The organism is Algibacter sp. L4_22 (assembly GCF_023473045.1).
GTDB lineage: Bacteria > Bacteroidota > Bacteroidia > Flavobacteriales > Flavobacteriaceae > Algibacter.
In genome coordinates this window covers 115,344-173,014 of the sequence record NZ_JAMCOK010000007.1, presented here as the reverse complement: position 1 = coordinate 173,014, position 57,671 = coordinate 115,344, and the positions used below count along the sequence as shown (strand labels likewise).

Annotated in this window: 56 protein-coding genes and 1 tRNA gene (2 of these 57 cut by a window edge); 33 read left to right on the top strand and 24 right to left on the bottom strand. The window is 32.6% G+C overall.

What is annotated here, in order from left to right; translation table 11 throughout:
• Both M4I23_RS17350 and M4I23_RS17345 read right to left on the bottom strand, forming a co-directional pair.
• A protein-coding gene (locus tag M4I23_RS17350) for a hypothetical protein (RefSeq protein WP_249755227.1) crosses the window boundary here: on the bottom strand, positions 1–661 show its 5' portion. It extends 623 nt beyond the left edge of the window; the window shows 661 of its 1,284 coding nt (coding positions 1–661); it begins with the start codon at positions 659–661; its stop codon lies off the left edge, out of view.
• Entirely contained in the window at positions 661–1,389 is a 729-nt protein-coding gene (locus M4I23_RS17345; protein WP_249755226.1) for a type III pantothenate kinase, read from the bottom strand. Before M4I23_RS17345 ends, M4I23_RS17350 begins: the two co-directional genes overlap by 1 nt.
• Before the next feature lie 193 nt (positions 1,390–1,582).
• Here M4I23_RS17345 and M4I23_RS17340 point away from each other — a divergent pair.
• A tRNA-Phe gene (locus M4I23_RS17340) sits at positions 1,583–1,658 on the top strand.
• A 744-nt stretch (positions 1,659–2,402) separates the two neighbouring features.
• Here the strand turns inward: M4I23_RS17340 and M4I23_RS17335 are convergent.
• Complete coding sequence (locus M4I23_RS17335; protein WP_249755225.1) at positions 2,403–2,840, bottom strand: hypothetical protein; 438 nt, start codon at positions 2,838–2,840, stop codon at positions 2,403–2,405.
• Positions 2,841–2,944: 104 nt separating this feature from the next.
• On the bottom strand, positions 2,945–4,180 hold the full coding sequence (locus M4I23_RS17330; RefSeq protein WP_158845461.1) for a 3-deoxy-D-manno-octulosonic acid transferase: 1,236 nt from the start codon (positions 4,178–4,180) through the stop codon (positions 2,945–2,947).
• A gap of 160 nt (positions 4,181–4,340) precedes the next feature.
• Here M4I23_RS17330 and M4I23_RS17325 point away from each other — a divergent pair, with 160 nt between their 5' ends.
• Complete coding sequence (locus tag M4I23_RS17325) at positions 4,341–5,495, top strand: DegT/DnrJ/EryC1/StrS aminotransferase family protein (protein ID WP_249755224.1); 1,155 nt, start codon at positions 4,341–4,343, stop codon at positions 5,493–5,495.
• Positions 5,488–6,510 (top strand): UDP-glucose 4-epimerase GalE, encoded by a 1,023-nt coding sequence (gene galE, locus M4I23_RS17320; RefSeq protein WP_249755223.1) that lies wholly within the window; start codon positions 5,488–5,490, stop codon positions 6,508–6,510. The genes M4I23_RS17325 and galE overlap by 8 nt, the downstream gene beginning before the upstream one ends.
• 89 nt (positions 6,511–6,599) lie before the next feature.
• Here the strand turns inward: galE and M4I23_RS17315 are convergent, their stop codons facing one another.
• Positions 6,600–7,466: an MBL fold metallo-hydrolase gene (locus tag M4I23_RS17315; RefSeq protein ID WP_249755222.1), complete on the bottom strand. Its 867-nt coding sequence runs from the start codon at positions 7,464–7,466 to the stop codon at positions 6,600–6,602.
• Between the two features lie 115 nt (positions 7,467–7,581).
• On the opposite strand from M4I23_RS17315, the gene cyoE reads away from it, so the two are divergent.
• From cyoE to tsaB, 14 genes are all read left to right on the top strand, one after another.
• Positions 7,582–8,475, top strand: a complete 894-nt coding sequence (gene cyoE / locus M4I23_RS17310) for a heme o synthase (RefSeq protein ID WP_262922303.1) — start codon at positions 7,582–7,584, stop codon at positions 8,473–8,475.
• Positions 8,476–8,477: 2 nt separating this feature from the next.
• Complete coding sequence (locus M4I23_RS17305) at positions 8,478–9,059, top strand: cytochrome c oxidase subunit 3 (protein WP_158845448.1); 582 nt, start codon at positions 8,478–8,480, stop codon at positions 9,057–9,059.
• A gap of 316 nt (positions 9,060–9,375) precedes the next feature.
• Complete coding sequence (locus tag M4I23_RS17300; protein WP_249755221.1) at positions 9,376–10,371, top strand: cytochrome c oxidase subunit 3; 996 nt, start codon at positions 9,376–9,378, stop codon at positions 10,369–10,371.
• 51 nt (positions 10,372–10,422) lie between these two features.
• The gene (locus M4I23_RS17295) at positions 10,423–10,803 is read left to right on the top strand and encodes a cytochrome C oxidase subunit IV family protein (RefSeq protein ID WP_249755220.1); all 381 of its coding nucleotides are present in this window, start codon (positions 10,423–10,425) and stop codon (positions 10,801–10,803) included.
• A gap of 192 nt (positions 10,804–10,995) precedes the next feature.
• Positions 10,996–11,712 carry a hypothetical protein gene (locus tag M4I23_RS17290; protein WP_249755219.1) on the top strand — a complete coding sequence of 239 codons (717 nt, stop codon included), beginning with the start codon at positions 10,996–10,998 and terminating at the stop codon, positions 11,710–11,712.
• Positions 11,713–11,721: 9 nt separating this feature from the next.
• Positions 11,722–12,465 (top strand): SCO family protein, encoded by a 744-nt coding sequence (locus M4I23_RS17285; RefSeq protein WP_249755218.1) that lies wholly within the window; start codon positions 11,722–11,724, stop codon positions 12,463–12,465.
• A complete protein-coding gene (locus M4I23_RS17280; RefSeq protein WP_249755217.1) occupies positions 12,458–12,988 on the top strand; it encodes a DUF420 domain-containing protein in 531 nt (176 codons plus the stop codon). The genes M4I23_RS17285 and M4I23_RS17280 overlap by 8 nt, the downstream gene beginning before the upstream one ends.
• Before the next feature lie 53 nt (positions 12,989–13,041).
• A complete protein-coding gene (locus M4I23_RS17275) occupies positions 13,042–13,260 on the top strand; it encodes a hypothetical protein (RefSeq protein ID WP_158845431.1) in 219 nt (72 codons plus the stop codon).
• 160 nt (positions 13,261–13,420) lie between these two features.
• A complete protein-coding gene (locus M4I23_RS17270) occupies positions 13,421–14,122 on the top strand; it encodes an ABC transporter ATP-binding protein (protein ID WP_249755216.1) in 702 nt (233 codons plus the stop codon).
• A gap of 37 nt (positions 14,123–14,159) precedes the next feature.
• Complete coding sequence (locus M4I23_RS17265; RefSeq protein WP_249755215.1) at positions 14,160–15,344, top strand: ABC transporter permease; 1,185 nt, start codon at positions 14,160–14,162, stop codon at positions 15,342–15,344.
• Positions 15,345–15,346: 2 nt separating this feature from the next.
• On the top strand, positions 15,347–16,591 hold the full coding sequence (locus M4I23_RS17260; protein ID WP_158845422.1) for an ABC transporter permease: 1,245 nt from the start codon (positions 15,347–15,349) through the stop codon (positions 16,589–16,591).
• 12 nt (positions 16,592–16,603) lie between these two features.
• Positions 16,604–17,725: an efflux RND transporter periplasmic adaptor subunit gene (locus M4I23_RS17255; protein ID WP_158845419.1), complete on the top strand. Its 1,122-nt coding sequence runs from the start codon at positions 16,604–16,606 to the stop codon at positions 17,723–17,725.
• Complete coding sequence (locus M4I23_RS17250) at positions 17,718–19,061, top strand: TolC family protein (protein WP_249755214.1); 1,344 nt, start codon at positions 17,718–17,720, stop codon at positions 19,059–19,061. Before M4I23_RS17255 ends, M4I23_RS17250 begins: the two co-directional genes overlap by 8 nt.
• A 138-nt stretch (positions 19,062–19,199) precedes the next feature.
• Positions 19,200–19,877 carry a tRNA (adenosine(37)-N6)-threonylcarbamoyltransferase complex dimerization subunit type 1 TsaB gene (tsaB, locus tag M4I23_RS17245; RefSeq protein WP_249755213.1) on the top strand — a complete coding sequence of 226 codons (678 nt, stop codon included), beginning with the start codon at positions 19,200–19,202 and terminating at the stop codon, positions 19,875–19,877.
• Between the two features lie 85 nt (positions 19,878–19,962).
• Here tsaB and M4I23_RS17240 read toward each other — a convergent pair whose 3' ends face one another.
• The 5 genes from M4I23_RS17240 to M4I23_RS17220 form a co-directional block, all read right to left on the bottom strand.
• A complete protein-coding gene (locus M4I23_RS17240; protein ID WP_158845412.1) occupies positions 19,963–20,787 on the bottom strand; it encodes a mechanosensitive ion channel family protein in 825 nt (274 codons plus the stop codon).
• Between the two features lie 88 nt (positions 20,788–20,875).
• Entirely contained in the window at positions 20,876–21,229 is a 354-nt protein-coding gene (locus M4I23_RS17235) for a DUF1304 domain-containing protein (protein ID WP_158845409.1), read from the bottom strand.
• Positions 21,230–21,244: 15 nt separating this feature from the next.
• Complete coding sequence (locus M4I23_RS17230) at positions 21,245–23,281, bottom strand: thioredoxin domain-containing protein (protein WP_249755243.1); 2,037 nt, start codon at positions 23,279–23,281, stop codon at positions 21,245–21,247.
• 199 nt (positions 23,282–23,480) lie between these two features.
• Positions 23,481–23,681, bottom strand: coding sequence for a dodecin family protein (locus M4I23_RS17225; RefSeq protein WP_158845405.1), 201 nt, complete (start codon positions 23,679–23,681; stop codon positions 23,481–23,483).
• 84 nt (positions 23,682–23,765) lie between these two features.
• Positions 23,766–24,668, bottom strand: a complete 903-nt coding sequence (locus M4I23_RS17220; RefSeq protein ID WP_158845402.1) for a NifU family protein — start codon at positions 24,666–24,668, stop codon at positions 23,766–23,768.
• A 172-nt stretch (positions 24,669–24,840) separates the two neighbouring features.
• Here M4I23_RS17220 and M4I23_RS17215 point away from each other — a divergent pair, with 172 nt between their 5' ends.
• A complete protein-coding gene (locus tag M4I23_RS17215) occupies positions 24,841–25,845 on the top strand; it encodes a type IX secretion system membrane protein PorP/SprF (RefSeq protein WP_249755212.1) in 1,005 nt (334 codons plus the stop codon).
• A 214-nt stretch (positions 25,846–26,059) separates the two neighbouring features.
• Here M4I23_RS17215 and M4I23_RS17210 read toward each other — a convergent pair whose 3' ends face one another.
• Positions 26,060–27,229 (bottom strand): vWA domain-containing protein, encoded by a 1,170-nt coding sequence (locus tag M4I23_RS17210; RefSeq protein ID WP_249755211.1) that lies wholly within the window; start codon positions 27,227–27,229, stop codon positions 26,060–26,062.
• Between the two features lie 218 nt (positions 27,230–27,447).
• Between M4I23_RS17210 and M4I23_RS17205 the strand changes: the two genes are divergently transcribed.
• Genes M4I23_RS17205 through M4I23_RS17195 form a run of 3 tightly spaced genes read left to right on the top strand, consistent with a single transcriptional unit; the run spans position 27,448 to position 30,940 of the window.
• Entirely contained in the window at positions 27,448–29,628 is a 2,181-nt protein-coding gene (locus M4I23_RS17205; RefSeq protein WP_306799997.1) for a histidine kinase, read from the top strand.
• 12 nt (positions 29,629–29,640) lie between these two features.
• Positions 29,641–30,375 carry a LytTR family DNA-binding domain-containing protein gene (locus M4I23_RS17200; protein WP_158845393.1) on the top strand — a complete coding sequence of 245 codons (735 nt, stop codon included), beginning with the start codon at positions 29,641–29,643 and terminating at the stop codon, positions 30,373–30,375.
• Between the two features lie 49 nt (positions 30,376–30,424).
• Positions 30,425–30,940, top strand: a complete 516-nt coding sequence (locus M4I23_RS17195) for a gamma carbonic anhydrase family protein (RefSeq protein WP_158845390.1) — start codon at positions 30,425–30,427, stop codon at positions 30,938–30,940.
• Between the two features lie 158 nt (positions 30,941–31,098).
• On the opposite strand, the gene murI is transcribed toward M4I23_RS17195, so the two are convergent.
• From murI to M4I23_RS17150, 8 genes are all read right to left on the bottom strand, one after another.
• Positions 31,099–31,878 carry a glutamate racemase gene (gene murI, locus M4I23_RS17190; RefSeq protein WP_249755210.1) on the bottom strand — a complete coding sequence of 260 codons (780 nt, stop codon included), beginning with the start codon at positions 31,876–31,878 and terminating at the stop codon, positions 31,099–31,101.
• A gap of 1 nt (position 31,879) precedes the next feature.
• Entirely contained in the window at positions 31,880–32,515 is a 636-nt protein-coding gene (gene def / locus M4I23_RS17185; RefSeq protein WP_249755209.1) for a peptide deformylase, read from the bottom strand.
• 33 nt (positions 32,516–32,548) lie between these two features.
• Positions 32,549–33,826 carry a rod shape-determining protein RodA gene (rodA, locus tag M4I23_RS17180; protein ID WP_158845382.1) on the bottom strand — a complete coding sequence of 426 codons (1,278 nt, stop codon included), beginning with the start codon at positions 33,824–33,826 and terminating at the stop codon, positions 32,549–32,551.
• Complete coding sequence (gene mrdA / locus M4I23_RS17175; protein WP_158845379.1) at positions 33,826–35,763, bottom strand: penicillin-binding protein 2; 1,938 nt, start codon at positions 35,761–35,763, stop codon at positions 33,826–33,828. Before mrdA ends, rodA begins: the two co-directional genes overlap by 1 nt.
• A 495-nt stretch (positions 35,764–36,258) precedes the next feature.
• Positions 36,259–37,080, bottom strand: a complete 822-nt coding sequence (gene mreC / locus M4I23_RS17165) for a rod shape-determining protein MreC (protein ID WP_158845376.1) — start codon at positions 37,078–37,080, stop codon at positions 36,259–36,261.
• Between the two features lie 24 nt (positions 37,081–37,104).
• Complete coding sequence (locus tag M4I23_RS17160; RefSeq protein WP_158845373.1) at positions 37,105–38,133, bottom strand: rod shape-determining protein; 1,029 nt, start codon at positions 38,131–38,133, stop codon at positions 37,105–37,107.
• A gap of 195 nt (positions 38,134–38,328) precedes the next feature.
• The gene (gene purH / locus M4I23_RS17155) at positions 38,329–39,861 is read right to left on the bottom strand and encodes a bifunctional phosphoribosylaminoimidazolecarboxamide formyltransferase/IMP cyclohydrolase (protein WP_249755208.1); all 1,533 of its coding nucleotides are present in this window, start codon (positions 39,859–39,861) and stop codon (positions 38,329–38,331) included.
• Positions 39,862–40,121: 260 nt separating this feature from the next.
• A complete protein-coding gene (locus M4I23_RS17150; protein ID WP_249755207.1) occupies positions 40,122–40,577 on the bottom strand; it encodes a GAF domain-containing protein in 456 nt (151 codons plus the stop codon).
• Positions 40,578–40,646: 69 nt separating this feature from the next.
• Between M4I23_RS17150 and xrtF the strand changes: the two genes are divergently transcribed.
• Positions 40,647–41,198 (top strand): exosortase family protein XrtF, encoded by a 552-nt coding sequence (gene xrtF / locus M4I23_RS17145; RefSeq protein ID WP_262922302.1) that lies wholly within the window; start codon positions 40,647–40,649, stop codon positions 41,196–41,198.
• Positions 41,191–41,628 carry an exosortase F system-associated protein gene (locus M4I23_RS17140; protein WP_249755205.1) on the top strand — a complete coding sequence of 146 codons (438 nt, stop codon included), beginning with the start codon at positions 41,191–41,193 and terminating at the stop codon, positions 41,626–41,628. The genes xrtF and M4I23_RS17140 overlap by 8 nt, the downstream gene beginning before the upstream one ends.
• A 136-nt stretch (positions 41,629–41,764) precedes the next feature.
• Here the strand turns inward: M4I23_RS17140 and M4I23_RS17135 are convergent, their stop codons facing one another.
• From M4I23_RS17135 to M4I23_RS17125, 3 genes are all read right to left on the bottom strand, one after another.
• Positions 41,765–43,801: a M3 family metallopeptidase gene (locus M4I23_RS17135; protein WP_249755204.1), complete on the bottom strand. Its 2,037-nt coding sequence runs from the start codon at positions 43,799–43,801 to the stop codon at positions 41,765–41,767.
• Between the two features lie 161 nt (positions 43,802–43,962).
• On the bottom strand, positions 43,963–44,445 hold the full coding sequence (purE, locus tag M4I23_RS17130; protein ID WP_249755203.1) for a 5-(carboxyamino)imidazole ribonucleotide mutase: 483 nt from the start codon (positions 44,443–44,445) through the stop codon (positions 43,963–43,965).
• A gap of 70 nt (positions 44,446–44,515) precedes the next feature.
• A complete protein-coding gene (locus M4I23_RS17125) occupies positions 44,516–45,670 on the bottom strand; it encodes a 5-(carboxyamino)imidazole ribonucleotide synthase (protein WP_249755202.1) in 1,155 nt (384 codons plus the stop codon).
• A 137-nt stretch (positions 45,671–45,807) separates the two neighbouring features.
• Between M4I23_RS17125 and M4I23_RS17120 the strand changes: the two genes are divergently transcribed.
• The 3 genes from M4I23_RS17120 (at position 45,808) to M4I23_RS17110 (ending at position 48,770) form a co-directional block, all read left to right on the top strand.
• A complete protein-coding gene (locus M4I23_RS17120) occupies positions 45,808–46,917 on the top strand; it encodes an adenylate kinase (RefSeq protein WP_158845350.1) in 1,110 nt (369 codons plus the stop codon).
• Between the two features lie 107 nt (positions 46,918–47,024).
• Positions 47,025–48,020 (top strand): GTPase ObgE, encoded by a 996-nt coding sequence (obgE, locus tag M4I23_RS17115; RefSeq protein ID WP_249755201.1) that lies wholly within the window; start codon positions 47,025–47,027, stop codon positions 48,018–48,020.
• 228 nt (positions 48,021–48,248) lie between these two features.
• The gene (locus tag M4I23_RS17110; RefSeq protein ID WP_158845348.1) at positions 48,249–48,770 is read left to right on the top strand and encodes a DUF4136 domain-containing protein; all 522 of its coding nucleotides are present in this window, start codon (positions 48,249–48,251) and stop codon (positions 48,768–48,770) included.
• A gap of 1 nt (position 48,771) precedes the next feature.
• Here M4I23_RS17110 and M4I23_RS17105 read toward each other — a convergent pair whose 3' ends face one another.
• Both M4I23_RS17105 and M4I23_RS17100 read right to left on the bottom strand, forming a co-directional pair.
• Positions 48,772–50,202 (bottom strand): M64 family metallopeptidase, encoded by a 1,431-nt coding sequence (locus M4I23_RS17105; RefSeq protein ID WP_158845345.1) that lies wholly within the window; start codon positions 50,200–50,202, stop codon positions 48,772–48,774.
• Position 50,203: 1 nt separating this feature from the next.
• A complete protein-coding gene (locus M4I23_RS17100) occupies positions 50,204–50,668 on the bottom strand; it encodes a hypothetical protein (RefSeq protein WP_249755200.1) in 465 nt (154 codons plus the stop codon).
• A gap of 177 nt (positions 50,669–50,845) precedes the next feature.
• Here M4I23_RS17100 and M4I23_RS17095 point away from each other — a divergent pair, with 177 nt between their 5' ends.
• From M4I23_RS17095 to M4I23_RS17065, 7 genes are all read left to right on the top strand, one after another.
• Positions 50,846–51,301, top strand: a complete 456-nt coding sequence (locus tag M4I23_RS17095; RefSeq protein ID WP_158845340.1) for a GNAT family N-acetyltransferase — start codon at positions 50,846–50,848, stop codon at positions 51,299–51,301.
• 8 nt (positions 51,302–51,309) lie between these two features.
• Positions 51,310–51,849, top strand: coding sequence for a DUF1697 domain-containing protein (locus tag M4I23_RS17090; RefSeq protein ID WP_249755199.1), 540 nt, complete (start codon positions 51,310–51,312; stop codon positions 51,847–51,849).
• Between the two features lie 96 nt (positions 51,850–51,945).
• Complete coding sequence (locus M4I23_RS17085) at positions 51,946–53,034, top strand: diphosphomevalonate/mevalonate 3,5-bisphosphate decarboxylase family protein (RefSeq protein WP_249755198.1); 1,089 nt, start codon at positions 51,946–51,948, stop codon at positions 53,032–53,034.
• 233 nt (positions 53,035–53,267) lie between these two features.
• Positions 53,268–54,197: a mevalonate kinase gene (locus M4I23_RS17080; RefSeq protein ID WP_158845334.1), complete on the top strand. Its 930-nt coding sequence runs from the start codon at positions 53,268–53,270 to the stop codon at positions 54,195–54,197.
• Positions 54,198–54,268: 71 nt separating this feature from the next.
• Positions 54,269–55,171 carry a geranylgeranylglycerol-phosphate geranylgeranyltransferase gene (locus M4I23_RS17075; protein WP_158845332.1) on the top strand — a complete coding sequence of 301 codons (903 nt, stop codon included), beginning with the start codon at positions 54,269–54,271 and terminating at the stop codon, positions 55,169–55,171.
• 183 nt (positions 55,172–55,354) lie between these two features.
• Positions 55,355–56,233, top strand: coding sequence for a pseudouridine synthase (locus M4I23_RS17070; RefSeq protein WP_158845329.1), 879 nt, complete (start codon positions 55,355–55,357; stop codon positions 56,231–56,233).
• A 479-nt stretch (positions 56,234–56,712) separates the two neighbouring features.
• A protein-coding gene (locus M4I23_RS17065) for an arginine decarboxylase (protein WP_158845326.1) crosses the window boundary here: on the top strand, positions 56,713–57,671 show its 5' portion. It continues 436 nt past the right edge of the window; only the first 959 of its 1,395 coding nucleotides appear in the window; it begins with the start codon at positions 56,713–56,715; its stop codon lies off the right edge, out of view.

Genomic DNA, 57,671 nt, shown 5'->3' with positions numbered 1-57,671 from the left:
ATGCTCCTAAGTTGATGTTTAATCCACTTAAATCCGATCTGTTATTTTCCCTACCTTGGTATTGTACGGGATCGCCTTCACTATCGTAAATATACTCTATTGTACTATTTTGAGTGTTTCCAAAGTTATATTGAAAATCTACACCTACACTAAATTCTTCAGTAATTTGATAACCAAAACCTAAAAAAGCCTTATTTAAACCACCTTCGCCATTAAACCTGTTCGAGATAGTTTCATTATCATTATAAGCTTCAAGTTTATAACCAACAGATGTGTATGGCATAAGTCCAAAACCAAAACCAAAATCACCCATAGGAATAGAAATCGCTACGTAATCGAAGGTCGATGAAGAAGCATTGTCCTTACTAGTCTCACTTTTTAAGTTGGTGCTATTATAAGTTCCTCCAACAGTAAATTTTACTGGTCGGCTTTCGTTATTTAAAATATCTAGGTTTTTGCCTGCGTAGGATGCCGGATTTCTTAGGTTAACATGTATACTGTCATTATAGATGCTTAATCCACCCATACTGCGGTTTTCCACCGTTCCTTTAAATTTAAGGCTTCCAATACCGTAAAAAGAATACGGAGATGCCGTTCCTTCTTGTCCGTAACTTTGAATTGCAGTTATTGCAATAAAAACGAGTACAAGTTTTTTTATCATTAATTTGAATTAAATTGTAAAATATAATAAAGTCCTTCCAAAAGGAAATTTGAGTTGACAAATATGCTACTTTTTAATTGTTTAGACAAGAAATTAGTATCGCCACCTGTTAAAATAATTGTTAAATCTAAATATTTCTCTTTATAGGTAGCAATATTTCCGTCAATTTCATTTAAAACACCATAAACAACTCCAGAATGTATTGATGATTTTGTTGAGTTTCCAATAATAGATTCTGGCATTTCTGTATTTAATAACGGCAAATTTGCGGTTAAATTATTCAATGCAGCATAACGCATTCGTAAACCAGGTGAAATTGCTCCACCTAAATATTCATTATTAGCCGTTATAAAATCGTAAGTTATACATGTGCCAGCATCTATAATAAGTACATTTTTATTAGGGAATTGTTTAACCGAAGCACAAACTAAAGCAATTCTGTCTACACCTAATGTTTTTGGTGTTTCGTATAAATTAGTAAACGGAAGTTTGGTTTCGCTATTCAAAATGGTTAAATCGAACAATTTACTTATAGCAACTGTGTCTCTTTTAGTTAATCGCCCAACGGATGATATGATGGCTTTTTTTATTTCTAAATACTTGTTTTTTAGTTGTTTAATCTCTTTTAGTACATTATCTAAATTAACAACTTGTTTGTCCATAAGGAGGTCTTCCTTAAAAACAGCAAGCTTTACAAACGAATTCCCAACATCAACAATTAAATGCATAAATTATATAAAAACGTAAATTTACAAAAGTGACATTAAACTGATTCTTAATTATTATATAATATTTGAAAATTTATTATTCTTTATAATATGAAGAGCATCAGTTAAATATAAATTATTTTTATTTTTTTTGAAAATTCTTTTGGCAGATACTAAAATAGAGTATATATTTGCAACCGCTTAACAAAGCAATGGTGCCTTAGCTCAGTTGGTAGAGCAAAGGACTGAAAATCCTTGTGTCCCTGGTTCGATTCCTGGAGGCACCACCATAAAAAACCCGACTCAATTGAGTCGGGTTTTTTGGTTTTAAAAAATTACTACTTTGGATATTACTAAAAATGGATCAAGACTAATTGTTGTGTTTATGCAAAAATTGTAGATAATCTATAAAGAAAAAAATCTGGGTTTCTCACGCCTCTAAGTTAAAGTATAAATGTTTTTTTGGGGTATTGAATGTTCAGTTGAATCGAGCGAGCGAGAATGCTTCTGTTTATAAAACAGTTTAATAAGGGGCGGTAGTTTGTTTTATTGTGTTTACAGTTGTTTTAAAGAGTTGATAGCTCTTATTGCTCCATGTTTTGTGTCAATGTACTTTTTTATATAAGTTGTTTTTATTGATTTAGCTGAGTTAAACATATTTCTAAGCTCTGTGTTAATTCGAAATCAGTTTTAATATCTTGATATTCACTAAACATTATTTTGCGTCTTAGGTTCTGGCTTTCTATCTAATTAGAAGGTGCTTTGTATAGTAACTGCCTGATTTTAGTAAGTAGTTGTTTTCTTGTGTTTATATTCTTAAATATCTGAAGTGTATAGTTTTTGCTTTTAATCTTGGTTTATTCATTTTCAGGATTTATTGCATCTCGTCTAAGTTTTATTCTAATATTCTGTAAGTTGTGTATCTCGAATTTTCCAAGGATTGTTTTTGATATTTCTGAATATTGTTAAAATTAGGCATAAAAAAACCACCTAATTAAAGGTGGTTCTTAAAATTTTTAAAGTAATAATAAATATTAGTGCTTTAATTTATCAGCTTCAGCTTTAACAGCATCGGCAGCTTTGTCTAATTTTTCACCAGCAGCGTCAACAGTTTTGTTAACGGCTTCACCTGTTGCTTTAGCAGCATCATTTACAGCATCGCCAGTTGCAGTTGCAGCATCTCCAGCAGCTTCAACAGCTCCATCAACAGCTTCTCCAGTTGCTTTTGCAGCACCTTCTACGGCATCACCTGTAGCTTCAACAGCTCCATCAACAGCTTCTCCAGTTGCAGATGCAGCGTTTTCAACAGCATCACCTGTAGCTTCTGCAGCATTTTCAATAGCATTTCCTGTAGCATCAGCAGCGTTTTCCATTGCGTCTTGAATAGAACCATCTTTTTTCTCATCTCTACAAGATGTAAAAGAGATACTTAAAGCTACTAATAAAGCTGTACTTAATAATAATTTTTTCATTTTTTTGTGTTTTAGTGTTTTAATTTAAAGAACAAATCTAATATCTTTTAAATTGAATATGTTAAATTTTCTTAATTTTTACAATTTCAGTATTAAATTCAAGCTTATATACGTAGATAGTCGATAATTTGGACGACAGCACCCTTGTTTTTTTTGATATATGAAGAATTATTTTCACCAGATTGTTTTCGAAACAAGGAATTTTCGATTAATTTATCTAGAACTGTGTTAAATTCCTGTTGATTTCCAACTGAAAATAAACCTTTTAGATTTATCATGGCCTGTGCTTCTGGAAATTTTTCATGATTTGTTCCTATTATAATAGGGATTCCAAAAACAGCAGGTTCTAAAGTGTTATGTAATCCTGTGTTTCCCATGGCGCCACCAACATAAGCAATATCTGCATAATTGTAAATTTTTGTGAGTATGCCAATGGTGTTTACAATAAATACGCTTGCTGTTTTTAGGTTGGCATTATCCTTTTCAGAAAACAAAACTGTATCAACCTTTAAATTTTGCTGTAATTGATTTATTTGTCCGTCCTTTATATTATGAGGTGCAATAATGAATTTTACTTGATCTAATTGTTTAGAATTAATATAACTTGTTAATAATTTTTCGCCTTCAGGCCATGTGCTTCCGGCAACTACACAAAGTTTGTTGTCTTTAAAGGTTTTAATAAAATCTAAATTGTTGTCTAATTCTAGCTGACTGTAAACTCGGTCGAAACGTGTATCTCCTGAAACCGAAACAGAATTATAATTTATAGATTCAAGTAGGGTTTTAGAAGCTTCGTTTTGTGTAAAAATATGTTCGAACGCAAATAATGCTCGACGTAAATTTTTTCCATAGAATTTAAAATAAGATTGATTTTTTCTAAATGCAGCCGAAATAAGAATGGCTCGTAGTTTTCTGCGTTTAACTTCATTTAAAAAGTTTGGCCAAATATCATATTTTACAAAAATGGTGAGTTCTGGGTGTACTATATCCAAAAAAGCTTTTGCATTTTTTTTAGTATCTATGGGTAAGTAGACTACTATATCTGCAATTGGAGAGTTTTTCCTGATTTCGTAACCAGACGGAGAAAAAAAGGAAAGTATAATTTTATGATTGGGATAATGTGTTCGTAATTTCTTAAAAACAGGTAGTCCTTGTTCATATTCACCTAAGGAAGCGCAATGAAACCAAAAAGTTTTGTCGTCTTTTTTAAGTACGCTATTTAAAAGTTTAAACGTGTTTTTTCTTCCAATAACTCCGTTTTTAATTTTAGGGTTAAATGGCGAAATAGCTTTAAGCACTATATCTGCAAGATGTATGAGTATGTTATAAATAAAATGCAATTTTTTTCTTTGGGGCTAAAATACATTCTTTAAAAGGAATTCATTGCTTAACGTTTATGAATTTTGTAATTTCGTAGCTGTTTAATTAAGAATAAACAAACTAAAGGAGTTCATTAAAATGAGTCTTTCATATATAAACGGAGACTTTAATTTATTTTAGATGAAGAAAATTCAAATGGTTGACCTTAAAGGTCAGTACAACGATATAAAAGATGTCGTTAATCCTTCTATTCAGGAAGTTATTGAGACTACCGCATTTGTAAACGGACCACAAGTTCACAAATTTCAAAGTAATTTAGAACAGTATTTAGGTGTTAAGCATGTTATTCCATGTGCTAATGGTACCGATGCTTTACAAATTGCTATGATGGGTTTGGGATTAAAACCCGGAGATGAAGTTATAACAGTCGATTTTACTTTTGCTGCTACTGTTGAAGTTATTGCTTTGTTGCAATTAACACCGGTTTTAGTTGATGTAAATGAAGGTGATTTCAATATAAATATTGAAGCTTTAAAAAAGGCGATTACGCCAAAAACAAAAGCCATTGTACCTGTACATTTATTTGGACAATGTGCCAATATGGAAGCAGTAATGGAAATTGCAGAAGCCAATAATTTATTTGTAATTGAAGATAATGCGCAAGCTATTGGAGCTAATTACACTTATAAAAACGGTAAAAAAGTAAAGGCGGGAACTATAGGGAATGTAGGTGCTACCTCATTTTTTCCTTCTAAGAACTTAGGTTGTTATGGAGATGGTGGAGCTATTTTTACAAATGATGATGCTTTAGCGCATACCATTCGTGGTATTGTAAATCATGGTATGTACGAGCGATATCATCATGATGTTGTTGGTGTAAATTCACGTTTAGATAGTATTCAAGCAGCGGTTTTAAATGCTAAATTACCACATTTAGATACTTATAATAAGTCAAGACAAGCAGCCGCAAGAAAGTATACTAAAGCTTTTGAAGGTGTTTCAAGTATAATAACGCCTCAGGTTTCTAATAATTGTACTGAAATTTGCGATACATGCGACTGTCATGTTTTTCATCAATATACTTTACGAGTAAAAGGTGTTGATAGAGATGCTTTGGTTAAGCACTTGCAAGCTAATGATATTCCTTGTGGAGTGTATTATCCAATTCCGTTACATAAACAAAAAGCATATTTAGATTCTCGTTATAACGAAGCCGATTTTGGTGTAACCAATCAGTTGGTAAAAGATGTTATTTCGTTACCTATGCATACCGAGTTAGAGGACGATCAAATCGAATATATAACATCAACTATAATAAAATTTATAAATGGATAAAATATTAGTTACTGGTGGGCTTGGCTTTATTGGTTCGCATACTGTTGTAGAATTACAAAACGAAGGTTACGAAGTTATAATTATTGACGATTTATCAAATTCTTCAGAAAAAGTACTAGATGGTATTGTAGCCATTACTGGGAAAAAACCCGTGTTTGAAAAATTAGATTTAAAAGAAAAAGATAAAGTTGAAGCCTTTTTTGCAAAGCATAGCGATGTAAAAGGAGTGATACATTTTGCAGCAAGTAAAGCTGTTGGAGAGAGTGTAAGTGAGCCATTGAAGTATTATGAAAATAATATAGGGACGTTAGTTTACATTTTAAAAGAATTAAGAAAACTACCATCGGTAGGATTTATTTTTAGTTCTTCTTGTACCGTTTACGGACAAGCGGATGAGTTGCCTATAACGGAAAATGCACCCGTAAAACAAGCAGAGTCTCCTTACGGAAACACGAAGCAAATTGGTGAAGAGATTATTAAGGACACTTGTAAAGTGTCTCCAAATTTGAAAGCGATTGCTTTACGTTATTTTAATCCGATTGGAGCTCATGAATCTGTTGAAATTGGAGAATTGCCAATAGGAGTACCGCAAAACTTAGTACCATTTATTACACAAACCGCTATAGGTTTACGTGATGAGCTTTCTGTTTTTGGTGAAGATTATCCAACACCAGATGGAACGTGTATTCGCGACTATATTCATGTAGTAGATTTAGCAAAAGCACACGTAATTGCTTTAAAACGTTTATTAGAAAACAAGAATAAATCTAGTTACGAAACCTTTAACTTAGGTACGGGAACAGGTAGTTCTGTCCTAGATGTTATTAAATCTTTCGAGAAAGTTTCAGGTGAAAAACTCAAGTATAAAATTGTAGGTAGAAGAGAAGGTGATATTATTTCAGCTTATGCGGATACTAATAAAGCTAATAACGAATTAGGTTGGAAAACCCAATTATCGCTAGATGATGCTATGCGTTCTGCTTGGAAGTGGGAATGTAAAGTAAGAGGGAAATAGATTTTTAGATAATCATAGATATTTAAAAAGCCGTTTGAAATTCATTTTTCAAACGGCTTTTTTATTGGTTTTAGTCTAGTACTTTATAATTATTCTTTCAAACTTATATAAAATGTGCGTCTCATTTTTTCGCTATTTATAAAATGGTCGCCGTAACCTAAGTCATCGTAAATTTTGGTAATCGATGTATTAGCAGCGACTTCGTCTTCTGTTTTGTTTTTACTTATTTCTTCTAAAACGGCAACTTTTATTGTTTCTAACATGTTTAAGAAGGTTGTGTACTCCGTTTTGTTCCCTAGGTTTCCATGTCCTGGAATAATTTTAGTGTCATCGTCAACAAACATTAATCCAGATTTTACCGCATTAATATAGCCATTTACACTACCTCCAGAACTTATGTCTATATAAGGATAGCGTGCGTTAAAAAAAGTGTCTCCAGTATGTAAAACATTACTTTCTGTAAAATAAAGCATAACATCACCATCGGTATGGGCGTTTTCAACATGGAAAATCACGACTTGCTCGTCGTTCATTTGTATGTTTAGTTTGTCGTTAAAAGTAATTACTGGTAATGCTAATTTCGGACTTTGCTCTAGGAGACGTTTTCTAACATTCTCGTGTGCAATTATAGTTGCTCCTAAATTACCTAGGTTTTCGTTTCCACCGGTATGATCGCCATGGTGATGTGTATTGGCGACAATTTTAACTGGTTTGTTGCTTAGTTTTTTTATGGCATCTAATATTTTTGGAGTTAGTGGTGCAAATTGCGTGTCAATTATAAAAACACCATCGTTACCAATAGAAACTCCAATGTTACCGCCACTACCTTCGAGCATGTAAATATGCTCTGACAATGGAGTCGTTTTAATATTGACTTTATCAAATTTCGATTGCGCATACATCGAGAAATTGATTAAAAGGATATAAATAGCTAGAATTGATTTAAATAATTTCATGGTATAAGGGTATTACTTTCGGTTAAAGATATTAAAAATGCAATCAATATTGCTCAAATTATTAATATAGAGTATCTTTGCACTCGCAATATAAAATGCACTATTAAAAACAAGTTTGGGCAGATCTAAAACAACTATAGAAAATCCGGGATTAATATCAGATTTTAAGGAAATCACAAAAATGCGATTAGCATTAAGCGTAGTGTTTTCTTCTCTTGCTGGTTACTTGCTTGGTGTAGATACAGTCGATTTTAAAACTTTAACCTTACTGGCTTTTGGTGGTTATTTTATGGTGGGCGCATCTAATGCATTTAATCAAATTATTGAAAAGGATTTGGATGTGTTGATGAACAGAACTAAGAATAGACCTATTCCTGCTGGGCGCATGTCTGTAAATACAGCATTCGTTATAGCAACAATTTTCACCATTTTAGGACTTACTATTTTATACACCATAAACAAGCAGACCGCTATGTTTGGTGCTATTTCTATTTTTATATACACCTGTGTTTATACACCTTTAAAAACAAAAACACCTATTTCGGTTTTTGTTGGTGCTATTCCTGGTGCTATTCCGTTTATGTTAGGCTGGGTCGCTGCTACAGATCATTTTGGTATGGAGCCAGGGACTTTATTCGCTCTACAGTTTTTTTGGCAATTTCCACATTTTTGGGCTATTGGTTGGTTTTTGTTTGAAGACTATAAACGTGGTGGCTTCTTTATGTTACCCACAGGAAAACAAGATAGAGGTACAGCAGTACAAATTATTATGTACACAATTTGGACCATTTTAATTTCAATAATTCCGGTGTTTGGTTTTACTGGTCGCCTGCATCTATCTATTGTTGCGGCAGTTATTGTTTTTATTCTCGGACTGGGAATGTTACATTATGCTATTCAATTATTTAAAAAAATGACAGAGCAGTCTGCTAAAGAACTTATGTTATCCAGTGTGGCTTACATTACTTTGGTGCAAATTGTTTATGTTATCGATAAATTTATAAGTTAATCATGGATTTAACTCAAGGAACAACAGAGGAGAAACACGGCAGAGCTAAGAAAATGATGCTTTGGTTCGGTATTATTTCACTTATAATGTCTTTTATGGGATGGACGAGTGCTTTTATTGTAAGTAGCTCACGTCCCGATTGGCTAGGTGATTTTAAATTGCCAAACGCTTTTATTATTAGTACGGTTGTTATTGTTGTTAGTAGTATTACGTTTTTATTGGCTAAAAAAGCATTAAAAAGCGGGCAACACAAAGCAACGAGCATGTGGTTGTTGGTCACGTTAGCTTTAGGTATTTTGTTTATTTATAATCAGTTTGCTGGTTTTAGACAAATTATAGATTTAGGGTATAATTTTACAGGACCAACGAGTAATGTTACCATGTCGTACATTTATTTAATTGCTTTAGTACACATTATACATGTTGTGGCTGGGTTAATTTGTCTGTTGGTTGTAATTTATAATCATTTTAAACAAAAGTATAGCGCCACAAATATGTTAGGTTTTGAATTGGCAGCTACATTTTGGCATTTTATAGATATTCTATGGGTGTATTTATTTCTGTTTTTATACTTTGTGAGATAGAATTAGGATAGGTGAATATTTGTTATCGCTTGTTTTTAAAGGTGTTTAACAATTTCTTCGTAAGAATAGTTATGCCTAAGAATTTAAGTGTTAGTTTTGCAAATAGGCTCGCGTTAGGGATTGAACGGCCTGTTTGAAATCCTTTTTGTTTTGCTAAAAAACAAAAAGATTGAGTAGTGAAAGCCCGACCCATGGGGAACGCCCTAAAGGTTTTTGAGGGGTAAAAAGAGAATATTTTAAAATTTTGTGTTGGATATTTTATTAGATAAATAAAATGATTATTTTTGTCCAACTTTTAAATAACAACCAATTATATATGAGTACAGCAGTAGCAGAAGGCAAAACTTGGAATGGCGGGAATGAACCGTTAAAGGCAAGTTACGGTAAAATGATGATGTGGTTTTTCATCGTATCGGATGCTTTAACATTTTCGGCTTTTTTAGCAGCTTACGGATTTTCTAGATTTAAATTTATTGATGCTTGGCCAATTGCCGATGAAGTGTTTACTCACTTTCCGTTTTTACATGGTGTAGATGCACCTATGTATTATGTGGCGTTTATGACGTTTGTCCTTATTATGTCGTCGGTAACGATGGTATTAGCGGTAGATGCTGGACACCACTTAAACAAGGCAAAAGTTACTATTTACATGTTTTTAACTGTAATAGGAGGTGTAATTTTCGTGGGTTCTCAAGCTTGGGAATGGAATACCTTTATTAAAGGTGAATATGGTGCAGTACAAACTAAAGGTGGAAACATTTTACAGTTTGGAGAGTACGTAGAGCAAGATGGCGAACAAGTTTTTAAACGTATTGCTGTTAAGGATTTTGCAGTTGTTGATACACACAAAGAAAGAACATTACAAGAAAGAAAAAACGGACTTTGGTTTGTTGGCGAAGGTAGTATACCTGCTTACGATGTGAATGAAGTTTTAAAAGGTATGGAAGCGCATGAAAATGTGTTAGTGCGTACACATTATATAGACGAAGAGTCTGGAGAAAAAATTGTTTTAAGTAGAGATCATTCTTTAAAAACTTTAAAGAATAACGGAACATTATATGTTGAAGGTGCAAACCTGAAAGCTAATGAATATGGTGCGCCATTGTTTGCAGATTTCTTTTTCTTTATTACAGGTTTTCACGGTTTTCACGTATTATCGGGTGTTATTATTAATATCATTGTTTTCTTTAATGTGGTATTAGGAACTTACGAAAAACGTAAAAGCTACGAAATGGTTGAGAAAGTTGGTTTATACTGGCACTTTGTAGATTTAGTTTGGGTATTTGTCTTTACTTTCTTCTACTTAGTTTAATAAAATATATATTTTCAGTTCCTATTATAGGAAATATAAAAAGCATAAAAAATGGCACACGAGCATAAATTAGAAATATTTAAAGGTTTAGTTAAGTTTAAAACAAATACTCAGAAAATTTGGGGTGTTTTAATACTCTTAACGTTTATAACGGTTGTAGAGGTTATTTTAGGTATAGTTAAGCCAGAATCTTTATCTGGATCTGTTTTCGGTATGAAAGCTTTAAACTGGATTTTCATTATTTTAACGATAGTAAAAGCTTATTATATTACTTGGGATTTTATGCACATGCGTGATGAAACAAAAAGTTTACAACGTATGGTTGTATGGACGGCTATTTTCTTGATTGCATACCTAGTATTTATCTTATTGCAAGAAGGTGGTTACGTTTTTAGAGTGTATGATAACGGATACATAAAAAGAGATTTCTAATTAGAATGGACATTGTAAAATGCTGATTTTGCAACATTTTAAATAACTTATATAAATTAATCCCGCTGAAAGGCGGGATCTTTTTTTTTAAAGATATCTTATTAAGATAAATTAACAATGTAAAGACGGTTTTTGGACTGTCTTTTTTTTATTTTTGCATTATGCTGAAAAATGCCGAAAACGTATTAAATTATGGATAGAAAAAAAGTTGGTCGCTATGCCGTGTTGGGAATTTTGTTTTTTCTTCCTGTTGCGTTTTTATTAGTGTTATATCCCTCTACACACAATTACCAACCATTGGATATTGTTAACGAAAATGTATTAGATTTAGATGCGTTTACATCGGATACAGAGGAACCTATTGTTTTAAAAGATCATATAACTGTTTTAGGTTTCTTGGGTGAAGAACCAATGAAAAATGCCATTGCAGCATCTAACTTAAAGGAATTGATTTATGATAAGTTTAGAGGGTTTAAAAAATTCCAAATGGTTATCGTTATGCCTAAAGGGACCGAAGCAGAAGTTAAGCAACTTATAGCTGAAATAAATACGTATGATGATATTAGGTTCTGGCATTTTGTTTATGGAGATCCTGCAGATATTAAACGAGTTTACTTTAGTTTGAAGAGCAAAACGGATTTAAAGAATGATTTATCTGTAGATGATGTTTTTATTATTGATAAAGATCTAAACCAACGTGGACGTATAGATGATAGAACGGATAGGGAATTAGAGAAATCGAGTCCGGTTTATGGACTAAATGGATATAATTGTATTGAAGTTGCCGAGGTTAAAAACAAAATGAGCGACGATTTACGTATAGTTTTTACAGAATATAGACAGAAGCGTAAAGGTGAATTTAATTCGGATATTAGACGCGCAGTTGATTTAAAAGGTCCAGAAAATTAATTTTATAAAATGAATAAAAAAAATAATTACTCATACATTGGCATCGCTTTTATTATTTTAGTTTTCGGAATTATTTTTATCCCGAAAATAGTTGATAGAGTTTCTAATGATGATATTACTAGACAATCAGGGAGAAGTGATCAAAAAGAAGCGATTTCTAAAACTTCAGATTTAGAATTTATTAAAATTAATGGTGAAGCAAAAAAGGTACCTGCATTTGCGTTTACCAATCAAGATGGTGTAACAATTACAGATAAGGATTATGTAGGAAAGGTGTATGTTATCGAGTTCTTTTTTACAACCTGTCCTACTATTTGCCCAAGAATGAGTAAAAACTTAGTTCAGGTTCAGAATACTTTCGAAGGTTTTGAGGATTTTGGTGTAGCTTCCTTTACCATAAACCCATCTCATGATACCCCCGAGGTTTTAAAAGCTTACGCTGAAAAATACGGGGTTACTAACCCAAATTGGAACTTAATGACTGGAGAAAAAGCTGCTATTTATAAACTAGCCAACCAAGGTTTTAATTTATATGCCGCCGAAGCCGAAAATGTAGCTGGTGGTTTTGAGCATTCTGGTAATTTTGCTTTAATTGATAAAAATGGTTTTATTCGATCTCGAACTGACGATTACGGTAATCCAATTATATATTACCGAGGCATTGTTTCGGAAACCGAGAAAGTAGATGACGATGGCGTAAAAGAAGAAATTAGCGCATTAAAGGCAGATATTAAAAAATTACTAAATGAATAAAGACGATAAGATTTTAGATGATAAAAAATACAATAAACTTATCATTGCGCTTTCTATAGCCATTCCGGTTTTTGTAGCTATTCTTTTTGGTGTTAAAATTGATGCCGAATTACCTGTATTTTTACCACCTATTTACGCATCTGTTAATGCTTTAACGGCTTTAGTTTTAGTTTTGGCTTTTATTGCTATTCAGAATAAAAAAATAAAACTTCATGAAGGTTTAATGAAGTTTGCTATTGGTTTATCTCTTATGTTTTTGGTTATGTATATTGCCTATCATATGACGAGCGACTCTACTAAATATGGAGGAGAAGGAATGATAAAGTATGTGTATTATTCTATTTTGTTAACACATATTTTAATGTCTATTGTGGTAATTCCATTTGTATTAATCACCTATGTTCGTGCCATTACAAATAATATTGAAAAACACCGTAAAATCGCTAAGATTACATTCCCGCTTTGGTTATATGTGGCTGTTTCTGGTGTGGTTGTTTTTATAATGATTTCGCCTTATTATTAGAAGCTTAGAAGCTAATTATTGGGTAATTACTCGCTAATCAAATAAAAAATAATATGAAGACTAAAATAATATTCTTTTTATTTACGATCCTCTTCTTTTTAGATACTAACGCTCAATGTGCCATGTGTCGTGCAGTTTTGGAAAGTGAAGAAGGGCATACTGCTGCCAAAGGTATAAACGATGGTATTGTTTACTTAATGGCTATTCCATATGTGCTTGTAGCAGGAATAGCTTTTGCTATTTATAAAAAATACAATAAAAAAACCACATAATTATTTGATATTGAGTTCTGTAATAAGAATTTATTGGTGTTAAATAATTAATAATTATTTTTTTTATAAAATATTGTAACATTTCTTTGCTTTAGTAGTCTTACTATAAAGTGGTCGTTTTTAACCAAGACGAAACCATTTTATCAATCAATCAAAAAATATGTTAGAAATTCGTCAGTTACACAAATCCTATCCTATAGGAGATTCAAGTTTACATGTTTTAAAAGGTATCGATCTTTCTGTTAAAGAAGGAGAAATGGTAGCTATTATGGGGTCTTCAGGCTCTGGTAAATCAACATTACTTAATATTATTGGTATGTTGGATGAAGCAGATGAAGGCGAATATGTTTTAGATGGATTGCCTATTAAAAATCTTACCGAAAAGAAAGCAGCCGTTTATAGAAATAAATTTCTTGGCTTTATCTTTCAATCCTTTAATTTAATAAATTACAAAACGGCACTAGAAAATGTTGCGCTTCCCTTGTATTATCAAGGTGTGAAACGAAAGGAACGTTTAGAATTAGCTATGTTTCATTTAGAAAAAGTAGGTTTGGCCGATTGGGCAAAGCACTTGCCGAAAGAACTTTCTGGAGGTCAAAAACAACGTGTAGCGATTGCAAGAGCATTAGCTGCAGATCCAAAATTATTATTGGCCGATGAACCAACAGGTGCATTAGATACTAAAACTTCACATGAAATTATGGAGTTTATTCAACATCTTAATGATGAAGGAAAAACGATTTTAATGGTAACGCACGAAGAAGATATTGCCGCTATGTGTAAGCGAAATGTTAGACTTAGAGATGGTGTTATTATCGAAGATAGAATGGTAGAACAAGTTAGAGCGAAGCTTTATGTTTGATTTAGATCTCTGGCGCGAAATATTCCAAAGTATTAATATGAATAGAACTCGGAGTTTACTCTCGGGTTTTACGGTAGCATTTGCCATTTTGCTATTCGCTATTTTATTCGGGATTGCGAATGGTTTACAAAACACCTTTCAGGAAGCTTTTGGTACCGATGCTAATAATTCTATTATTATTTATCCGGGAAGAACAACCAAAGCTAATAAAGGGATGCAGGTTGGTAGAAGAATTCAGTTTAAAAACGAAGACCGCGAATTTATAAAAGAAAAATACGGCGATAAAGTTCAGTTTATTACTTCTAAGGTAAATAAAAGTGTTAATGCTTCTTTTAAAGGCGAAAAGAATAGTTACCAACTTCGTGGTGTTTATCCCGAGTATATGTTTATTGAAAACAATGTGGTTAAAGAGGGCCGCTATATCAACCAAAACGATTTAACTAACAAAACGAAAGTAGTTGTTATTGGTAAAAAGGTTGAAGATGAATTGTTTTTTAAAGAAACTGCCATTGGAAAATATATTAACCTTAGCGGAATTCAATATAAAGTAGTAGGTGTTTTTACCGATGATGAAGGTGACAGTGAAGAAAGTATTATCTACATGCCAATTACAACTATACAACGTGTTTATGGTAATAACGATTTGGTAGATTTAATACATCTAACTTATAATCCGGAAATGAATTCTACAGAAGCACTTGCTTTAGGTGTTTCAATAGAAAAAAGTTTAAAGGAAAAATTTGATGTGGCTAGAAGTGATCAGCGAGCTATTCGTATCAGAAATATGGCGCAAGGCACACAACAAGTGGATATGATGACTACCAGTTTATCCATAATTATACTTGTCATAGGTTTCGGAACTTTAATTGCTGGTATTGTTGGTATTAGTAATATCATGATTTTTATTGTGAAAGAGCGTACTAAAGAAATCGGGATACGTAAAGCATTAGGTGCATCACCAAGATCTATAGTTTCCATTATTTTATTAGAATCTATAATAATTACGGCTATTGCAGGATATGTAGGTTTATTGGTAGGTGTTGGTGTTTTAGAACTCGCCACACCGGTTTTAAAAGATTACTTTATAAAAGACCCTGGAGTAAGTAACAGCTTAGTAGCAGGCGCAACCATTACATTAATAGTTGCGGGAGCCATTGCAGGGTATTTACCAGCAAAACGAGCATCACAAATTAAGCCCATTGTAGCTTTAAGAAACGATTAACTATGTTTAAATTTTTACTAGAGAAAGATACCTGGCAAGAAGTTTTCGATAGCTTAAGCAAAAACAAACTACGGTCTATTTTAACCATGGTTGGTGTTTGGTGGGGTATTTTATTACTTATTGGTTTACTTGGTTCTGCACGTGGTTTAGAGAATTCTTTTAACGTGTTGTTTGGAGATTTTGCAACTAACAGTGTTTTTGTTTGGGGGCAAAGTACAGGGAAACCTTTTAAAGGTTTTCAAGAAGGTCGAGAGGTGAAATTATCATTATCCGACGCTAAAAAAATAGAAGAAAATGTTGAAGGTATCGAGTTTGTACTTCCTAGAAATCAAAGAAGTGCAACGGTTACAAAGAATTTTTTATCAGGAAGTTTTCAAATGGCAGGCGATTATCCGCTTTTAGATCAACTTCAAAAGAAAAAATTAATACACGGCCGTTTTATCAATCAGAATGATATTGATGACAATAAAAAAATTGTAGTCATTTCAGAAGATACTTATAAACAGCTTTATGAAAAAGATGCCGAAGTTATTGGAACCTATTTAATTATTAATGATATTAATTTTAAAGTTGTTGGAATGTTCGATTCTGGTAACGTTAATATGGGGCCATCTACAGATATGCATATTCCGTTTACTACCTATCAGCAAATTTACAATCAAGGCGATCGTATAGGTTGGATGATGATCACCGGAAAACCAGAGTATGATATTAAGCAAATAGAAGAAGATTCTAAATTATTACTGAAAAACTTAAATAATATTCACCCAGAAGATAAGCGTGCATTTGGAAGTTTTAATTTAGGAAAAGAGTTTTCTAAAATGACGGGCTTTTTAACCGGTATGCAATTTTTAACATGGTTTGTGGGTATTGCCACATTAATAGCAGGTGTTTTTGCTATTGGTAATATTTTATTAATAACCGTTAAAGAGCGTACTAAAGAAATTGGAGTGCGTCGTGCATTAGGTGCAACGCCATTCGAGATTAAAAGACAAATAGTTGTCGAGGCTGTGTTTTTAACATTAGTAGCAGGCCTGTTTGGTATTATTTCCGGAGGTTTAATTTTAATACTACTCGATAATCTTTTTGGGCAGGGAGCCGATGCTGCATTAGTAAACGCATCTGTATCTATAGGTGTAGTATTTACAGCCTTATTGATATTAGTCGTTTTAGGTACTTTAATAGGCCTAATTCCAGCAACAAAAGCAACAAGTATTAAACCAATAGAAGCTTTAAGAGAAGAATAAACAATCAAAAAAATGAAAAAAACAGTAAAAATTATTGCAGTAATAGTAGTCATCTTACTATTAGCCTTTGTATTAAAGTATTTTAAGGATGCAAATTCTAAAGGTATTGAAGAGTTTAAGGTCGAGTCACCTTTTTACACATCAATTAATACAAAAGCAGTTGCCACAGGGAAATTAAACCCAGAGGAGGAGATTGAATTGAAACCTCAAATTCCTGGTATTGTAGATAAAATTTTAGTTGAAGAAGGAGACAAGGTTAAAAAAGGAGATTTAATTGCTACTATTAGAGTGGTACCAAACGAGCAAAGTTTGGTAAGTGCAAGTAGCCGTATATCATCTACTAAATTATCTTTTGAGAACGCAAAAGTATTGTACAATAGAAACAAAGCTCTTTTCGAAAAAGGTGTTATTTCTAAGCAAGACTTTGAGAACAGTGAGTTAGGTTACAATCAAGCCAAAGAAACTTACGGACAAGCGCAAAACGATTATCAAATCATTAAGCGTGGTTCTATTTCTGGAGGAAGCTCTGCAAACACCAATATTGTTGCTCAAATTCCTGGTACTATTTTAGAGATTCCGGTAAGAGAAGGCGATCAAGTCATTCAAAGTAATAACTTTAATGCAGGAACAACTATTGCTACTATTGCAGATATGAGTTTAATGATTTTTGAAGGTAAAGTTGATGAAGCTGAAGTAGGAAAGTTAAAAGAAGGTAAAGTGATTAAAGTTGTTTTAGGAGCTATTGCTAATAAAGAATTTCCTGCAAAATTAACGTTTGTTGCACCAAAAGGTATTGAAGAAAACGGAGCGGTACAGTTTACTATTAAAGCCGATGTTGAAATAGATTCTACTACAAATATTAGAGCAGGGTATAGCGCCAATGCAGAAATTGATATTGAAGCTAAGGATAGTGTTTTGGCTATTAGAGAAGCTTTACTGCAGTATAATAGAATTACAGAAAAACCTTTTGTTGAAATATCTGAAGGAGATAACAAATACCGTAAAGAAAACGTAGAGTTAGGTCTGTCTGATGGTATAAATGTAGAAATACTAGAAGGCGTTAAAGAAGGCGATAAGATTAAGGTTTGGAATAAAGCATCAAAAGATAACGAAGATGAGGACGAAGATGAATAATATTACACTGCAAAATTTAAAGAAAGCACTATTCTTAGCTGTTTTATCTTGTTCAGTTACATCATTTTCACAAGAGAAGTTGTGGAGCTTAGAAGCTTGTGTAAATCATGCTTTGGAACATAATATCACGATTAAACAAGCTGAGAATTCACTTCTTACGAACGATCAAGATATAATTGCCGCTAAGGGACAATTTTTGCCATCAGTAAGTGGTAGTGTCTCTCAAGGTTTAAGTTTAGGAACCTCTTTGGTTGCGGAAGGTATTTTTGCAAATAGAACCAGTCATTCCACAAACGCTGGACTTAGTGTTTCGCAAACGGTTTTCAATGGTTTTAGAAACTTAAATAATAGCAAATCGGCTTTTTTAAATCGTGAAACTAATGAGCTAGAACTTAGTCGTATTAAAGATGATATTTCGCTTAATGTTGTAAACGCATATTTAAATGTACTTTTTAATAAAGAAAATTTAGAAACTGCTCAAGCACAAATGCAGTTTAGTGAAAAACAACTAAATCAAGTTAAGAGTTTAGTTGATGCTGGAGTGCAACCCAAAGCTAATATTTACGATGCCGATGCTACTCTAAGTCGAGATGCACAACAAGTAACACTAGCCGAAAATAATTTTAATTTAGCATTATTATCACTTTCACAACTTTTACAAGTACCTTACAATGGGTTTAATGTTGAAATAATTGATATTAATTCGCCTTCTGAAGCTGTAATGTATAAAAGCGTAGATCCCGTTTTAAATTATGCTTTAGAAAATAGAAATGAAATTAAAATTGCTGAAAAAAATATTGAAAGTGCAGAATTAAACACCGAGATTTCTAAAGGTGGTTACTTACCATCTGTATCTTTAAGCTACGGTTTTGGTACTAATGCTTTTTATTCAAATTTATCGAGTAATGAAGAAGCTTTTTTAGAGCAGCTAAATAATAATAAAGGACACAGTTTTAATTTGGGCGTAAGCATTCCTATCTTTTCAAGATTTCAAAATAAAACTAATGTTGCAAAATCTAAAATTCAAGAAGATAATTCTAAACTACGTTTACAACAAGCTAAAATAGATTTAGAGTCTAATATTCAACGTGCTTATACCGATGCTCAAGCCGGTTTAAAATCTTATTTAGCAGCAAAGAAATCTTTAGAATCTCAAACTTTAGCGTTTAATAACTCTAAAGAACGTTTTGATATTGGTGTACTAACGAATTTTGATTTAGAGCAAGCTCGTGTACAACTTATAAATGCAGAATCTTCTTTAATAAATGCGAAATACGATTTTGTTTTCAAAACAAAAGTATTAGACTTTTACATGGGTAAATCTTTAGTAAATTAGTTTTCGATTCAGTATAATTCGTAATAATAAATCAAGGCTATCATTTATTTAAATGATGGCCTTTTTACTTTTTATAGACTCTCAATATTTTTCTAATAATAAAAACAATATTTTTGCAATTCCAATGAAAATGAAAACATGAGTACATTTATATTAAATATAGAAACAGCAACTACAAATTGCTCGGTATCCATTGCAAAAGATGGTGAAACTATTGTTTTAAAAGAAGATAACGATAAAAGTTATTCGCATGCCGAAAGACTTCATGTTTATATAGACGAAGCCTTAAAAGAAGCTGGGATTAATTCTGTAGATTTAAGCGCGATAGCGATAAGTAAAGGCCCTGGATCTTATACTGGGTTACGTATTGGAGTTTCTACAGCAAAAGGGCTCTGTTTCGCTTTAGATAAACCTTTAATTTCTGTGCCAACACTACAAGCTCTTGTTTATCAAGTACAATTAGGAAATGGTGTTATTGTGAGTATGTTAGATGCCCGACGTATGGAAGTGTATTCTGCTATTTACGATTCTAATTATAATGAAATAAGAACAACTGAAGCTCAGATTTTAGATGAAAACGCTTTCGCGGAAAATTTACAGAACGGAAAAGTCTATTTTATAGGAAATGGTGTTGAGAAAACAAAAACACTTATTACAAATCCTAATGCCATTTTTATTGAAGATAAATTACCATCGGCTAATGAAATGAGTGCCTTGGCTTTTAAAAAATATCAAAACAATGATTTTGAAGATGTAGCCTATTTTGAACCTTATTATTTAAAAGATTTTGTGGCTTTAAAGCCAAAGAAAAAATAATAGAATTAGTTTTTTGAATATAAAAAAAGCCCTGATAGTTTTAACTATCAGGGCTTTTTAAATTAATAAGTTTTAAGCTAAAGGCTTAAGCTTCTTTATGTATTTCAACTTGGTGTGGGTAAGGAATTTCAATTCCAGCCGCATCAAGAGCTTCTTTTACATTTTCAGTAATACCAAAATAAACATCCCAGTAATCTGCAGTTGTACACCATGGTCTAACGGCAAAGTTAATCGAGCTATCAGCTAATTCCGATACATTTACAGTAGGAGCAGGGTTTTGTAATACTTTAGGATGAGATGTTAATACATCCATAAGTACTTGTTTGGTTTTCTTAATATCAGAATCGTAACCAACACCGAAAGTTAAGTCTACACGGCGAGTACCTTCCGTAGAATAGTTAATTATATTTCCGTTAGATAAAGATCCGTTCGGAATAATAATTTCTCTGTTTGATAAACCTGTTAATTTAGTTGTGAAAATTTCAATTTCTTTAACAACACCAAGTTCACCTTGAGCTTCAATTAAATCACCAATTTTTATAGGTTTAAAAATCATAAGTAAAACACCACCAGCAAAATTACCTAAAGAACCTTGTAAAGCTAAACCAACAGCTAAACCTGCAGCGGCTAAAATAGCGGCAAACGATGTGGTTTCTACACCAACAGTTCCTAAAACAACAATAATTAAAACAATTTTTAGACCCCAACCACAAAGGTTTAATAAGAATTTTTGAAGACTCTCATCATAATTCCCTTTGGACATCATTTTTTGAGCTGCCTTTAATATTTTTTTAATAATCCAAGAACCAATAATCCAAATAAGGATAGCTCCAATAATTTTAGTTCCATATTCTAAGGCTAGATCAATCCATTTACCTGTGTCAATCCCTTTTAAGTTTTCTAAATCCATGATTTTTATTGATTTTATTTGTTCTGTAAAATTAAAAACTAATATGTTATTTTGATTAGTTTTTTATGATAAAAAATTATTAAATATTTTAAACTAAACTTAATATAAGGGCAATAATTGCAGGAATAGATTGCGCATAAAAAAGTTTAATCTGCTTTGTAGAATAAGACCCATAAATACCTGCAATAGTCACACAAATAAGAAAGAAAATCACAAAAGATTGATTTCCTGTTAGAATAGCAAAAATAATACCTGCCGCAATAAACCCATTGTATAGGCCTTGGTTTGCTGCTAATATTTTGGTTTCTTCTGCAAATGCGGCCGATTTTATCCCAAAAGATTTTATGGTTCTAGGTTTTGTCCAAAAAAACATTTCTAAGATTAAAAAGTAAATGTGTTCAATAGCAACAATAATGGTAAAAATAAGAGCAAGAGTTTTCATGTATGATTTGGTTTTTTATTTGGTTAGAAGGTTTTTAGCATCGCTTACTTCAGAAACAGGTAGTTTACAGGCTTGATTCACACAAACATAAATAAGTGTTTTACTTGGGTTAAATCTGTTTTTTAATAATGGCATGTTGTTTTCTAAAGAGCTTCCAGCAATAAGTTTATTCGGAATGTAAGTTTTGTTGAGTTCGTTTATTTTTTGTTTTGCGTTGCTACCAACTATGGCAACTTCGTAAAAAGGATTGGAATAATTCAGCATTAAATCTAACCAGTTAGAATACCCAGAAGCATAGTCTTGCATTTCTGGTTTTACGTTATTTAACATGGTTTGGGCAGTAGTTCGGTAATGCTCATCATCAAAATAATGAGATAGTTTGAATAAATTTTTAGCCATGATAGAATTACTGGCAGGAATTACATTATCACGATAATCAATACTTCTGGTCACTAAAGAGGCATCGCTATTAGATGTGAAATAAAACAAGCCACTTTGATCATCGTAAAAATAATCGAAAGCGTAGTTTGCTAAATCTCTCGCGGTGTTTAGCCATTTTTCGTCTAAAGTATTTTCATAAAGTGCAAGAAAAGCATCAATAGTTGTAGCGTAATCTTCAAGATAGCCATTAATACTGCTTTTTCCATTTTTGTAATTATGAAATAAGCTACCATCATTTTGTAATTGCGTATTTAAAATGAAGTTTCCATTTTTTTTAGCGGAAGCAAGATAATCAGGGTTGCCAAAAACACGATAAGCATCGGTGTAACCTTTCAGCATTATAGCATTCCAAGAGGTTAGCGTTTTATCATCTAATCTTGGTTTTTCTCTTTTGTTTCTGGCTTCTAGTAATATTTGTTTCCAATTATTTTTCTTTTTAACTAAATCTTCAAGATTTATTTTATGTTTTTTAATAATGGAAGCATCATTATCTTTTCGGATTAAGACATAGTTGCTGTGTTCCCAAAGGCCAAAATTATTTACGTTGTAGTATTCGGAGAATAATTCAAAATCATCTGCTATTAATGTTTTAAGTTCTTCTTGATTCCATACGTAATAAGCACCTTCTTCCAGTTCACCTTTCGAGTTATGACTATCGGCATCGAGTGAGGAATAAAAGGCCCCATTTTCGGTAGTCATGTTTTGTTTTATATATGCTAAGGTTTCTTCGACTACATTTTTATATAATTCATTTTTTGAAATTAAATAGGCGTCGGCGTATAAACTAACAAGTTGACCGTTATCATAAAGCATTTTTTCAAAATGAGGCACGTGCCATTTACTGTCTACTGAATATCTAGAAAAACCACCACCAATTTGATCGAAGACACCACCGTAAGCCATTTTTTTAAGCGTAAGATTTACGTAGTCTTGAAGCTTTTCGTCGTTTGTTTGATAAGCGTAGCGCAATAAAAAATGATAGTTATTTGGCATCATAAATTTAGGTGAACGGCTTAAACCTCCAAATGTGTGATCGAATTGTTTAGACCATTCAGAGACTGCTTCTGCAATAAATTCGGTTTTAAAAACGGGTTCGTCGGTATTTACTTTAACAACATCCATAGATTTTATGCCATGTTCTAATTTATCGGCATATTCTATCAGCTTTTCGGGGTTTTTAGTATATAATTTAGAAATTTGACCTAAGGCATCCAGCCATTGTTCTTTTTTAAAATATGTGCCACCCCAAACAGGTCGGCCGTCGGGTAGGGTAATTACGTTCATGGGCCAGCCGCCACTTCCCGTCATCAGTTGTACAGCGTTCATATAAACTTGATCTACATCTGGGCGCTCTTCGCGATCTACTTTTATGTTTATAAAGTTTTTATTCATTACTTGTGCTACCAAACTATCTTCAAAACTTTCGTGTTCCATAACATGGCACCAATGGCAAGCCGCGTAACCAACACTTAATAGAATTAATTTATTTTCGGTTTTGGCTTTAGCTAATGTTTTATCGTTCCAAGGATTCCAATCTACGGGATTGTGAGCGTGCTGTAGTAAATACGGACTAGTCTCGTGTATGAGTTCATTAGTGTATTTATGTGTCATTGGGTTGGAATTTTGACCTTTACAGCCCATAATTAAAATAAAAAATACAAGTAATAGAAGGTGTTTCATGTCTCAAAGTTAAGTAAATATTGTTAAATGCCTTGTGTTATTAAAAAGGTGTGTTTTATTAAAAATAAAGGCATAAAAAAAGCGTCCTATAAATTATAGAACGCTTAAATTTTTTGTTTTTAAAATGAATTTAGTTCACTTCAAAAGTAATTTTTACATTTACTCTAAAGTCTGCTACTTCGCCATCCTTAACGCTTGCACTTTGTTCTTGAACATATACAGAACGAATATTTTTAACGCTTTTTGATGCGTGTTTTACTGCTTTTTTAGTTGCATCTTCCCAACTTTTTTCTGAGTTTGCTAAAACTTCAATTACTTTTAGTACTGCCATGATATAAAATTTATTTAGTTAAAAAATAGTTTACCTTAAAGATAACTAAAAATAAGACCTTAAATAAATTATAACGTCATTTTCTTAGCCGTTAACAGCTTCTACCATAGCAACTTTTCCAGGTAGCATTTCTTTCAGCATATTTTCAATACCACTTTTTAATGTATAAGTAGATGAAGGACAACCACTACAAGCGCCTTGTAAAAGTACGCTTACATTTTTAGTTTCTGCATCATAAGATATAAACTGAATATTACCACCATCACTGGCAACAGCAGGTTTCACATACTCTTCAAGAATATTTATAATTTCTTTAGAGGTGTCATCAAGCGTATCAAAATGCGTATCGACTTGTTCTGTCGATTTTTTCATAGTTTCTGCCGCTTCTGGTAAAACTACTTCTTTTCCATCTTCAATATAACTTCTAATAAATTCACGAAGTTCTAAAGTGATTCCTTCCCATTCTGCGATGTCATATTTTGTAATCGATACATAGTTTTCATCTAGAAAAACACTTTTTACAAACGGAAAATGAAACAACTCTGTAGCCAAAGGCGAAAGTTTAGCATCATCAATAGAGGTGAATTCGAAAAGTGCAGTTACTATTTTCTTGTTAGCAACAAATTTTATAACGGCTGGGTTTGGTGTACTTTCAGCATAAACGGTAACCGGAACTTTTTTAGGCGCTGCCGATTCTTCAATTACAATACCATTATCATTTAAATAGACCTCAATTTGTTCCGCCATTTCATCTTGCACATCCTTCCATTCCACAATACTGTAACGTTCAACAGCAATAAAATTACCCGAAATGTAAACTTTTTTCACAAACGGTAAATAAAATAATTGTTGAGCTAAAGGAGAACTTTTTGCTTCGTCAATATTATTAAATTCAAAACTTTGATGCTGTGTAATAAATTGATTTAACTCAAATTTTACTATATTATCGTTAGATGTTTCCCTAACGGAAACCTTAAAATTACTCATTTTAGCTATTTTTTTACAAAAATACTAAAAGAAAACTTTAGATATCCATATATTTGAGTTTTGTTGCCCGATTATAGAACTTAACAAAGTGTAGATTTCGTTATAAGTTTAAGGTTGTAATTTTTTTAGAATTTGGGCGTTTATAATAGCAAATATACCACGTGTAACGATTATGAAATTAAAATATATTTTTATTGTAATTACGGCAATGTTGTGTTCCAACTTGACAACTTCTCAAGAAGGATTACCAATTTACACCGATTATTTAACCGATAATTATTATTTAATTCACCCATCAATGGCAGGTGCCGCAAATTGTGCTAAACTCCGTCTTACAGCTAGACAACAATGGTTTGGGCAAGACGATGCTCCAAAGTTAATGACCATGAGTGTAAGTAGCAGAATTGGTGATACACCATCGGCAGTTGGAGGTATCCTATATACCGATAAAAACGGATATCATTCGCAAACAGGAGCTTATGCAACCTATGCACATCACCTTATGTTTTCGCGTTCTCCAGTAGATTTAAATATGCTTTCTTTTGGTTTAAGCGCCGGAATAATTCAATATAAATTAGACGAAACATCATTTCTTTTCGATGGTCCAGATCCAATAATAGACGGCACCGTACAAAGTGAAACAAACTTTAATTTAGACTTTGGTTTCTCTTACCAATTTTTAGATTATTATGCACATGGTACAATAAAGAATTTAATTAAAAATTCAGGAATAAATTCAGACACAAATATTACGAGTAATTTAAGACGTTACCTATTTTCTTTAGGAGCTGTTTTTGGTAAATATGGAAGTACTTGGAGTTACGAACCTTCATTAATGTTTCAATATCGTGATGCTACAAAAGAAGGCGGTCTAGATATTAATGCTAAAGCTTATAAACAAATGGATTTTGGTAAAGTTTGGGGAGGAATTTCATACCGTCAAAGTAGTGATGGAGCGGAGTATTTAACAAGCAGTAATTCTAAAAAGAGTCAAAAATTACAGCAAATTACACCAATTTTGGGTGTCAACTTTAACGAATTCATGTTTGCTTATACCTACACATACCAATCAAATTCTTTGGTGTTCACAAACGGTGGCTTCCACCAATTCACGCTAGGTTATAACTTTAATTGTCGTAAAGAAGCATACCACTGTAACTGTCCAGCGGTTAATTAAAAATAAGAATAACAGTTCAACATATATAAATAAATCCCACCAGTGTTTGGCGGGATTTATTGGTTATAATCATTTCTATTTGGGCGTGTCACCTCCTTTGGTCGGTGTCGGGCTTTCACTACTCGCTCCCTTCCTTTGGTCGGGGAGCTTAAACAGGCCGTTCAATCCCTCACGCACTAATTGCAGCGGCAGTACATCGAAGTTAATTAATATACTATTTCCAGCTATAGTTTTTCTTTTCAGCTTGAGCTTTAATAGCATTAGTCATAGCGTTTTCTAAACCATTATCACTTTCTGTTTTTTGCTTTGAAACATAATCTTTACGTTTCTCATTCAATTCCTGAATTTCATTTTGGATACTCTCACGTTCCTTACGTTTTGTTTCAATATAGCTTTTAATTTCAGTAGCCGATTTTCCTTTTAATTCTTGAGGCAAGGCATCATCTTTTAAATCCGAAATAACAACCTCCTCCATTTCGTCTGCATCCACTAAATCCCAAGATTTGTTTTTATACAAATGAGAACTTTTACTAACCGATCTACTTACAGCATTCGCTTTACTATAACCCGCGGCATTGTTATCTTGTTCAGCTTGCATTTCTTTTTTGCGTTCACCTTTGGCACCATAAATTACATAAGTTTTATTCAGTTTTTTATTCAAAATTAAAATGGCATCATCATAAGGCGATGCAATATGTACCGTTTTAGTATTTTGCTCAATAGCCATATAATCACCATGCGTTAATTCTGCACCAGCTTGCCATTTGGTAGAAATACCTTGCATGTAATTACCACAAAAAATAGTGTTAACCGTAACATCTTTTTCATTTGCATTGGTAGATGCATCTTTATAATTCACCTTACCTTGTGTAAAAGGCTCGTTTCCTGCAATAAAAATAAGTTTAAGATCATCAGGGTTTTTACCCCAATTAAGTTGATTTAAGGATGTTTGAATTACTTGCCCACAATATTCTTCACCACCATTTGTAGTTAAAGAAAATAATTCTTTAGAAATATCATCCAAGTCATCACTAAACTCTAAAACCTGTTTAATGTAACCTTCATCTCCGTTTAAATTATCGTTACCATATTCGTATAACGCAATTTGTAAATTCGGTTTTTGGTTACCACATTTAGCGTAAGAGAGTTCGTTTACAATATCCCAAAGTTGTGCTTTAGCTTGATCTATTAAACCATCCATGCTATTACTAGTATCTAATAAAAGCGCCACTTTAATAAATTGTTTATTGGGCTCTTTATGTTCTACTGTTTGCTCCACTTTATGTTCTGCATAAAGTTCTGGTTGCTTTTTTGTGTTAGCATTGCAAGAGGTTAAACCTATTAATGCTGTGCAAAAGGCTAATGTTTTTAAGTGTGATTTCATAGTGTTTTTGTTTTTTGAATGAGAATTACTTCAATACTGTAAAGTTAAAATCAAACCCCTTCATAATAAAACAAGAATGCGTAACAGTGGTGTTTCAATGAGTGAAACCAATTTTTAAATGCGTAAACCTAACCTTTAGGTCGAAAAAAGGCTGCTATTTCTAAAACCATCATTTTATTATACCAAGTAAAGTGCGTAAGTTTATCATTGTAAAAATTATGATGAAGACTTTTTTTAAACATATATCCATTTTAAGCTTTGTTCTGTTCGGCTCGCTAGTTTTGGCGCAGAGTGGCAATACTTTAAATACCCAAGGCTCAAGGTTTACAGTCCGAGGATCGGTGATTGAAAGTGAAACCCGAAAACCAATTGCAGATGTAAATATTGAAGTTAATGGTGGCGGATATGCCACAACCGATATCATGGGTGATTTCAGAATTGAAGTTCGAGAGGGTGACGAACTCACCATAAGACATAAAGATTTTGAAACCGTTTATTACACTATAAAAAGTAATGAGCGTATTGAAGTGCAAGTAGAAACCAATAAGGAAGATAGAGTATTATCAAAATACAGCAAACGATCTCGCAGTAATCCAGAATCCTTTAAATCACTTATAGATTCGGCTGATAATTATTTAAAAAAAGATGCTAGAAAAAGTATTCAGTTTATATCCGAAGCTTTAGCAGAAACAAACTCTTCAAAAGATAATAGTATTGCTTATGAAGCTTTAGGCGATGTTTATTTTTATTGGAAGCAATACGATTTGGCAGTTTCAGACTATAGAATAAGCCTGCAGAGTACAGAAACGAACGAGGTATCTTTGAAATTAGCAAACGCTTATAAACTCAATAAAAATTATCAAGAAAGTATTCAAACCTATAATGAGCTAGATAAAAAGGAACTCACTAATTGGCAATTAGTATCGCTTTACGAAGGCTTGGGCGATGTGTATTTGTTAACCAAAGATTTTAATAAGTCTATTGAAAATTATAAGGAAGGATTATACGTAGCACAAAGCCATTTAATTAAACCCAAAGAAACCGATTTAAACTCTAAAATAGCAAAGGCTTATAGCGCAAAAGGCGACTCGGAAAAAGCCAAAGGGTTTTTTTATAAATCATTAGACTTAGCTAATAGCGAAAATAAAAAAAGAGCTGTTTCAGAAAAATTGAAAGTGGCAGATTTTCAAAATGATATTAGCGATTATTCCGAAGAAATTCAATTAAGAAAAGAAGCATTAAGCACTATTAATGAAATTGAAGTCGATTCGGTTTTCGATAATGAAAGTCCACTAACACCGCAAAAACAAAATTATAAAATTGGTAATGCGTATGCCTCCCAAGGCGATGTAGGAAATGCGATAAGTTATCTTGAAAGAAGTATTGAAGAAGCAGAAAGCAAGGAAGATTTAATTGTTAGAAAGGATGCTACTCGAAAACTATCTGAAGTTTATGAAACTGCAGAAGATTATGAGAAATCTTTAAAAGCTTTTCAGAATTATGTGGATTTAGTAGATCAGGTTTATGCGAAAAAAGAACAGCAAATATCACAGGCAGCTCGTTTTAGTAAAGAACTTGCGAGTAAACAAAACCGTATAACAAGTTTAGAAAGCGATCGTGAATTATCAGAAAGTAAATATCAACTCTCTACCGAACAAACTAAACGTCAAAAACTTATTATTTATTCATTAATTGGTGGTTTAGTTTTGCTTTTACTTGCTGCTTTTTTAATGTTCAAATATATAAAACAACAGCGTTTAGCGAATAATTTATTAGCTTTGAAAAGCTTGCGAAGCCAAATGAATCCTCATTTTATTTTTAATGCGCTTAATTCTGTAAATAGCTTTATAGCATCGAATGACGAGCGAACGGCAAATAAATATTTAACAGATTTCTCATTACTTATGCGTGCCGTTTTAGAAAATAGCGAACAAGATTTTATTCCGTTAGAAAAAGAAATTAAACTTTTAGAATTATACACTAAACTTGAACATTTTCGATTTAAAGACAAGTTTGATTATACCATAAAAGTGGATGAGAATATAAATGTAAACGATTTTGTAATTCCGCCTATGTTGTTGCAGCCTTATATAGAAAATGCTGTTTGGCATGGCTTACGCTATAAAAAAACAAAAGGAAATTTAGAAATTGCAATTGCGCAATCTAACCCAGATGAAATAACGATTAGCATTACGGATGATGGTATTGGTCGCGAAAAATCTAAAGCTTTAAAAACCGAGCATCAACAAAAGCAGAACTCCAAAGGTATGGGGAATATCAAAAAGCGAGTATCTATTTTAAATGCTATGTATAAAGATAAAGTAGATGTTTTGGTTAGTGATTTTCAAGATGAAGAAGATGCTGGAACTAAAGTTGTTGTTACATTGAAAAAAGATTAAAATAAAACAAAAATGAAACTAACTGCGATAATCGTCGAAGACGAAGAAACTAGCCGAGAAATATTAAGAAATTATCTCAAAAAATATTGCCCAAACGTTGTTGTTTTAGGTGAGGCCTCTAACGTTGAAGAAGCTTTGGTTTTAATCCGTAATAACGAATTAGATCTAGTATTTCTAGATGTAGAAATGCCATACGGAAATGCCTTCGATTTACTGGATAAGGTTGGCGATGTTAATTTCGAAACAGTATTTGTAACCGCATATAATCATTACGCAATCGAGGCATTAAACGTTCATGCAAGTTATTATTTAATGAAACCTATTTCTATTGATGAACTTATAAAAGCAGTCGATTACGTTACAGAAATAAAAACAAAAGAAAACGCTTTACAAGATGAAATTTTAGTTCCTAAAACAAATAGTATCAGTGGGAAAATCACCATTCCGCAACTCGATGGTTTCGAAATCCTAAACACAGCCGATATCCTATATTGCAAAGCCGATGATAATTACACCGAAATATATTTAAATAACGATAAAAAGAAAGTTGTTAGTAAAACCTTAAAATATTTCGAGGAAGCCTTGGCTAATTCTAGTTTTTCACGTGTACATAAATCGTATTTAGTAAACGTAAATGAAGTCGTGAAATACTTAAAAGGAAAGGGCGGAAGCGTCTTGCTTAGCAACGGAAAAGAAATTATGGTTTCTGCATCCAAAAAAGCGCAATTATTATCATATTTTAAATAAATTAGCAGAATACTTTCCGCGAAAGCGTAACATTGAAAAAATAAAAATTATGTCTATAATAAAAACCATAAACGGAAAATCTCCACAAATACCTAGCGATTGTTTTATAGCTGAAAATGCAGTGATAGTTGGTGATGTCACGGTAGGGAAACAATGTAGTATTTGGTTTAATGCCGTTATCCGCGGCGATGTACACTACATCAAATTGGGTAACAAAGTAAACGTGCAAGATGGAGCTGTAATACATGCTACATATTTAAAATCGCCTACTACCATTGGGAATAATGTGTCCATTGGGCATAATGCACTTGTGCACGGTTGTACCATTCACGATAATGTTTTGGTTGGTATGGGTAGTATTATTATGGACGATTGCGTTATCGAAAGTAACAGTATTATTGCCGCTGGAGCCGTAGTAACCAAAAATACACACGTAGAATCTGGTAGTATTTACGCCGGTGTTCCCGCTAAAAAAGTAAAGGACATTAGCCAAGAACTTATTTCTGGTGAAATTAACCGCATAGCCGATAATTATATTAAATATTCAAGTTGGTTTAAAGAATAGTCTTTGGGCGTTACCCGAAAAGGGTCGGGCTTTCACTACTCGCTCCCTTCCTTTGGTCGGGGAGCTTAAACATGCCGTTCAATCCCTAACGCAGCCATCTGTTATGGTTTTTCTTAGAGATTTAGTCGGGTGGTAATTTATTGAAGTTTCTAGTATCATTAAAAATTAGAAACTTCAATAGTAAAAGCTTCGTTTAAAACAGAATACATAACTTCAGGGTTTCTGTTGGTTAAAAATCGATTTTCAGGAATATTTATTTCAGTATTTAATAAATTATTTTGTTGTAAAATGGCTTTGGTTTGGCGAGCTACGGCTTGACCCGAATCTATGATTTTTACATGCTTTGGCAAAATGTCCAGGAGTAGTGGCATTAAATAAGGATAATGCGTGCAACCTAAAACAAGGTAGTCTATGTTAGCCTTTATCATCGGGTTGAGGTAGGTTTTTAATAACGATGTCATTTCTGGAGATTCTAATTTTCCATTTTCAATAAGATCTACAATACCTTCGCCATCTTGTTCTATAATATTTACGCCTTTGGCAAATATACCCGCTGTTTTAGAAAACAGTGAACTACTTAATGTGCCTTTGGTCGCTAAAATACCAATAGCATTTGTTTTGGTTTGCAAGGCAGCCGGTTTTATCGCTGGTTCTATACCTATAAAAGGAATTTTATAATTTTCTCGAAGATAATCTATAGCGTTTGTTGTTGCTGTATTACACGCAATAACAATAATTTTACAGTTTTGTTTAATTAAATACTCTGTATTTTTTATGCTTAAATCTATAATGGTATCTTTTCCCTTAGGGCCATAAGGAGCATGTTTACTATCGGCTAAATAGAGCGTATTTTCATTAGGTAGAAGATTGTGAATCTCTCTCCAAATGGAAGTGCCGCCAACTCCAGAATCGAATATACCTATAGGATTTTTATTCATCTTAATCCTTGTTGTTTTTGGCGTCGCGGATTTCTTTTTCTAGGTGATCTAAATATAAAATGCCACTTAAATGATCTATTTCGTGCTGAAATATAACAGCTGTGAAATCCGTTATAGTTTCCGTTTTATGTTCGGCATTCATAGTATCATATTCAATATCTATTGATAGGGAACGGCTGTTAAGCATATCGCTACGATTTGGAATGGATAAGCAACCTTCTTTTACCGATTGTTTCGTGCTAGAATAGTTGATTATTTTGGGGTTTAAATAAACTTCAAACGGCAGGTTTTCTTTATCGAAACGTTGTACCCAAATAATGTTTTTTAGAATACCAACTTGTGGAGCTGCAATACCTACTCCCATGGATATGCTATCTCTAACTGTAGCGAATAATCTATTTACAAAGGTTTTAAGAACCATATTGTTTAGATCGGGTTTTATATACAAACTTTTTGAGCGTAGTAAAAGTGAATCTTTTTTGTCCGTTATTTTATAAACCCGCATGGGTGTTAAGCTATCGAAACTTGTAATTAAATTTACTTGGTTAGTAGAAAAGCTTTGTTTAATAACGGTTTTACTGCTTGAGCATGCTGCTAAAGTGAGTATTATTGATAGTATTAAAAACAGATTTTTCATTATAGTAAATATAAAAATATAGCGATTAGTAATTTACCATTCGTTGATTTTATTGGAGTCTAATTTAATAAAAATAAAGATTAAAATAGTGAAAGCCCAAAGCCCGGAACCACCATAACTAAATAAAGGTAGCGGAATACCAATGGTTGGAATTAAACCCATAACCATACCTATATTAATAAGAAAGTGGATAAAGATTATAGCGGCAACGCTATAGCCGTAAACGCGACTAAATTGCGATTTTTGTAGTTCTGCCAAGTGTAAAATGCGGAGCAGGAGCAAAACAAAAATGATAACTACGAAGGAACTACCAAGAAATCCCCATTCTTCTCCAACAGTACTAAAAATATAATCGGTGTGTTGTTCGGGTACAAATTTACCTGTGGTTCGCGTGCCTTCCATAAAGCCTTTTCCTGAAAAACCGCCAGAACTTATGGCTTTTTCCGATTCGTTAAGGTTGTAAGCAAAAGTTTGCTTCATGCGCTGCAGTTTCACGGGGTCCTTTTCTAAACGCAACCATAGGCTTATACGGTCTTGTTGATGTGGTTGTAAAATACTTTGATAAAAGAATTTTACGCCAAAAGCGACTGATAATGCCGCGATGAGAATCAATGCTAATTGGTAGATTCGAAGTTTTCTTTTATTTAAAAAGTGATAAGCAGTAAGGATTAAAATGGCTATTGTTGATGTGATTATTGGTCCAAATTTTAAAGATAAAATAGAAAGTAAAATAACCGAAACAGCTATGGTTAAATAGAATTTTGGTAATCCTTCACGGTACAGAACAAAAAAGAATGCCCCGTAAACAATGGTACTTCCCGTATCGTTTTGCAGTAAGACTAAAATCGCAGGCGTTATGATAATAGCAAACGTTTTAATTTGATCGCTAAAGTTTTTTATGTTGGTATTTAAATCACTAATGTATTTTGCAACGGCTAGAGCTGTAGCTGTTTTAGCGAACTCACTAGGTTGTAGTGTCATTCCTCCAATGGCATACCAAGAGGTCGCTCCATTTACGTTTTTCCCGAATATAAAGAGTCCAACTAAGGATAACATGGAAATGATGTAAATAATGCTAGAAAAACGCTCGTAGAACTTTGCATCGATGGCTAAGAGCAGAATAATTAAACCGAAGGTTAAAAAAATGAAAATAAGTTGTTTTCCAAAAGGTTGGTCTAAATCGAAATAATCTAAAGTGATCCCGGTATGTGATGCCGATAAAATATTCAGCCATCCAAAACCAACCAAAAGAAAGAATAAAAAAATGGTAATCCAATCGAATTTAAAATGTCTGTTAGTGTCTCTAACCATTAATTTGCTGTTTTATTAATTTTATTCAGCTGTGTTTTTAGTCGGTTGTATTCTTTATGATCAACAGTTTGCAAGCTTGTTTGACCGTTTATTTTAAAAGGTTCGCCAGAATAGGGTTTGGCATATTCGTTTTCTAAACTATGGTTTAAAATCCATTCTTCTAAATCTTTTCTCGTAATTTCTTTTTTAATATGTTTTTCGATCATTAAACTAGCAATACGACCCGCAAAACGACTTCCCCAATATCCGTTTTCGACAAAAACGGCAATGGCTATTTTTGGGTTGTCTTTTGGAGCGAAAGCTAAAAAAATAGAATGGTCGGTAAGTTGTGTTTTTATACTATCAATTTTAACAAAGTTTTCTACGGTTCCTGTTTTTCCGCAAATATCAATATCTTTTACTTGTAAAGATGCAGCAGTACCTTTTTTATAAACTTGATACATTCCTTCTATAACGGGATCGAAATTTTGTTTATCTATCGTGGTTTTTTTAGGTTTTGTAAATTGATCTGGAAGAGTTTCGCCTTCTATGTTTTTTATAATATGAGGTGTGTAATAATATCCGCGGTTTGCAATAGCAGCTGCCATATTTGCCAATTGAATTGGTGTGGTTGCAACTTCACCTTGACCAATAGCGTTAGAAATGGTATATGTGGAGTAAAAAGTGTTTGGGTAAATATTCTTATAGTAAGCTCTATCGGGAATTCTACCTTTTTGCCCTACATATAAATCATTGTTAAGGAATTCGCCTAAACCAAAACTTTTGGCATGGTTACTCCATGTGTCAATACCTTCGGAAGCATTTCCATTTTTGTCTAAAATTTTTCTATATGTTGTAGCGAAATAGGCGTTACAAGATCGTTGAATACCCGAAACTAAATCATTTCTAGTACCACTGTGGCAGTGGCATTTCATAAAGCGATTTCCGTATTTATAGCCGCCATAGCAGGTTACCGTTTCATCTGGTGTTATCACTTTTTCTTGTAAAGCAATTAAAGCATTCATTAATTTAAAAGGGGATCCAGGCTCGTAAACACCTTGAAGACTTCTGTTAAAAAGTGGCTTTGCTATAGAATCGTTGTAGAGTTTTGTGAAATTTTTAGAGCGATTTCTTCCTACTAAAATATTAGGATCGTAAGTTGGTGCAGAAATCATCGCTAAAATTTCTCCGGATGATGGTTCTATGGCAATAATACCTCCGCGTTTATTCTGCATAAGCAATTCGCCATAAGCTTGTAAATCTGCCTCGATAGTAATTTTTATGTCTTTACCTTGTTCAGGAATAATATCGAATTCACCATCTTTATAAGGACCAATATTTCGATTAAATCGATCTTTTTGGATAAATTTCAAGCCTTTAACACCACGTAATGTTTTCTCATAAGATGCCTCGATACCTTGTTTTCCAATAAGGTCACCCATTTTGTAATAATCATCACGATTTATAATGGCATTGTTAACCTCTCCAATATCGCCTAAAACGTTGGCGCCAATAGTAGTTTCATAATGTCTAAGAGAACGTTTTTGAATATAAAAGCCTTTAAATTTTCGCATTTTCTCTTGTAGAACAGCATAATCTGATTTGGATAGATGCGATACAAAAACAGACGATAATCTGGGAGAATAACGGCGTGCTTTGTTATATGTTTTTATGAATTTTTCTTTATCAATTTTTAAAAGATTACAGAATTCTAAAGTATCTAATGCTTCTACTTCACGAGGAATAACCATAACATCGTACGATGGTTGATTGGAAACTAGAAGTTCTCCGTTTCTATCATACACAAAACCACGCTTGGGGTAATCCCAAACTTTTCTAATGGCGTTATCATCATATAAGCTATCAGAATTCGAGCTGTACACTTGAAGATAAAAAAGCCTAGAAATGAATAAAACACCAACAAGAATGATGGAGATAAAAAGTAAAAATTGCCTCATTTAGTTTTTCTGCTAAAAATAATTGTAATTAGAATAATCAATATAATACTGAATATACTTGAGAATAACGTTTTTTGGAGTATTAAAATTACTTTTGAAATGCTAAATATTTCTAAACTAAATAAAATTAGATGATGTATTAAGGTAAGTAATGAAATGTAAGTTAGTTTTGGTCCGAAATCTACAGCATTAAACCTGATCGTTTGATGCTCATAAATCATTCCGAATGACGATTTTAAAAGTATAGGTCTTATGTAGGCAATAGATACACATGCTGCTGCGTGAATACCACCTGTATCTAAAAATAGATCGATACATAACCCTAAGAAAAAACTAATAAAAAGAATAACTATATGATTATTTCTAACAGGAAAAAGAGCAATGAATAGGATGTATATGTATGGGTTTATATAGCCTAAAAAATTAATGTGGTTGAATATTAATACCTGAAAAAACACAAGTAATATAAAGCGGCTAGCTTGGGCGAAAAATACACTATTCATTACTATTGCCGTTTATGAGGTTATTAATTTCAGGAAGATTTGTGTTTTCTATAATGTAAACATGCTCAATATTTGTCATGTCGTTAAATAGCAATACGTTTATTTCATAATAGTTTTCGTTATTATCGAGTTTGAAATCGTTAACCGTACCAATTGGAATACCTTTAGGGAAAATAGATGAAAGCCCTGAGGTTACAATAGTATCTCCTACTTTAAAACTTGCTATTTTTGGGATATCGACAAGTTGGGTTAATCTTGGGTTTTTTGCATTCCATTTTAAAGATCCATAATGATTGCTTTTTTTTAACTTGGCGCTAATATTACTCGTTGTATTTAAAATAGAAATAACAGTTGCGAAATTTTTACTTGTTTTATTTATAATTCCTAAAATACCTTGACTTGTAATAACTCCAAAATCTTCTTGAATACTATCGTTTTTTCCTTTGTTTAAAAGAAGGACGTTATCAGATAAGGAATAACTGTTCTTAATAATATTAGCCGAAGTAAATTTGTATTTATTTTTAAAGCTTAGGCTGTCTATATAAATAGAGTCATTTTCCGTGCTATTATATAAAAGTGATTTAAGATGTTTATTTTCTTCTGCTAATAAATTGTTTTGGGATCTTAAACTAAAATAATCCGAAATATTATTGACCGAATTATAAACACCACCCGTTAAAAAATTGGCTGAATTTATAAACTTGCTTTTATGGTACGAATGCGATTGAATAGTAAAAACTATAGAAATACTAAACAGCAAAAAGAACAACAAAAAATTTTTGTTTCTTATTATAAAATTAATAATCTGTTGCATGCGTTATGGACCTATATTATGCTTTTATTTTATCAATACACTTTTGTATTTAGGTAAGTTTTTAAGTGTAATACCAGTACCACGTACTACTGCACGTAACGGATCTTCGGCAATGTAAACCGGTAAATCTGTTTTTAAAGATAAACGCTTGTCTAAACCACGAAGCATAGATCCACCACCAGCTAAGTAAATACCAGTGTTGTAAATATCGGCAGCTAATTCTGGAGGCGTTTGAGATAAGGTTTCCATAACTGCATCTTCGATACGTAAAATAGATTTATCTAAAGCCTTCGCGATTTCCCTATAAGAAATAGATACTTGTTTAGGTTTCCCTGTTAATAAATCACGTCCTTGAACGCTCATATCTTCTGGGGGTAACTCTAAATCTTCAGTTGCAGCACCAATTTGTATTTTTATTTTTTCCGCAGTACGTTCACCAACATATAAATTGTGTTGTGTACGCATGTAATACACAATATCGTTGGTAAATACATCACCTGCAATTTTAACCGATTTGTCGCAAACAATACCTCCAAGAGCAATAACCGCAATTTCTGTTGTACCACCTCCTATATCCACAACCATGTTTCCTTTTGGTTGCATAATATCTACGCCAATACCAATTGCAGCAGCCATAGGTTCGTGAATTAAGTAAACTTCTTTACCATTAACACGTTCTGCACTTTCTTTTACCGCTCGCATTTCCACTTCTGTAATTCCCGAAGGTATACAAATTACCATACGTAAAGCAGGTGTGAAAAACCTCTTTTTTAATGCAGGTATGTTTTTTATAAACATACTTATCATTTGTTCCGAAGCATCAAAATCTGCAATAACACCGTCTTTTAAAGGACGAATGGTTTTAATGTTTTCATGGGTTTTACCTTGCATTAAACTGGCTTCTTGCCCAACGGCAATAATTTTACCAGAAACTCTATCTCGTGCTACGATAGATGGTGCGTCTACAACAACCTTGTCATTATGAATAATAAGTGTGTTTGCGGTACCTAAATCTATGGCTATATCTTCGGTAAGGAAGTCAAAAAATCCCATGTGCTATTAAAAATTTATTGTGGTTTGAAATACGAATCCCGTAAAAGTACTAAAAGTTACCAAATATTTTGAGTTTTAAAGCATTCAAAATTAGGTTTATCAAAAGTATTCTAAGGTTATACGTAGTTTATTTAATTACGGACGGTTTAAACACTCCCTTATTATAGAAAAGGGTGTTTAAACCGTCTGTAAGAATTAGTGTTTAAAATGACGAGTTCCTGTCATTACCATAGCCACATTATTATCATTGCAATAATCGATACTTAATTGATCTTTTATAGAACCACCTGGTTGTATAACAGAAGCAACACCAGCATTTTTAGCGATTTCTACACAATCAGGGAAAGGGAAAAAAGCATCACTTGCCATAGCAGCTCCATTTAAATCGAATTTAAAAGTTTGTGCTTTATGTATGGCTTGCTCTAAAGCATCAACACGACTAGTTTGTCCTGTTCCACTTGCCAACAATTGTTTGTTTTTTGTTAAAACAATTGTGTTAGATTTTGTATGCTTACAAATTTTAGAGGCAAAAAGTAAATCTTCAACTTGTTCGCTTGTTGGCGCTAAAGTTGTTACTGTTTTTAAATCTTCAGCTTGATCTGTAATATTATTTCTGTCTTGAACTAAAACACCGTTTAAACAACTTCTTACATTTGTTTTAGGCATTTCAATATTATGAATTTCTAATAGAATCCTGTTCTTTTTACCTTTTAATGCTACTAACGCATCTGGAGCAAATGACGGCGCAATAACTACCTCACAGAATAATTTATGTATTTCTTCAGCTGTAGCTAAATCAATTTCTTTGTTACTAATTAAAACGCCACCAAAAGCAGAAACTGGATCGCCAGCTAAAGCATCAACATAGGCTTGGTGCAATGTATCACGTTGTGCTAAACCACAAGCGTTATTATGTTTTAAAACAGCAAATGTTGGCGCATCGTTTTTAAACTCGTTCATTAAGTTAACGGCTGCATCAACATCTAAAAGGTTGTTGTAGCTTAATTCTTTCCCGTGAAGTTTAGTAAATAACTCATCGAAGTTTCCGAAGAAAAATCCTTTTTGGTGTGGGTTTTCACCATAACGTAAAGTTTTACCGTTTGTCTCGCTAATTTTTAAAACAGTCTCTTCATTATTTTTGTTGAAGTAGTTAAAAATGGCTGTATCGTAATGAGAAGAAACGTTGAATGCTTTTCCGGCAAAACGTTTTCTGTTTTCTTCTGAAATGCTACCGTGGTTTTCTGAAATAACGTCTAAAAATTCAGCATAATCATCAACTGATGATACACAAATTACATCAGCAAAGTTTTTAGCCGCTGCACGAATTAAAGAAATACCACCGATATCAATTTTTTCAATAATATCTTGTTCACTAGCTCCAGAAGCTACTGTTTTTTCAAATGGATATAAATCAACAATTACAACGTCAATTTGTGGGATTTCGTATTCAGCTAATTCAGCAACATCACCAGCATGGTTTTGTCTATTTAAAATACCTCCAAAAACTTTAGGGTGTAATGTTTTTACACGACCACCAAGAATAGAAGGGTAAGAGGTAACTTCTTCTACAGGAACAACGTCTATACCTAAATCGTTAATAAATTTTTCGGTGCCACCAGTAGAATAAATGGTTACGCCTTGCTCGTTTAACTTTTTTACAATAGGTTCTAATCCGTCTTTACTAAATACAGAAATTAGGGCCGATTTAATGGTTTTTTCGTTGCTCATTAGTGTTGTGTTTAAGAGTCCTTTTTTATGTGAAATTTTATTGTTTCTCAGTCTGTTATACTGAAAATTTAAAATAATTGCAAAAGTACTTATTTTACTTTAAAAAACGGGTTGCGAATTCTTAAAAAAGACACGTCATTTTTCAACTAAAAACCGAAGTTGTTAACAAGTAGAATGTGAAAAATCACAAAACACAAATTCTAAAACTAAATCACTTAAACTAAACAGCTAGAAAATTTAATTTTTAAACACGAGGTTTGCTAAAGCATGGTTGCTACTTGGGTACAAACAAATTCTAGAAAACGTTCATCCGCATCCGTAAAAGGGTCTGGTGTATTCGAGTCGATATCAATTTGTCCAATATTTTCACCGTTTACAAAAATAGGAACTACAATTTCTGCTTTAACCGTAATGCTACAAGCAATGTAATTATCTTGAGCAGCAACATCGGGTACTACAAAGTTTTCGTTGCTAACAGCTACTTGCCCACAAATACCTTTTCCAAAAGGAATAACAGTGTGGTCTGTTGGCGCACCAACGTAAGGGCCTAAAAGTAACTCTTCTTTTTTACCGTTTCTAAAATAGAAGCCTACCCAGTTATAGTATTCTATGTTTTTATCGAGTAGTTCACATATTTTTAATAGACGTTCGTTTTTATCTAGGTCTTGGTTAGAAATAATAGCTGATACTTGGGGTTTTAGAGTTTCTAAAATCATAATTCTAAAAGTTTTGGCAAAAGTATTTAAAAAGATGTAATTTCGGTACTTTGTTTATAGCATTTTAATTTGAAAACACTCTTTATAAAATACAGGTCGGTAATAAAGTTCATACTTACATTTTTGGTAGTGTATATTCTGCTATCTGTACTCTATAAATTTTATTTACAATTTTCTGATGGTTCTAAGTTTTATCCAGATTATTTTACGCATTTAGTTGGCCAACAAGCTAGTTCTTTACTAAGTACGTTTGGTTATGATGCTCAGCTTCTACCGCACCCAAGTGAGCCTTCCTTAAAACTTGTTTTAAAGGGAGAGTATGTGGCGAGAATAATAGAGGGCTGTAATGGGTTGAGTGTGCTAATCTTGTTTGTTTCGTTTATTGTTGCCTTCTCAGGGAAGTTAAAAACAACTATTTTATATATCCTTTCCGGTAGCGTTATTATTTATGTTGTTAATGTTTTACGGATTGTGATTTTATCGATTGGGATTTATAGTTATCCCAAGCAATCGGAATTTTTACATTCCGTAGTGTTTCCTGCTATTATTTATGGCGTTGTTTTTCTACTATGGGTGTTTTGGGTAAATCGTTTTTCTAAATTAAGTAAGAAGGATGTCTAAGCTTGTTAAATATATTCTACTTTTTTTATTGTTCGGGTTATTGGTTTTAATTCGGTGGTTTGAAAATGAGTTGTTTTACGATCCGTATTTAACCTTTTTTCATAACGATTATTTGTACATCGATAGTCCGCGTAGAGAAGTGTTAAAACTTATTGCTTTTACCGCGCTGCGCTATGCTTTAAATGGTTTGGTTTCTTTAGCGATTCTTTATGTAGTTTTTAAAGATAGAAGCATTGTAAAGTTTTCTGCTTTAGTTTACGTTATGACTTTTATGGTTTTAATCTGTGGGTATTTATACTTTGTAATTAACCCGAAACAATCCGATTATTATCTCTTTTTTAATTTGAGACGTTTTTTAATTCAACCGGTAATTTTAATATTGTTATTGCCTGCTTTTTATTACTATAAATTAACGAAGGATATAAAATAATCTTTTATTCTGAAGAAATATAGAAGACCTATTTCTATAAGCTTAATTGAATATTTTTTTATTTAAGAATAAAAAAAAGGTGATTAATCAGTTTTAAAACCTCATAAACACCTTCGTTATATTAATTTCTATAGATTTATTTTATCAATCCAGCACGTTTTAATAACGCTTCTGGTTTTGGTTCTTGACCTCTAAAACGTTTATAAAGTACCATTGGGTTTTCTGTTCCACCTTGAGAAAGTATGTTGTCTTTAAATTTGGTAGCGACTTCTTTGTTGAAAATACCAGCTTCTTTAAAGTATTCAAAAGCATCGGCGTCTAAAACTTCGGCCCATTTATAACTGTAATATCCAGAAGAATATCCACCTTGGAATATATGAGAAAATGCCGTACTCATACAAGTTTCTTTTGTTTTTGGATATAGATTAGTATCTTTAAAAGCTTCAGTTTCGAAATCTTTGACACTAGTTGTTTTGCTAGGATCTTGACCATGCCATTTCATATCTAATAACCCGAAACTTAATTGACGTAGCGTTTGCATACCTTGATGAAAACTAGCCGAATCTTTAATTTTTTCAACTAAATCCATCGGGATAACTTCTCCAGTTTCATAATGTTTAGCAAACAATTCTAAGGCTTCTTTTTCGTAACACCAGTTTTCCATTACTTGACTTGGCAACTCTACAAAATCCCAAAAAACACTGGTTCCAGATAAACTTGGGTATATTGTGTTAGCTAACATGCCATGTAGTGCGTGTCCAAATTCGTGGAATAGGGTAGTGACCTCGTTAAAAGTTAATAAGGATGGTTTGCTTTTGGTTGGTTTAGTGAAATTGCAAACTATGGAAATATGCGGACGGCTATTTTCTCCGTCTATAACATATTGTGGTTTGTAAGATGTCATCCAAGCACCGTTTCTTTTTCCTGCTCTTGGGAAGAAATCGGCATAAAAAACAGAAACTAAATTCCCGTTTTCATCCGTAACCTTATAGGTTAAAACATCTTCGTGATATTTATCAATTGTATCAATTTCTTCAAAACTTAAATCGAATAATTTGTTGGCAACCGTAAAAGCACCATCAATTACATTTTCTAATTTAAAATATGGTTTTAGTTGCTCATCATCTAAACTAAATAATTTTTGTTTCAGTTTTTCAGAATAATAAGAGCCATCCCATTTTTCTAATTGGTCTATGTTGTCTAAATCTTTAGCGAATTTTTCTAAATTTTCAAATTCGTTTTTCGCTGCCGGTTTTGCTTTTTCTAACAACTCGTTAGAGAAATCTAAAACTTTTTCAGGTGTTTGCGCCATGCGTTCTTCTAAAACAAAATGAGCATGTGTTTTATAACCTAATAAATTTGCTCGTTCATGGCGTAGATTTACAATTTGAAGTACATTATCTTGATTATCTAAATCATCACCTTTAAAACCTTTGCTTCCTGCTGCTAAAGTTAATTTTTTTCGTAACTCTCTATTATCAGCATAGGTTACAAAAGGAATATAACTAGGGTAATCTAAAGTGAATAACCAACCCGTTTTATCTTTCGATTCTGCTAATTGTTTGGCTGCTTCAATAGTGCCTTCAGGCAAACCTGCTAAATCTTTTTCGTCTGAAATTAACATTTCAAACTTATTGGTTTCGGCTAATATGTTTTCACCAAACTTTAAGCTTAACTGACTCAGTTTTTTGTCTATTTCGCGTAATTTTTCCTTTTTGTCTTCTGGTAAATTAGCTCCGTTTCTAGAAAAACCTTTGTATTTTTTGTCTAATAAGGTTTGTTGTTCAGTGGTTAAATTCAGTTCGCTTTTGTTGTTGTAAACAGTTTTTACACGTTTAAATAAATTTTCATTTAAAGTGATATCATTGCTGAATTCTGACAATAACGGAGAAACTTCTTGAGCTATTTTTTGAATAGTTTCATTAGTTTCAGCAGAATTCAGATTAAAAAATATACTAGAAATTCTGTCTAATTGTTCTCCGGAAAAATCTAGAGCAACGATTGTGTTTTCAAAAGAAGGGGCTTCTGTATTGTTAACTATAGCATCAATTTCAGCTTTAGCTTGTTGTATAGATTCCTTAAAAGTTGGAAGATAATCGTCGTTTTCAATCGCTAAAAAAGGCGCTGAATTGTATGGTGTTTGGAATGGGGTAATTAAAGATGTTTTTATCATTTTAATTAAATATAAGTTAAAATTAAAATTTAGTATGTACGCATAGTAAATTATTGTAAATTTGCATCAACAATTTTTAGAGTGACTAACTCTTATAGGATTATTGTTAATAGCTAGAAAAACCTTGAAATTTATATTTCGAGGTTTTTCATTTTATAGTATTAGCCTAAGTCTTTAGCCGATTCGTTTACTTTTACTTTCAAGTCTTCTTTATAGGCTATAATTTTATCTAGAACAACTTTGTCACTCGCTCCTAAAATTTGAGCCGCTAAAATCCCTGCGTTTTTCGCGCCGTTTAAAGCTACGGTTGCCACGGGAACACCGCCTGGCATTTGCAAAATGGATAGCACAGAATCCCAGCCATCAATAGAATTACTGCTTTTTACAGGAACTCCAATAACGGGTAATGGAGATAGAGAAGCAATCATGCCTGGTAAATGTGCTGCGCCACCTGCACCTGCAATTACAACTGCAAAACCTCTTGTGTGAGCGTTTTTCCCGTAGTCGAATAATTTTTCTGGTGTACGATGAGCCGAAACAATATCAACTTCAACCTCAATATTAAATCCCTTTAAAATATCTATTGCATCTTGCATTACTGGCAGGTCGCTTTTGCTTCCCATGATGACTCCTACTTTATTCATTTTCAATATGAATTAAATTTATAATTGTTTTTTTTGAATCGCTTCGAATGATAAAAGCCTCCAATATGTTTTATTCTGAAATTACTCGAATAGAGTTCTTAACTTCTTCCGCAATCCGTCTTGCTTCGTTTAAATCTTCATTTACAATAGTAACATGGCCCATTTTTCTAAACGGGCGAGTTTGTTTTTTTCCATAAATATGTGGTGTTACACCATCCATACTCATTATTTTTTCTATGTTTTCGTAAACCACATTTCCGCTAAATCCTTCGGCACCAACAAGGTTAACCATTACGCCTCCCACTTTGTTATCAGTACGTCCTAAAGGTAAATTTAAAATGGCGCGAATATGTTGTTCAAATTGCGATGTATAGCTAGCTTCAATAGTTTGGTGACCAGAATTATGTGGTCTTGGAGCGACTTCGTTTATTAAAATTTCATCGTTTTCTGTTTGAAACATTTCAACAGCCAATAATCCAACATGGTTAATCGCTTTAGAAACTTTTAATGCTGCTTCTTCTGCTTTTTTAGCAACAGTAGCATCAATTCTAGCGGGACAAATTACATATTCTACTTGGTTGGCCTCTGGGTGAAATTCCATTTCTACCACTGGGTAGGTTTTTGTTTCTCCCAATGCATTTCTTGCCACAATTACTGCAAGTTCGTTTTTAAAAGGCACCAAATTTTCAGTAATGCATTCTACGTTAGGTAGATCTTTTAAATCGTCAACTGTTTTTACAATTTTAACACCGGTGCCATCATAACCAAATTGAGCGCATTTCCAAACAAAAGGTAAGCTTAAACTACCGTGATTTATGGCTTCTGTTATTTCCGAAGTAAAAGCAAAACGTGTAAATGGAGACGTTGGAATATTATTGTCCACATAAAATAATTTCTGTGTGGCTTTGTTTTGGATAATTTGTAATGTTTTAGCCGATGGATATACTTTTACACCTTCTTTTTCAAGGGCCACCAAAGCATCAATGTTTACATTTTCTATTTCAATCGTTAAAACATCTACTTGTTTCCCAAAGTTGTAAACCGCATCATAATTCATTAAATCGCCAAGGTGAAATTCATCGCAAGCTGTTTTGCAAGGGGCTTCGTTACTAGATTCTAAAACACAAGTGTAAATATCGAGTTTTCGAGTGTTGTAAAGTAGCATTTTACCCAGTTGGCCACCACCTAAAATACCGAGTTTAAAATTGGAAGAAAAGTAATTCATTGGTTTGTTTTTAACTAAATCGTCATAATTATGAGCAAAAATACGTTATAATCTTAAAATAGGCTTCAATTCATAAATCAAAAAAGCCTAAATCGTTAATCTATTGATTATCTTTGCCACTTTAAAAATTAATAACGGTGATAAAGTTACACGACAAATATTTTAAACCATTTATTACAGCAAAACAAATCGATGATGCGTTAGCTAGGATGGCCGATGAGATTGCGAACGATATTGGAGAAGAAGTTCCTGTTTTTATAGGGGTGCTAAACGGTTCGTTTATGGTGGTAAGCGATTTTGTGAAAAAATATCCAAAACCTTGCGAGGTTACATTTATCAAATTAGCATCATACGAAGGTGTGAAATCTACTGAAGATATTCAGCGTTTAATTGGTTTAACCCAGGATTTAACAGGACGTACCGTAGTTATTTTAGAGGATATTATTGATACCGGAAATACGCTAACCGAAATACACCGCATTTTTGAAAACGAGAATGTAAAAGCGTTAAAAATTGCAACATTATTTTACAAGCCCGAAGCATATAAAAAAGATTTTAAACTACATTATGTTGGTATAGAAATCCCTAATAAGTTTATTGTAGGTTACGGCCTAGATTACGATGGATTGGGAAGGAATATACCAGAAGTATATCAAATAAAAGAAACACAACACATGACAAATTTAGTGCTATTTGGCCCTCCAGGAGCAGGCAAAGGAACACAGGCGAACTTTTTAAAAGAAAAATACAACTTGGTACATATTTCTACCGGCGACGTTTTTCGATTTAACATTAAAAACAAAACGGCTTTAGGTATGTTAGCTAAATCGTTTATTGATAAAGGCGAGCTCGTTCCAGACCAAGTAACTATAGATATGTTAAACGCTGAGGTTGAAAAAAATGCTGATGCAAAAGGTTTTATCTTCGATGGTTTTCCAAGAACGAATGCACAAGCAGAATCTCTTGATAAACTAATGGAAGCTAAAGATTCGCAAATTAACGCGATGATTGCACTTGAAGTTGATGATGAAATTTTAGTAGGGCGTTTATTAAAAAGAGGAGAAACAAGTGGCAGAGCTGATGATGCTGATGAATCTATTATAAGAAATAGAATTACAGAATATTACAGCAAAACTGCAATTTTAAAAGATTACTACAGCGCTCAAGATAAATACTTTGGTGTTGATGGTGTTGGAAGTATAGAAGATATTACCGTGCGTTTAAGCACTGCTATAGATAATCTATAAGTTGAAAAGTGTATTCGTTTAGCTGTTTATATAAAAGCAGATATTTTTATTCGAGGTGAAAATCGACTAAACAACTTTACAACAAGCAAAGAAATAAAGAAAGAAAAATGACAGAAGGAAATTTTGTAGATTACGTAAAAATGTATGTAAGCTCTGGTAAAGGTGGCCGTGGATCGGCACATTTACACCGCGAAAAATATATCACAAAAGGTGGTCCCGATGGAGGAGATGGTGGTCGTGGCGGACACATAATTCTACGCGGAAACGATAACCTTTGGACCCTTCTGCATTTAAAATATAAAAAACACCTTCGTGCCGGTCACGGTGAGAACGGAGGCAAAAGTAGAAGTTTTGGTGCCGATGGAGAAGATTTTTACCTAGACGTGCCTTTAGGAACAGTTGTTCGTGATACAGAAACTAACGACATTATTCTTGAAATTACCGAAAACGGCGAAGAGCAAATTATTGCCGAAGGCGGAAAAGGTGGTCTTGGTAACTGGCACTTTCGTACATCAACAAACCAAACGCCACGCTATGCGCAACCTGGGTTGCCTATGGAAGAAAAGTACATAACTCTTGAGTTAAAAGTACTTGCCGATGTTGGTTTGGTAGGTTTTCCTAATGCTGGAAAATCAACACTTTTATCTGTAGTAACCTCTGCAAAACCGAAAATTGCCGATTACGAATTCACCACCCTAAAACCAAATTTAGGTATCGTGAAATATCGTGATTTTCAAACTTTTGTAATGGCAGATATTCCTGGGATTATCGAAGGCGCAGCCGAAGGTAGAGGGCTTGGGCATTACTTTTTACGCCATATTGAGCGTAACTCGATTTTGTTGTTCATGATTCCTGCCGATGCTGAAGATATCAAAAAACAATACGATATTCTACTCGACGAACTACGTCGTTACAACCCAGAAATGCTAGATAAAGATCGTATAATAGCCATATCTAAAAGCGATATGCTTGACGATGAACTTCAAGCCGAACTAAAAATAGAACTCGATAACGAACTTCCAATTCCATACATCTTTATTTCATCTGTAGCTCAAAAAGGCATCACTGAATTGAAGGATATGCTTTGGAAAATGTTAAACTAATAAAATATTTTGGGCGTTACCCGAAAAGGGTCGCGCTTTCACTACTCGCTCCCTTCCTTTGGTCGGGGAGCTCAAACAGGTCGTTCAATCGCTAACGCAGGTAAATCTGTCTAGTTGGTTTGTAAAACTAAATTATTATACTTTTTGCCAGGTAAATCAAAAGTTAGTCCAAAATTAGAAATTAATATTTGGAACAATTTTTGTTTAAATTTATAGAAAATACAAACTATGAAAATTGCAAAAGTACTAGCCCTTTTATTTTTAGTAGCATCCTGCGCACCTGTTTACGTGAATTACGATTACGAAAAAGGTACAGATTTCACCAAATACAAGAGTTATAATTATTACGCCGAGATGAAAACAGGTTTAAGTGAACTCGATACAAAGCGTTTGTTAGATGCTTTAGATGTTCAGCTTAAAGAAAAAGGATTTGTTCTTTCGGACAATCCGAGTTTTTTCATCGATATAAAAAGTACTGAATTTCAAGGTGCACAAAGACAAACTGTTGGTGTAGGTGTTGGCGGCGGTGGCGGTAATGTTGGCGGCGGAATTTCCATAGGACTGCCTATTGGTCAAGCTCAAGTAACCCGCAAAGTAACCTTCGATTTTGTTGACGAGAATATAAAACAACTCTTTTGGCAAGCCGTTAGCGAATCTAATTTCAATCCAAACAGCACACCCGAAAAAAGAGAAGCGCGCTTAAGTGCTATTGTTGCTAAGGTTTTAAAGAAGTATCCGCCTAAAGAGTAAGTTAGTTTTTTACTAAGCGTTTGCTTGCTATAAGTACATTGTTAGCATAGAAATTTGTTAAATAAATTCCGGTACTAAAAGCACTAATATCTATTGGTTTAATTTCAGAATTAGAAAGCGAAGTAGAAAGTAGTTTTCTGCCTTCCATTGAAATAATATCAACTTTTAAATTTTCAAGAGTCTCACTTTCAAATCTCAAATTTACCATATTTGAAACTGGATTTGGGAACATTAAAACCTCGAAATTATCACTCAAACTTTCAATAGATTCGATACCTAAACTAGAATGGTTTATAGTCCATGTTACTGTGCTTATGTGTTTTGTTTCGTGATTATCAATTTTTAGTAAAGAACTTGGGTTGTCATGAATTACGGCCGTTAAAGTGTTTAATCCTATATTTAAATCGGTTTCTTGAATAATAACATTGTCAACGCTAGAAGCAAAAAGATTCCCATTAAGAGTCCATGCTCTTTCTAAATCATGTGTTGGTTTTATTAAGGATAATTTAAATTCTAAAGGTAATTCGGGGTTGTTAACTGTTGTCGTATTTGGTTCGTAACTTTCTAAAGAAGGTAATAAATCATGTATTTTTTCAATTATACCTTCAGTGCAAACGGGACAAAAGGTATAGTTTAGGTTTTCCATAATACACTTTTGGTGTGGCTTATACCATTCTGCACAATTGCCTGTGTCGCATGTATATTGGTAAACGCCAACATTTTTTGTGCCTACCCAATTTTTCCATTTTACAAGATTTTCATCACTTTCTTTAGTCATGTTTATGGCTTCTTCAGTAAAAAAATCACCAGGGTAATATTCGTCTTTGAGATCAAACATAGAATGTCCGAGTTCGTGAATTACGGTTTTTGGCCCCCAATATCCAGTGTAACTCATTGGGAATTCTCCACCACTTGCACCATATACGTCTGAATTTACTAAAATTAAAGCTTGATCGTAAGTCGGGAAATTATCAGCTAACACACTATTTATTTTTACTTCGGTTTGGTTAGCATAGTCTCCGTCTAATTCATAAAAAAGTCTTCTGTGTGCACCAAAAGAGTCGTAAGTGGCATTAAAATAAGTGTCAACATTAGTTATAGGCGAGATCGGTGCGTCCGGTGTTTCTAGCGGCTCATCACTTTCTCCAGGATGATCTGCACCACTTTCATTTGATGGTACGTAAATGATATGAACGTTAAAGTAATTGGCATATTCTTTAAAAGGGGATTCGTTAAACATACTATTTGTGTAGCTAACGGCGTCCGTTTTAAATTGTTCAAACTCACTAACTTGATAGCCTTCGCTTAAAATCACCAAATTGAGACGTTTATCATTGTCTCCAAAGTTTTGAATGGTTTCTTGAGTAAAAACCTGAGCCCATATAAACTGGTAATTCAGTAATAAAAACGAGATATAAATAAGCTGTTTCATGTTATTCAATGCTAGAGATAATAAGCGTTTTTGTGTTTTGTAGAGAGTCAATAATCTCTTTAATTCGAATAAACTTGGTTGCAGGGTTTAACTGAATGCGTAAATTTAATGATGTTTGCTTTATGGAAACTCTTCGCTTTTTAAAAGATAGGGAATCGGTTGTGAATTCTATAGATTTTAATAAAGGATTTGAAATGATTTGGTTGGAAAGTGTTTTTTTATTGTTGTCTAGTTGTACGCAAACTAAATCGCCTACTGCACCCGAATTAATATATTTTGAGCTCTTGTTTCGTAATTTGCCATCAACTATTTTTTTATCAATAAATTGAATCGATTTTTCTCCGCTATCGTTTTTAGAAATCTTATAGTTTAAAAAAATAAGTTTAGGGTTGCTTTCCGTAATAATCTGGTTGTCAGTAATTTTTAATTTTGAAGCACAAGAGATGCATGCTAAAATAAGGAACATTAAAAATGTAGTTTTAACTTTGTAAAAGTTAGTATGTTTTGGGGCAACTTTTTTCACAATACAATTAAAAAATTTATGCAAAGTTACGGAATATAGTGTTTTCCTCTGTTTTTATAGATGGGAATGCTTTAATTTTGGATGAAAAGCTTGATATTATATCGATAAAAAACGAAAAGAATGATTATTGTAAAAAGAACAAATCCTGATAATTTAGACTTTCAAGAACTGGTTAGAGCTTTAGATCTTGATTTAGATGGGTATTATAAAGAAAAAACATCGTTTTACGGAAAACTTAATAATACTGAAAAAATAAAACATGCTGTTGTGGCTTATGATGAAAACGAAAACCTTGTTGGTTGTGGAAGTATTAAAGCGTTTTCTAATCATGAAGTTGAAATTAAACGCATGTTTGTGCCTTTAAATTTTCGTGGAAAAGGTATTGCTTTATCTATTTTATCAGCTTTGGAAGATTGGGGAAAGGAACTAGATTTTGAAAATTGTATTCTCGAAACATTAAAAGAGAAGCCTTATGCTATTCGTTTCTATGAAAAAAATAATTATCGCATTATTCCAAACTTTGGAGATTATGTAAAAGCGAATAATAGTATTTGTTTCTCTAAAAAATTAAAATAAAGAATGGTATGAAAACTTATATCGCATTACTAAGAGGAATAAATGTTGGTGGGGAAAAGAAAGTTTTAATGGCGGAACTTCGTGATTTTCTTACTGAAATTGGCTTCAAAAATGTTCAAACTTATATTCAAAGTGGTAATATTATTTTTAATTCTGAAGAAGAGGAGCAATTTAAACTAGAAGAAAAAATTCGAGATGCTATTTTAGCTAATTTTGGATTCGAAGTCCCTGTTCTTGTTAGAACGCATCAAGAATTAGAAGCTATTTTTAAAAACAGTCCCTTTTCCGAAGAAAAAAAGAAAAGTAGTTATTTTTCATTATTATACAACACTCCAAATAAAAACTTGGCAAATGAGGCTTCTAAAATAGAGTATGAAAATGAAGAGATTATAATTACTGCTAATTGTGTATATTTTTATTCGGCTATTGGTTACGGAAAGACAAAGTATAACAATAATTTTTTTGAACGAAAACTTAAAGTAACCGCAACTGCTAGAAATTATAAAACCATGGTAAAGTTACTTGAGTTAGCAGCAAAGAACGATTAAAAAAGGAATTATACTCTATTCACGAATTCATTAAAAATAGCGCATATATTTCTTATTTTTGCCAAAACAAGCTTCCTTTAAGCTGAAAATTTAAACATGAACGAAACCGATTTTATCCCAAAACCATATTTAAACCATATTGAAAGCGGAGACTTCACGTGGAGTTCGCCAAGTAACATTGCCTTGGTTAAATATTGGGGCAAAAAGCAAGATCAAATACCCGAAAACCCATCGATAAGTTTTACGCTCGATTATTGTAAAACCACTACAAAACTAAGTTTTTCGAAAAAGGAAAATAAAGAAGCTTTTTCGTTTGATGTGTTTTTAGATAATGAAAAAAAGGATGATTTTAAACCGAAAATTGAAACGTTTTTTAAACGTATAGAAATCTATTTACCATTTTTAAAAGATTTTCATTTTAAAATAGAAACATCAAATTCGTTTCCACATAGTTCTGGTATTGCATCATCGGCATCAGGGATGAGTGCGTTGGCATTGTGTTTAATGAGTATAGAAAAGGAGTTTGTTGAAAATATTTCAGATGAGTTTTTTATTCAGAAAGCATCATTTTTGGCTCGCTTAGGTTCTGGAAGTGCTTGCCGTAGTTTAGAAGGTGATTTGGTGGTTTGGGGAAAACATGATGAAATTGATGGAAGTTCAGATTTGTTCGGTGTAAAATATCCGTTTGAAGTTCATCAAAGTTTTAAAAACTATCACGATACTATTTTGCTAGTTGATAAAGGAGAAAAGCAAGTAAGTAGTTCGGTTGGCCATAATTTAATGTACGGTCATCCATTCGCTCAGCAACGTTTTGAGCAGGCTAATAAAAATCTGTCGAGCATAAAAAGCATCTTAAAATCTGGTGATTTAAATGCTTTTATAGGTTTAGTAGAAAGTGAAGCGCTAACGCTACACGCTATGATGATGACGAGTATGCCTTATTTTATTTTAATGAAACCAAATACTTTAGAAATTATAAATAAAATTTGGAGTTTTAGAGAATCTACAGGGTCTAAAGTGTGTTTTACTTTAGATGCAGGAGCCAATGTACATGTCTTGTATCCTGAAAATGAAGCTGTTTCTGTGCTTAAATTCATTAAAAATGAATTAGTGATTTTTTGCCAGAAAGGTGAATATATTAACGATAAAATTGGTTTTGGAGCTCAATTAATTAAAGTAGAGTAGATCTTTTTTACGAATTTAATTGTATCTTATTACTTGATTTAATATAAATTAGAAAGCGTGAAAATATTGTTAAAAATAAAAGTATTATTTTTGCAATAATTATTGTGAATTATTTGACGAAGAAGGATTTACAATGTTTAAGCCCAAATTAGCCAAAAACGGGGAGATTATTGGTAAGTACTGTTATATGTTAAAGCGGTAGTTATTAATTTTTTACTTTAAATTATTTATTTATGAAAGGACCATTATTTTACTCAAAAATATTACTCTTTGGAGAGTATGGAATCATTAAGGATTCTAAAGGTTTATCTATACCTTATAATTTTTATAATGGGGCTTTAAAAAAGGATAATAATCCGTCGGAAGCTGCAATTGCTTCCAATGCAAGTTTAAAACGTTATGTTGATTATTTAGAAAATATTAATCCAGAATTGGTTGTTTTTGATGTGGCTTCACTAAAAAAACACGTGAATTCGGGTATGTATTTTGACTCGTCTATTCCTCAAGGTTATGGTGTAGGTAGTAGCGGCGCTTTAGTTGCTGCTATTTATGATAAATATGCTCAAGATAAAATTACTGTTTTGGAGAATTTAACGCGTGAAAAACTTTTAAAGTTAAAAACAGTTTTTTCTGAAATGGAATCTTTTTTTCATGGAAAATCTTCGGGTTTAGATCCGTTAAATAGTTATTTAAGTATTCCAATTCTTATCAATTCTAAAGATAATATTGAAGCTACAGGTATTCCTGCTCAACAAAATGGAGGTAAAGGAGCTGTGTTTTTATTAGATAGTGGCATTGTAGGAGAAACAGCACCTATGGTAAGTTTATTTATGGAAAACATGAAGCAAGAGGGTTTTCGTAATATGTTGAAAAATCAATTTATAAAACATACCGATGCCTGTGTAGATGATTTTCTAAAAGGAGATATTAAATCCTTATTTAAAAACACGAAGAGTTTGTCTAAAGTGGTTTTAAGTCATTTTAAACCCATGATTCCTCAACAGTTTCATGCACTTTGGAAAAAAGGTATCGACACCAACGATTATTATTTAAAACTTTGTGGTTCTGGTGGTGGAGGTTATATTTTAGGTTTTACTGAAGATCTTGGTAAAGCCGAAAAAGCACTTTCTGATTATAAATTAGAAGTAGTTTATAACTTCTAAATTTCATGTTTTGTTATATTGTTTCGTGAACTTTCGAAATTGTTTAACAATATTTTCAAAAGCAATTTTTTATGTTGTCCAGAAAACAAAAGCACATTTTACTTAAGTTTTTTAGTATGTTTTCTGTAGTGCGTGGTTACAATATTCTTGTTGTTGTAATAGCCCAATATTTAACTGCGATTTTTATTCTTGCACATGATCTACCTGTAAAACAAGTTGTTTTAGATTTAAATTTACTCATGCTTGTTTTAGCATCGGCTGCTGCGATTGCTGGCGGATACATTATCAATAATTTTTACGACTCAGAAAAGGATTTAATTAATCGACCTATAAAATCTAAGTTAGATAAACTAATTAGTCAAAACACGAAGCTGTCTTTCTATTTTGTGCTTAATTTTTTAGCTGCAGTTATGGCGAGCTACGTATCTTTTAAAGGTGTTATTTTCTTTTCTGTTTATATTTTTGGAATATGGTTTTATTCGCATAAGTTAAAGAAAATGCTTTTTATTGGTAATTTAACGTCTGCTGTTTTAACTATAACTCCATTTTTTGCAATTTTTATGTATTACAAAAACTTCGAACACGTAATTTTTGTACATGCTATATTCTTATTTCTAATAATGTCTATGAGAGAGCTTACCAAGGATTTAGAAAATATAAAAGGAGATTTGGCTCAAAACTACAAGACTATTCCCATTGTTTATGGGGAAAAAGCATCGAAAGTTATGTTAACCATTTTGGCTGTTTTAACGTGGTTACCTATGAGTTTGTTGCTTTCGCGTTACGATATTGGTTATATGTATCTATATTTCTATTTATGCATTCCGTTGTTATTGGCTTTTTTGTTAATATTATGGATGTCTCGAACAAAAACGCATTACTTAATACTTCATAATATTTTAAAATTTATAATTGTTGTTGGCGCCTTTAGTATCGTACTTATAAAGGTTAGTGTGGTTTTAAATAGAATTTAGTAAAGAGTTCTTTCTTCAGTTATACATAAAAGAAAAGTAGAACTTCAGCATATATACAACGTATCACGGTTCATTAATAAAACATTGCTATTAAGGGCTTTCGTGATATTTAAAGAAAACAAAAAGTAAAACTTAAATCGTCAATCATAATTTTAAATATATCTTTGCAGAAAATTATTAGTCATGAATAGAAATCAAGGAACAAGCGGAAAAGGGAAACCTTCAGGAAGAGGTAATCAAGGAGAAGCTAAAAAAGGCGTTGCTAGAGGAGGCGAAGGCGGAAAAAGTAAAAGTTTTTCTAGAGGAAATGCGCCTATTAAAAAAGGAAATCCTGCACCTAAAAAAGCGAGTAATCCTGATGAAATTAGACTAAACAAATACATTGCAAATTCTGGAATATGTTCTCGTCGTGAGGCCGATGATCATATTGCTATTGGTTTAGTAACCGTTAACGGTAAAGTAATTACCGAAATGGGATATAAAGTTAAGGTTGCAGACGAAGTTCGTTACGATGGGGCACGTATAAACCCTGAGAAAAAAGCTTACGTTTTATTAAATAAACCTAAAGGATTTGCTACAACAACTAGCGAAGGTAAAGGGAGAACGGTAATGGATTTGGTTGCTAATTCAACAAGTTCGCGTATAAAGCCTATTGGGCGTTTAGGTAGAAACTCTAAGGGGTTAATATTATTTACAAACGATGATGCCATAGCGGCTAAATTTACTAATTCTAAACATGGTGTACCACGCTTATTTCATATTGAATTGGATAAGAACTTAAAACTTGAAGATCTTAAAAAGATACAAGCTGGTTTTAAAATTGATGGAAAACTTATTGAAGTAGAGGAAATTAGCTATATCGATAATGCGTCTAAAAAAGAAATTGGACTTAAAATTAAAAATACAGGAAACACTATTATTCGTAGTATTTTCGATTACATTAAATACGAGATTGTTACTTTAGATTGCGTTGCTATTGGGCATTTAACTAAAAAAGATATTCCTCGCGGAAGCTGGAAACATTTAACTGAGCAAGAGTTAAACACTTTAAAAATGTTGTAAACTTTTTAAGTTAAGTTTAAAAAATAGAAGCCGTTTTTTTCGGTACAAAGCGCACGTGTAAATTTTTATACGTGCGTTTTTTATTGTTTTAAGAACTAAATATTATTAATTTAAAACAGAAACTATCGAGTGGATTCAGGGCTTTTGGAGATGATAAAAAATATTTTAAAAATAAATTAAAAAAAAGTTTGTATTTCATTTTTTTGTATTTCATTTGCACTATTATTAGCTGAACGAATTGAACTCTGTTTCTGTGTTCGGGCTTTTGGACATTAGGAAGTCATTTTCAAAAGCTGCTTACCGATTAAGCGACCGAATTTTAAAGCTAACTTCCGTATCTGCCATATATGCTATCCAGTATAAGTACGGCTTTGTGCCTACTACTCAACCGGAAATTCAAATCTGATTTATTTATTTTTATTGACTTAACGTGTAGTTAATCTACAATTTATATCTTTAACTTTCTTAAAATAAATACATTGAATACAAAATATATTGATTTAATCAATCAGACTTATGATTTCCCACAAGAGGAATTTACATTAGAAAACAAAACATTGCAATTTCATGGAGTAGACCTAATGGAGTTGGTAGAGACTTACGGCGCGCCGTTAAAATTTACGTATTTACCACAAATTTCTAACAATATTAATCGTGCAAAAAAATGGTTTGCCGATGCTATTGAAAAGAACGATTATAAGGGTAAATATAATTACTGCTATTGCACAAAAAGCTCACATTTTAAACATGTTTTAAATGAAGCTTTAAAGAATGATATTCATATTGAAACCTCATCGGCTTTTGATATTGATATTGTTGAAAACCTTAAAAAAGAAGGCAAAATAACCGATGATACTTTTGTGATTAGTAATGGTTTTAAACGTGCGCAATATGTTACAAATATAGCGCGATTAATTAATAATGGGCATAAAAATGCAATCCCTATTATTGATAATTACGAGGAAATAGAGTTGCTGTCTGATGAGATTAACGGAAAATTTAATGTTGGAATTAGAATAGCTTCGGAAGAGGAACCAAAATTCGAGTTTTACACATCACGTTTAGGTATTGGCTATAAAAACATTGTGCCTTTTTATAAATCTCAAATTCAGAATAACGAAAAAGTGAATTTAAAAATGCTTCACTTTTTTATAAATACAGGTATTCGTGATAATGCTTATTACTGGAACGAGCTTACTAAATGTTTAAGGGTTTACACGAATTTGAAAAAGATTTGTCCAAATTTGGATAGTTTAAATATTGGTGGAGGTTTCCCAATTAAAAATTCTTTAGTTTTTGATTACGATTATGCTTACATGGTTGAAGAAATTGTAAATCAAATTAAGATTGTTTGTGAAGAGGAAGGTGTAGATGTGCCAAATATTTTTACTGAATTCGGTAGCTTTACCGTAGGAGAAAGTGGTGGTGCGATTTATGA

Bases quoted from the DNA above. Each gene is read 5' to 3' on its own strand.
- M4I23_RS17290 (WP_249755219.1), top strand. From the start codon at position 10,996: ATGGATAGAAAAAAAGTTGGTCGCTATGCCGTGTTGGGAATTTTGTTT.
- M4I23_RS17195 (WP_158845390.1), top strand. From the start codon at position 30,425: ATGTCTATAATAAAAACCATAAACGGAAAATCTCCACAAATACCTAGC.
- M4I23_RS17085 (WP_249755198.1), top strand. From the start codon at position 51,946: ATGAACGAAACCGATTTTATCCCAAAACCATATTTAAACCATATTGAA.
- M4I23_RS17305 (WP_158845448.1), top strand. From the start codon at position 8,478: ATGGATTTAACTCAAGGAACAACAGAGGAGAAACACGGCAGAGCTAAG.
- mreC (WP_158845376.1), bottom strand. From the start codon at position 37,080: ATGCAACAGATTATTAATTTTATAATAAGAAACAAAAATTTTTTGTTG.
- M4I23_RS17235 (WP_158845409.1), bottom strand. From the start codon at position 21,229: ATGAAAACTCTTGCTCTTATTTTTACCATTATTGTTGCTATTGAACAC.
- M4I23_RS17250 (WP_249755214.1), top strand. From the start codon at position 17,718: ATGAATAATATTACACTGCAAAATTTAAAGAAAGCACTATTCTTAGCT.
- M4I23_RS17090 (WP_249755199.1), top strand. From the start codon at position 51,310: ATGAAAACTTATATCGCATTACTAAGAGGAATAAATGTTGGTGGGGAA.
- M4I23_RS17280 (WP_249755217.1), top strand. From the start codon at position 12,458: ATGAATAAAGACGATAAGATTTTAGATGATAAAAAATACAATAAACTT.
- M4I23_RS17205 (WP_306799997.1), top strand. From the start codon at position 27,448: ATGATGAAGACTTTTTTTAAACATATATCCATTTTAAGCTTTGTTCTG.
- M4I23_RS17265 (WP_249755215.1), top strand. From the start codon at position 14,160: ATGAATAGAACTCGGAGTTTACTCTCGGGTTTTACGGTAGCATTTGCC.
- M4I23_RS17160 (WP_158845373.1), bottom strand. From the start codon at position 38,133: ATGGGATTTTTTGACTTCCTTACCGAAGATATAGCCATAGATTTAGGT.
- M4I23_RS17100 (WP_249755200.1), bottom strand. From the start codon at position 50,668: ATGTTCCTTATTTTAGCATGCATCTCTTGTGCTTCAAAATTAAAAATT.
- M4I23_RS17220 (WP_158845402.1), bottom strand. From the start codon at position 24,668: ATGAGTAATTTTAAGGTTTCCGTTAGGGAAACATCTAACGATAATATA.
- M4I23_RS17110 (WP_158845348.1), top strand. From the start codon at position 48,249: ATGAAAATTGCAAAAGTACTAGCCCTTTTATTTTTAGTAGCATCCTGC.
- rodA (WP_158845382.1), bottom strand. From the start codon at position 33,826: ATGGTTAGAGACACTAACAGACATTTTAAATTCGATTGGATTACCATT.
- M4I23_RS17255 (WP_158845419.1), top strand. From the start codon at position 16,604: ATGAAAAAAACAGTAAAAATTATTGCAGTAATAGTAGTCATCTTACTA.
- M4I23_RS17140 (WP_249755205.1), top strand. From the start codon at position 41,191: ATGTCTAAGCTTGTTAAATATATTCTACTTTTTTTATTGTTCGGGTTA.
- M4I23_RS17070 (WP_158845329.1), top strand. From the start codon at position 55,355: ATGAATAGAAATCAAGGAACAAGCGGAAAAGGGAAACCTTCAGGAAGA.
- galE (WP_249755223.1), top strand. From the start codon at position 5,488: ATGGATAAAATATTAGTTACTGGTGGGCTTGGCTTTATTGGTTCGCAT.
- M4I23_RS17325 (WP_249755224.1), top strand. From the start codon at position 4,341: ATGAAGAAAATTCAAATGGTTGACCTTAAAGGTCAGTACAACGATATA.
- M4I23_RS17315 (WP_249755222.1), bottom strand. From the start codon at position 7,466: ATGAAATTATTTAAATCAATTCTAGCTATTTATATCCTTTTAATCAAT.
- M4I23_RS17200 (WP_158845393.1), top strand. From the start codon at position 29,641: ATGAAACTAACTGCGATAATCGTCGAAGACGAAGAAACTAGCCGAGAA.
- M4I23_RS17210 (WP_249755211.1), bottom strand. From the start codon at position 27,229: ATGAAATCACACTTAAAAACATTAGCCTTTTGCACAGCATTAATAGGT.
- obgE (WP_249755201.1), top strand. From the start codon at position 47,025: ATGACAGAAGGAAATTTTGTAGATTACGTAAAAATGTATGTAAGCTCT.
- M4I23_RS17275 (WP_158845431.1), top strand. From the start codon at position 13,042: ATGAAGACTAAAATAATATTCTTTTTATTTACGATCCTCTTCTTTTTA.
- M4I23_RS17215 (WP_249755212.1), top strand. From the start codon at position 24,841: ATGAAATTAAAATATATTTTTATTGTAATTACGGCAATGTTGTGTTCC.
- purH (WP_249755208.1), bottom strand. From the start codon at position 39,861: ATGAGCAACGAAAAAACCATTAAATCGGCCCTAATTTCTGTATTTAGT.
- M4I23_RS17125 (WP_249755202.1), bottom strand. From the start codon at position 45,670: ATGAATTACTTTTCTTCCAATTTTAAACTCGGTATTTTAGGTGGTGGC.
- M4I23_RS17260 (WP_158845422.1), top strand. From the start codon at position 15,347: ATGTTTAAATTTTTACTAGAGAAAGATACCTGGCAAGAAGTTTTCGAT.
- M4I23_RS17105 (WP_158845345.1), bottom strand. From the start codon at position 50,202: ATGAAACAGCTTATTTATATCTCGTTTTTATTACTGAATTACCAGTTT.
- M4I23_RS17335 (WP_249755225.1), bottom strand. From the start codon at position 2,840: ATGAAAAAATTATTATTAAGTACAGCTTTATTAGTAGCTTTAAGTATC.
- M4I23_RS17240 (WP_158845412.1), bottom strand. From the start codon at position 20,787: ATGGATTTAGAAAACTTAAAAGGGATTGACACAGGTAAATGGATTGAT.
- def (WP_249755209.1), bottom strand. From the start codon at position 32,515: ATGAAAAATCTGTTTTTAATACTATCAATAATACTCACTTTAGCAGCA.
- tsaB (WP_249755213.1), top strand. From the start codon at position 19,200: ATGAGTACATTTATATTAAATATAGAAACAGCAACTACAAATTGCTCG.
- M4I23_RS17295 (WP_249755220.1), top strand. From the start codon at position 10,423: ATGGCACACGAGCATAAATTAGAAATATTTAAAGGTTTAGTTAAGTTT.
- M4I23_RS17285 (WP_249755218.1), top strand. From the start codon at position 11,722: ATGAATAAAAAAAATAATTACTCATACATTGGCATCGCTTTTATTATT.
- murI (WP_249755210.1), bottom strand. From the start codon at position 31,878: ATGAATAAAAATCCTATAGGTATATTCGATTCTGGAGTTGGCGGCACT.
- purE (WP_249755203.1), bottom strand. From the start codon at position 44,445: ATGAATAAAGTAGGAGTCATCATGGGAAGCAAAAGCGACCTGCCAGTA.
- mrdA (WP_158845379.1), bottom strand. From the start codon at position 35,763: ATGAGGCAATTTTTACTTTTTATCTCCATCATTCTTGTTGGTGTTTTA.
- M4I23_RS17345 (WP_249755226.1), bottom strand. From the start codon at position 1,389: ATGCATTTAATTGTTGATGTTGGGAATTCGTTTGTAAAGCTTGCTGTT.
- M4I23_RS17075 (WP_158845332.1), top strand. From the start codon at position 54,269: ATGTTGTCCAGAAAACAAAAGCACATTTTACTTAAGTTTTTTAGTATG.
- M4I23_RS17135 (WP_249755204.1), bottom strand. From the start codon at position 43,801: ATGATAAAAACATCTTTAATTACCCCATTCCAAACACCATACAATTCA.
- M4I23_RS17150 (WP_249755207.1), bottom strand. From the start codon at position 40,577: ATGATTTTAGAAACTCTAAAACCCCAAGTATCAGCTATTATTTCTAAC.
- M4I23_RS17230 (WP_249755243.1), bottom strand. From the start codon at position 23,281: ATGACACATAAATACACTAATGAACTCATACACGAGACTAGTCCGTAT.
- M4I23_RS17270 (WP_249755216.1), top strand. From the start codon at position 13,421: ATGTTAGAAATTCGTCAGTTACACAAATCCTATCCTATAGGAGATTCA.
- M4I23_RS17300 (WP_249755221.1), top strand. From the start codon at position 9,376: ATGAGTACAGCAGTAGCAGAAGGCAAAACTTGGAATGGCGGGAATGAA.
- M4I23_RS17225 (WP_158845405.1), bottom strand. From the start codon at position 23,681: ATGGCAGTACTAAAAGTAATTGAAGTTTTAGCAAACTCAGAAAAAAGT.
- M4I23_RS17080 (WP_158845334.1), top strand. From the start codon at position 53,268: ATGAAAGGACCATTATTTTACTCAAAAATATTACTCTTTGGAGAGTAT.
- M4I23_RS17095 (WP_158845340.1), top strand. From the start codon at position 50,846: ATGATTATTGTAAAAAGAACAAATCCTGATAATTTAGACTTTCAAGAA.